The organism is Sphingobacterium sp. MYb382 (assembly GCF_037572665.1).
In the GTDB taxonomy this organism is placed as follows: domain Bacteria; phylum Bacteroidota; class Bacteroidia; order Sphingobacteriales; family Sphingobacteriaceae; genus Sphingobacterium.
Genome location: NZ_JBBGZT010000023.1, coordinates 115,344 through 173,014, shown reverse-complemented (window position 1 = coordinate 173,014; position 57,671 = coordinate 115,344). Strand labels below are relative to the sequence as shown.

Sequence of the window (57,671 nt, the reverse complement as noted above, 5' to 3'; positions counted from 1 at the left end):
TATGCTTCTTATGTTATTTTAGATCGGGCGGTTCCACATATCAACGATGGTTTCAAGCCTGTGCAGCGACGCATTCTCCATTCCTTAAAAGAGATGGATGATGGGCGTTACAATAAGGCGGCCAATGTGATCGGTAACACCATGAAGTATCACCCACACGGGGATGCCTCTATTGGTGATGCTATGGTGCAGATTGGTCAGAAAGACTTATTAATCGATTGTCAAGGTAACTGGGGTGACCCGATTACAGGAGACTCGGCGGCGGCACCTCGTTATATTGAGGGACGTCTGTCTAAGTTTGCCAACGATGTTGTCTTTAATCCAGATACGACGGAATGGCAATTGAGTTATGACGGTCGTAATCGCGAGCCGGTGACCTTGCCTGTTAAATTCCCATTGCTCCTTACGCAAGGTGCTGAAGGTATTGCCGTAGGTTTGGCGACCAAAATTATGCCGCACAACTTCATCGAGCTTATCGATGGGTCCATCCAAGTATTAAAAGGTGAACGACCTAATATTGTGCCCGACTTCTTGACGGGTGGATTGGCTGACGTGAGCAACTACAATGAAGGCCGTCGTGGTGGAAAGCTGCGTGTGCGCGCTAAAATTGAAGAGCGTGACAAGAAGACGCTAGCCATTACGGAGATTCCTTTTGGTACAACCACAGGTAGCTTAATTGATAGCGTGGTGTCGGCCAATGATAAAGGCAAGATTAAGATTAAAAAGATTGAAGATAACACAGCTGGTAATGTGGAGATTATTGTCCACCTCGCTCCTGGTATCTCTCCTGATGTGACGATTGATGCTTTATTTGCTTTTACAGCTTGTGAAACGTCTATCTCACCAAATACCTGTGTTATTATTGATAACAAGCCACACTTTATGAGTGTGAATGATATCTTAATCCAGAATACGAACCAGACAAAAGATTTATTAAAGCAAGAGCTAGAGATTAAATTGCATGAATTGCAAGAGAAAATCTTCTTCAGCACCTTGTTGAAAATCTTTATTCAGGAAGGTATGTATAAGCATGCTGATTATGAGAATGCCGGTGATTTCGATACCGTAGTCGGTGTTTTAAATACCTTGTTTATGCCTTTCTTCCCGCAGTTTTATCGCGAGATTCTACCAGAGGATTACAAAAAATTAATCGATAAGCCGATGAGTAGCATCACGCGCTTTGACGTTAAGAAGGCAGACGAGCAGATGAAAGCCTTAGAAGATGATATCAAAGTTGTTCTTCGCAACCTTAAAAACTTAACGGAATACAGTATCAAGTGGTATGAATATTTACGTACGAAGTATGCTAAAGGACGTGAGCGTAAGACAGAGCTTCGCATTTTCGATAAAGTAGAGGCTACGCAGGTGGCTTTAGCTAATGCTAAACTTTACGTAAACCGTGAGGAAGGATTTATAGGCTCTGGTATGCGTAAGGATGAGTTCGTTTCGGAATGTTCGGATATTGACGATATCATCGTGTTCCGTGCTGATGGTAAATATATGGTTACCAAAGTACAGGATAAGGTGTTCGTCGGAAAAGATATCGTTCATGTCGCTGTATTCAAGAAAGCTGACGACCGCACGGTATATAATGCCATCTATACGGATGGTGCTGGAGGAACAACCTATGTGAAGCGATTCTCGGTAACAGCTGTTACGCGTGATAAAGAATATGACGTTAGTAAAGGGGCTAAAGGATCGAAGTTATTGTACTTTACCGTTAATCCAAATGGGGAGGCTGAGATTGTGAATATCCAGTTGAAACCGCATACCAAACTGCGTAAGCTTACGTTCGATGTAGACTTCTCGGAGATAGCCATCAAAGGTAGAGCTTCGCAAGGAAATATTGTTTCTAAGTTCCCGTTGAAAAAGGTGACGTTTAAATCTGCTGGAGGGTCTACCCTTTCAGGACGCAAAATTTGGTTCGACGATGTGTTGCACCGCTTAAATGCGGATGAGCGCGGTCGCTACCTAGGTGAGTTTGATGCAGAGGACAAAATTTTGCTTGTTTATCCTGATGGAACTTATGAGTGTAGCACCTTCGATTTGAATAACCACTTCGATGAGAAGCTACTCCGCATGGAGAAATTTGTACCTAAGCATGTGTACACCGCTATCCATAAAGATGGTAAATCAAATGCATTCTATGTAAAACGATTTGCTTTTGATGAGCAGCCGGTTGGTAAACGGGTGTCGATCATCAATGATAGCCCAGGCTCAGCGTTGACCTTATTAACGAATGGTGAAAATCCGATTGTACGTTTAGATCTGCTAAAAGGAAAATCGCAAACACCAGAGACCATGGCTCAAGTATTGAATGAGGTTATTGATGTTAAGGGTATGAAAGCGCAAGGTAATAGACTTTCTTTCCATACAGTAGATAAAGTAACCTTGACAACAGAGGAATTGGATATGGCTGCATTTACAGCTGATGGTAAAGCGACCGAAGCTCCTGCTGATGAGAAATCAGCGGAAGATGAAGAAGGTTCAACGCCTCCTGCAAGTGAAGGTATCAGTTTAGAGATTACAAATCCAGATGATGTTCAGCTGGATGATAAAGGACAAACTACCTTGTTCTAGTTTGTATAAAGCATAAAAAAAGGCGTTTAAAACGCCTTTTTTTATGCTTTATGTTTTTTTAACACGCAGATAGCTATCTTATTAGGATATTAGTACATAGTTTGTCGTATTTACTTTTATTTAAGCGCTATGGAAAACTCATTTTTTATCAATGCTTTAAAACAAGCACACTGGGTTGTAAGCAACTCTGCTACACATCAAAACTTTGATATTAGCACCTTCGCTGATGGCCGTTTGGCACATGTTCCTTTTGACGTTAAAGAATTTATTCATTCGTTTGCCGTCTGTGCCAACCCAGCGGACACCGTTTGGTTTCTTTCTGCGATGGATTATAGCGATGAAAGCGAAAACGCATTTCCATGGAATGAGTTTGAGCAACAAAGCATGATGGCTGCTAGTGATACACTAATGGCTGATATTGCCGCCTTTTGGTCTTCCCACCTGCCTATCTTATTTTCCGTAAAAAATGGTTATCAATATGTTGCTGTAGGTATTGCGGCACACAATAAAGGGAAATTTTTCTATGGCCGTGAACCGGAATATGAGGATGTTGTTGCTATCGCTACATCATTCACCGAGTTTAAAGAAAAATATATTGAAGCGTTAAATGGTAATCCGCCTGCCTATTACGATTTTATCAGCTAGAGATTGACGGTTCGAAACGTGGTGATTTTGTCTAAATAAAAAACTGCGCTCTAGCGGAACCTGTTATAAAACGTAAATAGCCATTTCTAGGGAAATGGCTATTTACTAAATCGTTAAGAAATTATACTTAGTCTTTCTTATATGCCTTTAGAAACTTCTGTAGCTTAGGGGCAATTACTGCTGCGCAGAATGGATTTCCAGGGTTTTGGTTGAAGTAATCATGGTGATAGTCTTCGGCCTCCCAAAAAGTAACCGCTTCTTCTACAGCCGTCACAATCGGACTTGCATAAACCTCTTCAGCCGTTAAGGCTTGAATAAATTGCGTTGCCTCTACTTTCTGCTCATCGTTATGGAAAAATACAGCCGAGCGGTATTGTGTTCCTACATCCTCACCCTGTCTATTTAACGTGGTTGGGTCGTGTGTTTTGAAGAAAATAGCAAGCAGCTCCAGAAAGCTTACTTTTGCAGGATCAAAATCCAGCTGCACCACTTCCACATGTTCTGTATCGCCATTACAAACCTCCTTATAGGTTGGTTGTTCTGTTTTTCCTCCCATATAACCTGGAAGTACTGTATTCACCCCTTCGGTATGTTGAAATATAACTTCTGTACACCAGAAGCAGCCTCCGCCAAATGTAGCTTTCATTTTAAAATATTAAATGTATCTGTGCGCAAAAATAAGGCGCTATATGGCAAATGCCAACAGCCTTATGTCACAATTGCGCTACTAGTAAATATGTTTTCCTTTAATGAGTAAATCTTGCTTCTCTTTTGTGCATACTGCATAGGTAAATCCACTTTGCAAAGCATAGGAGCCATATTCCCCTTTTTTGTTTAAAGCTAGAAATCCAACTTGTATCTCCTTCGCGATTGCGGGTTTCTTCTTGATGATACGCTCTACAGCCTCTTTACAGGCAGCCTCCGGCGAATAACCTTGACGCATCAGCTCGACAACCAAGAAGCTTCCAACAGTGCGGATAACCTCCTCACCAACGCCTGTAGAGGTAGCGCCCCCTACTTCATTGTCTACATACAATCCGGCACCAATAATAGGGCTATCGCCCACACGTCCACGCATCTTGAAAGCCATGCCGCTCGTTGTGCAAGCCCCCGAAAGGTTGCCATCGGCATCTAATGCGAGCATACCAATAGTATCGTGGTTATATTGATTTCCGGGCAGACGTTCCGTTTGGAAGGATTTATTCTCGATATTCATAATCGGCTTATACTTCTTCTCCTTAAGCCATTCTTTCCATGCTTTCTCGGACGAAGGGATAAGTAAGTTTTCTTGCTCAAAGCCCTGTTCTAAAGCGAATTGTAGCGCACCCTCTCCCACTAACATCACGTGAGGCGTCTTTTCCATCACTAAACGAGCCACAGAAATAGGATGTGCGATGTGCTCTAAAGCAGCTACAGAACCGCAGTTGCCTTGGTCATCCATAATACAAGCATCAAGTGTGACATGGCCGTCGCGATCTGGGTAGCCTCCTTTTCCAACCGTAGGATTGTCTAGGTCGGATTCAGCAACACGTACGCCCTGTTCAACAGCATCGATAGCTTTTCCATTTTTTGAAAGTACCTTCCAAGCAGCTTGGTTGGCTGCAACACCAAAATCCCATGTCGATATTACAATAGGTTTAGTAACCACACGCTTCGTGCTTGCCTGCACCAAACTTGGAGCTACCCCTAGTGCGGCAGCGCCGAAAATAGATTGTTTTATAAAATTTCGTCTTGAACGCATAATACTCTGTTTACGCATGCAAGATACTAAAAAACGTTTTAGTGCTCTTTAAATTTGGTTGACAAATGAAGCGTAACCCATGATTCAAATTTGTTACAGCCTAAGACTGCTATTTTCTGTGGGAAATAATAGCAGGTATTAAATAGAAATACTTATGTTTGTATATGCTGATTGGTTCGAGTTGTTGCATAAAACAAATCAAAACATGCAAGAAGTGAGCAGACCTAATGCACATTAAAATACCTTTTTATGATGATAAGATCCTATTTTAAAAAATCCCTCGTCTTTGGGCTTCTACTTTCGGGTAGTTACTATGCACAAGCGCAAGCTGATTCCACCGTTTATTTTAAGGTTCAAGATGTACTTACACAGGCAAAGACAGCGCATGCCCCGGATAAAAGACTGCGCTTAATAGAGCTGGCGCAAGCTGATGTGGCAACCAACAGCTATGTGGTAAAGACAACGGAGAAAAACGTGCAAGAAGAGCTACATGCGAAGTTTGCAACACTTAAAGGGAATTTTAAGGTAGAACTTTTTCCTTCCGAAAAGGTGAAAAATAAAACAGTAGGCATTGTGAACCTTTCCGTTGCAAATCTACGTACCAAGCCTGATCATGCTGCAGAAATGGCAACCCAGGTGTTATTGGGTGCGCAGGTTGATATTCTAGATGAAGATAGTGGCGACTACCGTGTGCGCACGCCTGAAGGCTATATCGCTTGGGTGCCAACTTCTTCTGTGGTAGCACTAGCTCCTGCCGAAGCGGCGCAGTGGAAAGCCGCAAAGAAATTAATCTATACAGCCGAGTTTGGCCGTTCGTATTCCAATGCGGATGTGAAGAGCCAGCGTGTTTCGGATCTTGTATATGGTGATATTTTAGTCCTAAAAAATGTAAAAGGTAACTTCTACGAAGTAGAGTATCCCGATAAACGTTTGGCTTTCATCCCTAAAGTAGAGGCCGAATCTTTCACCGATTGGCTTAAAACACGACAGCCTACGGCAGATAATGTGCTAACGAGCGCTAAATCTATGCTGGGGCTACCCTACTTATGGGGCGGTACATCCGTTAAAGGTGTGGACTGTAGTGGTTTTACAAAAACGTCTTTCTTTATGAATGGCTATGTCATTCCACGCGACGCTTCGCAGCAGGTTCTTCATGGGGAGTCGGTCGATATTTTAGATGCTAACGAGGAGTTTGATGCGACCAAAGCACTAAAAAACCTTAAACCTGCCGACTTATTATTCTTTGCCGCAGGCAAAGGGAAAAGAGCAAATGCACGAGTAACGCATGTAGCCTTATACATTGGCAATGGTACCTTTATCCATGCCGCAGGTACGGTGCGCATCAATAGCATGCTGAAAGATGCTGCCAATTACGATGATTTCCAGACCCGTACTGTTGTTGCTGCACGTCGCTACCTCGGTAGTGCCGATCCAGCCGTTCAAAAAGTTTCAGAAAGTACCTATTACACAAAATAAGCTTATATAAGATGAGTAGCACAGAATGGACAAGCATTAAAATGGGTAAGTTTACCCTACGCTTTAAGCCTTATACCTTGGAGATGCGTCACGTGTTTACGGTAGCGTCTTTTAGTCGCACCACAACACCCGTAGTACTCACCGAACTCGAATATGAAGGATTTGTCGGCTATGGTGAAGCGAGTATGCCTCCCTACCTTGGTGAATCGCAAGAGTCGGTAACGGCTTTCCTACGTAAAGTAGACCTTGCAGCCTTCAACTCGCCATTCCAGACCGAAGAGATTCTACATTACGTCGATACGATCGATGCGAAGAATACGGCCGCAAAGGCAGCTGTAGATATTGCGTTGCATGATTTGCTGGGCAAGCTGATGCAGCAGCCATTTTATAAAATATGGGGCTTAAACCCAGATTTAATTCCGCCTACTTCTTTCACTATCGGTATTGATACCGAAGAGGTTATTCGACAAAAAGTAGCGGAAGCGGGTCAGTTTAAAATATTGAAAGTAAAATTAGGCTTAGCGACCGATAAGATGATTATCGATACCATTCGCTCGGTAACGGATGTGCCTTTATGTGCAGACGTCAACCAAGGCTGGAAAAATAAAGAAGAAGCCTTAGCGATGTCGCATTGGCTTGCTGAGCGCGGTGTCACCTTCTTGGAGCAGCCAATGCCTAAAGAGCAGATCGATGATAATGCATGGCTCACGGAGCGCTCTCCAATTCCAACGATTGCTGATGAAGGCTGTCAGCGCTATGCGGATGTAGCAGCCCTTAAAGGGGTGTATACCGGCATTAATATTAAGCTTATGAAATGTACGGGAATGCGCGAAGCGAAGAAAATGGCAGAATTGGCACGTGCGCTAGAGATGAAAGTGATGCTAGGCTGTATGACGGAAACCTCCTGCGCGATTTCTGCGGCGGCACAATTGGCTCCTTTAGTAGATTGGGCAGATTTAGACGGTGCTTTACTAATTGGTAACGATATTTTTCAGGGTATGGAAGTGGTAAATGGGCTTTGCCGCTTGCCAGATCGTCCAGGAATTGGTGTAATAAAAAATTAACAACTATTAAAACAGCCTTCGGGCTGTTTTTTTTGCAATAGTGTTACGTATCGCTTCTTTTTCCGCAAAAATCTTCCGTAGATAATGTTTTTTAATATTTATTTAACAATCTAAGCTATAAAAACCTATATTAGATCAACAAATCCTACAAATTATGAATAAATTTTTACTAACCTCCATGTGTTTGATGGCTTGTAGCGCTATGCAAGTTGTTAATGCACAACAAACTGCGGTTGCTGGTAAAATTACGGATGTCAATGGCGATCCTTTGTCGGGCGTTACCGTCACGATAAAAGGTACCAGCATCGGTACTTCCAGTAATGAAAGTGGTTTATTTACGCTCAATGCGAACCCAAATGCGACTCTTGTCGTTTCAGCCGTAGGCTTCCAAACACAAGAAGTGAATCTGGCGGGACGTAAAACGCTAAGTCTTAAATTGGTTAGCAATGATCAAGCATTGGATGAAGTTATTGTCGTAGCCTACGGAACGGCTAAGAAAAGTACCTATACAGGTTCTGCCTCCTCCATTAAGCAAGATGAGATAAAGGATGTTCCGACGACTTCTTTTGAGTCGGCTTTAAATGGACGTATTCCTGGGGTGCAAATTACGGCAACTTCCGGACAGGCAGGTGCTACGAGCAGCGTGCGCGTGCGTGGTATTGGTTCTATGAACGCCTCAAGTGACCCGCTTTATGTTATTGATGGTGTACCTGTTGTATCGGGGAATGTTGGGCAGATGAATGACCAGATCAATTCGACGTCCAATATTATGAGTACCTTAAACCCTGCGGATATTGAATCTATCACGGTATTGAAGGATGCTGCAGCATCGGCATTGTATGGTTCTAGAGCGGCCAACGGTGTTATCGTTATCACCACCAAACGCGGAAAGACGGGCAAGCCTACTTTAAATTTACGTTCCTCTATTGGTTTTACGCCTACTTGGGCGACCAATAACTATGAGGCTGCTGATCCACAAGCGCAAATTAATATGGAGTACCAAATATTCCATGATTACCGTACTTCCAATAAGAAACCTAATTCTACTGAATATTATTCCGATGCGGAAGCGAGCACCTATGCTTTAGGACAGATAAATAACCGTTTTAATAAGCATGGCTATAAGTTTGAAGTTCCTGATGCCTCTAGGATGGCGAATGTCAAAATCTTGGGAATGACCGACGGTATTGAGAATAGAGAAGGCAAATTCTTTGATTGGGAAGATTATTTGTTCCGTACCGGTATTTTTCAAACCAATGACCTTTCCTTAAGTGGTGGAACAGAAAGCACGAAATACTACAGCTCCCTATCCTACACAAAAGATAAAGGGCGAGCTATCATGAACGCATATGACCGTGTTTCTGGCCGTTTAAACTTGTCGCAAAAGGTATTTAAGAATGTCGATTATGACGTGAACTTAAACTTAGCAAACACATCAAAAACAGGCTTTAATGACACGCGCTCTACAGGTGCCAACCCTTACTTTCAGTCCCGCAATTTATTATTCCCATTTTACCATCCTACGGATTATAAAACAGGAAAACCATGGACGGCGCAGTATGGTAGTTTAGCCTACAACTCGGATTACTATAACCAACAATGGGATAACAATTCCAAAACGTTGCGCTTATCGGCTTTACAATCCTTATCCTGGAAAATTACGGATGGCTTAGTGGCTAAAACAATCTTCTCCTTCGATAATTCGGAAGTGAAAGAAGATTTATACTTCTCGGCACTGCACTTTAACGGTTTGACCGATAAAGGGTCGTCCAGCAAATGGAGCACTAATATCCGTAAATATGTATCGACAAGCACGTTGAACTACACTAAAAGCTTTGGCTTGCACAACGTAAGTGCATTAGCAGGTTTTGAAACGGAGAAAAACACAACAGACTACCAATTTAGCAACAGCGTAAACCTAGCTTCGAGTACGTCAACATCTATTGGTACAGGTTCTAATTTCAAAGCGGAAGCTTACGGCTGGGGCAGCAATTTGATGTCTGGCTTAGGTCGTTTGGATTATAACTATGGGGAGAAATATTTCCTTGGTGGATCTTTCCGCCGTGATGGCTCTTCACGTTTAAGTCCAGATAACCGTTGGGGCACATTCTGGTCTGTTTCTGGTGCGTGGAGCTTGCATAAAGAGGAGTTCTTAAAAAATGCGCTTCCGGAGGTTAATAACTTACGTCTACGTGCTTCCTATGGTGTGAATGGTACTTTGCCAACCGATCTGTTCGCGTGGAAGACCTTATTGTACTACCGTAGCAACTACAAAAGCAATCCAGGTGGTGTAGTGACGGGCTTAGGTAATCCCAATCTTACCTGGGAGAAAAGCTATACGTATGATTTAGCATTAGAATTTGGCTTGTTCAAAAATAGACTTTCTGGATCGGTAGAATATTTCAATAGAGATTCTAAAGGACTTCTACAAGATGTTCGTTCCTCAGGAACAACAGGTTTCTACTCTACCCTACAGAATATTGGTGTCATCAACAATAGTGGTATTGAGGTTGATTTAGGCGGCGATTTAATCGCGACAGATAAGTTCAAATGGTCGGCTCGTGTCAATGCAGCCTTCTTAACCTCTAAGGTGAAGAAGCTTGACGAAGGTAAGGATGTAGTATGGACTGATCCTACAGGAAATGACAATCGTGCAGAATTTGTTTACCGTGAGGGTGCTTCTGTACTTTCTTTTTACGGCTACGAATGGGCTGGTGTGAACCCAGAGAATGGAAAGAATGTATGGTATACCAATAATTCGGTTTCCGACTTCGACTATAACGGACGTGCAGCAACATACAACTATGGTAAGGCTGACCGTGTAATTATTGGTTCTGCCGTTCCTAAAGTATATGGTGGTATTAATACGGACTTCGAATACCAAGGGTTCAGCTTAGGCTTTAACTTCAATTACAAAATTGGTGGTAAGCTTTATGATGGTGCGGAGAAGGATGTTAACGATGATGGTTACTACTGGGAAAGAATACGCTCTAAGCAGTATTACGACAATATGTGGTCACCAAGTAACCCAACGGGTACACAGCCGAAGATTGATGGAAATGATTTGACGGATGCTATCCAGTTTAGTAGTCGCCATATTTATAACGCTTCTTTCATACGCTTGAAAAACATCAATTTTGCGTACCGCTTGCCTACGCATATCGTGGAGAAAGCGAAAATAGCTAATGCGCGTATTTTCTTTAACGGTACAAACCTGTTTACAGCAAGCAAATACAAGATGGCTGATCCAGAAGTGAATCAATATGGCACACGTGGTTGGGAAATGCCTTTTGGCAAAACTTATACGTTTGGTATAGACATCAGTTTCTAATTTTAATACTAGGTAAAATGAAAAAATATTTCAATCTATTTATAGCAACGCTTCTCCTTACGGGAGCCTCTTCGTGTAAGGGCTTTCTCGATGTAGAACCTACAAATGCGAGCGATGCAGCGAACGCAATAAAAACAGTTGGTGATGCGCAAGTTATTATCAACGGTATTCATCGAGGTATGACCTCTTCCAGTTACTATGGTCGTAATTTTGTTGCCTACGGCGATGCCAAAGGTGGTGATGTTACTTTATTCTCTCAGGGGCGCGGTTTGGATGCTATGTATACGTTCAACCATAATCCGCAAACCAATAGTTTTTCGACCTTCTGGACGAGTATTTACAACGCTATTTTTCAGGCGAACAACTTATTAGAAAATATTGAGAAGCTTAAGGCTCAAGGTACCTTGGAGAATTTTGACTTAGCAAAAGCAGAGGCTTTAACAATCCGCGCCTTGGCATACTTTGATTTGGTGCGCATTTATGGTAAGTCGTATACCGATGATAAAACTGCTTTTGGAGTACCTGCGATTATCAAAACACTGGGTGCTAATGAGAAGCCACTACGTGCTACAGTAGAAGAAAACTACAAGCAAATCCTTGCCGATTTGGTAGCTGCTGAATCCGGATTGCCAAAAACTAAACGTGATGGCTACCTAAACTATTATGCGAATAAATCGCTTCAAGCACGTGTATACTTAACCATGGGGGATTATGATAAGGCATTGGCGGCAGCTGAGGAAGTTATTAATAGCAAAGTATACAGCTTATATGATAATAGTCAGTGGGTGAATTCATGGAAAAGTCAGTTCGGTAGCGAGTCTATCTTTGAGTTGGTAATTGAGCAAAATCAGGCCGACTTAGCACGCAACTCCCTGGGCTTCTATTTTATGCGTCGCGGACATCAAACGGGTGCGTTAGGTAACTTCTTGGCGGCTACTCCATTCTTAACCGCATTAGGAGCTGATAAAGATGATGTTAGACTAGGCGTAATGGCACGTGATGAGTCGAATGCAACACGTATGGGTTCTTGCTATAAGTATTTAGGGTCGACAACATTTAGTGGCGATAAAGGTACAGCTAACTACACGGCTGTAAACATTAAGGTTATCCGTTTATCGGAGGTTTATTTGATAGCAGCCGAAGCAGCACTTAAAGCGACAACGGTTGATAAAACAAAGGCGGCTAAGTATGCGCAAGAAATTCATAAACGTTCGCCAAATTTGCCTTCTATCACCGCGGCTAATGTAACGGAAGACCTTATTTTAGCGGAGAAAAGTAAAGAGTTCTTTGGTGAAGGTTTACGTTACTTCGATATGATTCGTCTGAATAAAACGATAAATTTTGATGACGCTTTTGCGGCGATTAGTATTCCTTCACGTCCAGCAAGCATCAACCGCTCGTTCGCAAAGTATATTTTGCCAATCAGTGAAGATGAGATGTTGGCAAATCCAGGCATCAAAGCGCAACAGAATCCGGGTTACAATTAATCTATTATCTAGGGTTTTAAGCTAAAATCTATACCCTTTTTAAGCAAGCCTCTCTAGTCATGAACAACATGGATAGAGAGGCTTTTTTAATTTGCTGGAAAGTCGCCTGATAGCGCAAAGTTGAAGTCTTATAATTGTAGTGTATAAACGCGTCTGCGCAACGTTTGCGCAATTATCTACCCATGTCTTGGTTTTTGGGCTACAGCTTGTCTAGAGCGCTTAAAATAGCCTTAGTATTGTGCTGTGTTTTTATTTGCTAAATAGGTCGATTTATGCCTGAAAACAGCATTAAAGCCCTATTTTATGTATATATTCGTGCTATGGGAAAGTCAATAAACCTTCAAAGTTTCAAAGAATTTTTTAATTCGAGTACAGGTTCTGGGATACTACTGTTTAGCTGTTTGCTCCTATCTTTAGGTATCGCAAACAGTCCATTGGCAGCAGGATTTACAAATTTCTTGTCGACCACTGTTGGCTATGAAAACGAATTTTTGCAGTTAAACTATAGCCTGTCTGCTTGGATTAATGATGGGCTGATGGCCATCTTCTTCCTTTTAGTGGGGCTCGAGATAAAAAGAGAACTCGTCGAAGGTGAGTTGTCCTCGCCACGTAAGGCAGCATTGCCCATCTTAGCGGCCATTGGTGGCGCTATTGTTCCTGCGGGTATCTACATCGCCTTAAATACGGGTGCTGATACTGCTCATGGCTGGGGGATTCCCATGGCGACAGATATTGCCTTTGCCTTGGCCGTTGTTGGCCTCTTAGGGAAGCGTGTTCCGCTGTCGCTGAAAGTGTTCTTGGCGGCCTTAGCCATTGTGGATGACCTTTTGGCTATCCTGGTAATTGCCTTCTTCTATTCGACAAGCCTACATGTCTCCTATTTGCTTTATGCAGCTTTAGTGTTTGTGTTGCTCCTTGTGTTCAATCGTCTAGGTGTGAAGCGTATTTGGATGTATCTGGTGCCAGGATTGTTTATCTGGTATTTCATTCACCATTCAGGTATTCACGCTACGATTGCGGGTGTTTTAGTTGCGATGACCTTGCCTACTAATAAAGGAAGTAATCCTTCGCCTCTTGAGCGCTTAGAGCATATATTAGTGAAGCCGGTTAATTTATTGATTGTTCCGCTATTTGCCTTGGTGAATACCAATATTACCTTTCAGTCGGAAATGGTAGGTGGTCTTACCTCGCCTTTAGGTCTCGGAATTATTCTAGGTCTTGTAGTCGGGAAAACGGCTGGAATATTTTTAACCAGCTGGATATGTGTTAAATCAGGATTAGCGAAGCTCCCTGAGTTAAGCCGCTGGCCGCATATCTTTGGCGTAGCCATGCTGGGTGGTATAGGTTTTACCATGTCTATCTTTGTTTCATTGCTTTCCTTCTCCGATCCTTTGTATATCGAGGAGGCTAAGCTCGCTGTCTTGGTAGGTTCACTCGTTGCGGGTATCTCTGGATATTTGTTTCTATCGGCTTTAAGTAAGAAAAAAGGATAGTAGTCTATATTTAAATAGGTAATAAACAAAGCCTTGAAGGATAGTTCTTCAAGGCTTTGTTTGTTTTGTACTACCCTCACATTTATGCCGTCAAGTTTATGCCTTCATTTCGAACAATGGGAGGAATCTCACGACTGGCAGCTGTAACGAAGTATGCGGTCTCCAAAATTTCCGAATAGATTATCGACATCTAGAGACCTCACGCTTGGCAGGCTATGTTGGCCATCAAGCTTTTGCTAATAATTTGCAACTAACTAAAAAGGCTACACGAGTATCTCACTCGTGTAGCCTTTTACAATGATTTATCTAAACTAAAACTTTAGCTTATAAAGCTTCCGTTGCTGATTCTGGCGCTTTGTCAATCAACTCCATAAATTGATCCAATTTAGGGGTGATGATAATTTGCGTACGACGGTTGCGTGCTTTTCCATCAGGCGTATTGTTGTCTGCAATTGGATTGTATTGGCCACGACCACCAGCTGTCAAACGTTTTGGTTCTACACCATATTGCGTTTGTAAAGCTTGTACAACAGATGAAGCACGTAGCGTACTTAAATCCCAGTTGTTGCGAATATTTGGTTTAGAGATTGGATCTGCATCTGTATTACCCTCGATTAACACCTCGTAATCTTTGTAATCTTGGATAATTTTAGCGATTTTACTCAATGTCTCACCAGCTTTGTCAGAAATTTCGTAGCTACCAGAACGGTACAACATGTTGTCAGACAAAGAGATGTAAACAACACCTTTCAACACCTTAACATCAACATCACGTAACTCTTCTCTGCTCAATGAGCGTGTTAAGTTGTTCGTTAATACTACGTTAAGAGAATCGCTTTTGTTTTTCGTGTTCACTAAGTGCTGGATGTACTTATTGGAGGCATTGATCTCATCAACAAGCTTTGAGATATTTGCGTTACCTTGTGAGTTTTGGTTAATACTATTATCCAATGTACCTTGCAAGCGTGCTAACGCATCTTTCAACGTACCATTGTTTTTACGTTCATATTCCAATTGGTCCTCTAAGCTTTTCACGCGTGATCTGCTTTCAGCTAAGTCCAATTGACCTTTTTGATAGAGCGAAGCTAAATCCTGATGTTGCGTCTGAAGCGCGACATACTTCTTGTTGCTAACACAGCTCGCTAAGAACAAGCCAGATGCCAAAACAGACATCGTTATTACCCTTTTATTTATCATACCTTTATTTTTCAAAGTTAGGATAAAGATACGAAAGTAAATTCTATTCAGAAATGGCCTTAAAGCAAATTAATGTTAAAATAATGCCATCTATTTTTCATAAAACTCGATGGGTAGGGCGTCGGGATCTTGCGTGAATAAAAATCGCTTTCCCGTAAGCTCATCGATACGAATATCCTCACAGGGTAGCTCCTTCGCCTGCAGGAATTTGGCGACAGCCGAAACATCATCTATCTCGAAAGCTAGGTGGCGCAGCCCTTGTGCCTCGGGGCGTGAAGGACGGCTGGGTGGTGAAGGAAATGAGAAAAGCTCGATAATGTATGCGCCATGCAGACTAAGGTCTGCTTTGTAGGAGTCGCGTGCTTCACGATAGGTTTCTTGATCCAATTTGAAGCCTAGAATCTCCGTATAATACTGTAGTGACCGTTTATAGTCACTACAGATAATAGCAATATGGTGAACTTTATTGATCTGAATCATGGTTTATACCAATTCAAATAAGTCGTTAACACCGAGTAGTTTTCTGGAGGTGAAGCCTTCGGCATATGGAACCTGGATATTACGGCCTAGCTCTGCACCACGCCCACGCGTAGCATCCATAAAGTTAGGGTTTGAAATATACGTTTGTGGCTCGCTATCGTCTTGCTTAGCGTTAAATTGCGTGGTATAGGCCAACACCGATTGTTCTTTAATGGCCCAAAACGGGGTGATATCCAGGATGATATCTGGCTGGATATACTTGTCCTGGATCAATTGTAGTTGCAAGCGTGGACGGAAAGCCTCTTGTGCGTTACCATCAGCGTCATACGTTTCTATTCGGCGTAAGCCGCTCAAGAAAAGTGCGTCATATACAAGCTTACTCGCTCGTCCATGATCAGGATGACGGTCTTCCAGCGCATTGGTGATGACAATCTCTGGGCGGTACTTACGGATGCAGCGGATAATTTCCAGCTGGCTAGCTTCATCATTTTGAAAGAAACCATCACGCAGACCTAGGTTTTCACGTACATGAACACCGAGTATCTCTGCTGCTTTGAGCGCTTCTTGTTTACGTGTTTCTGCTGTTCCGCGTGTGCCTAACTCCCCTTCTGTAAGGTCTATAATCCCTACCTTCTTGCCCTCAGCTACATATTTCGCCATGGTACCTCCGGCGCCTAGCTCGGCATCATCCGGATGTACAGTCATGACCATTAAGTCTAACTTCATACCTATAATTTCATTATGTGGCACAAAGATAACTATAAATAAAGTTTTTTACTCCGCTAACAATTGTTCGATTTTTGTCATAACCCGCTGCGCGGTAGGGTTCGTCGTGCTATAGAAAAAATCTACCACTTCCCCATTCTTATTGACCAAATATTTGTGGAAGTTCCATAAAGGCTTCTTGTTGACCTTACCATTTTGCTTAATGTCGCTCAGAAAGCTGTACAAAGGGTCGCAATATTCGCCAATAACATGGATGCGTCTGAAAACGGGAAAAGTCACCTGTTGCTGTATTCGGCAAAAGGTTTCCAGTCGATGTCCAGTCATAGGTTCTTGACCTCTAAAATCATTGGACGGGAAGGCTAGAATCTCAAGTCCCTGGTCTTTGTAGCGCTGATACAGCTTTTCTAAGTTTTTAAACTGCTTGGTAAAATAACATTGGCTCGCTGTATTGACAATAAGGAGTACTTTGCCCGAATAATCTTGCAACGATTTTTTTTCATCATTAAATTGTAGCGCATGAAAATCATAAACCGTGTGCATATCTCTTCTTTTTTTGTTCGTTAGTATGTGTTATATAAATTCTTAATCGGACGCATACGTTCGTAGCTCCGAATGATATTTTCTATTTCATAATCTTCATTCGGGTCATAGGTTGACTTTAGGTTATGCCCGAATACTTTAGCAACAGACTGGTAGAAAAAGGCCGATAAACCGCCTTTCATCTCTTTCACCAATTCGTAGCTCGTGTTTCCTGTTTGGCGCTGCACAAGCTTAATTAAAATGGCTCCTTGTGATATACTGAGGTTCTTAATCTCTGCATTGAACTTATTTTTAATCTCTTGTTCGCATGCTTTTATTAAACGGTCTTCCTCTTTTTTGGTTGACACCATGGCTAAATCCCTATCGAGCTGCTCATAGCGCTTCTGCGCGTAGATAGCATAAGGCAACACACGCAACACATTGCGTTCTAAGCGGAGATAACGTTGCCTGTCTTCCTCCGTTTTGAAAGTACGGCGTGCAACAATTGTTATGTTATCGATTAAGAAAAAAGGTAGCACCTCTCCTGTTTCGGTACGATTGGTTAAGTACTTGGAAACCGTCTCTCCCTCGCCTTCCCCGTAATGTGGCACTTGCAATGCCTGCCCATAAGTCCATATAGGGAGGGCTAAAAATATAGCCGTAATCCCCCTAATCCAACGATTCATCACCCAACTATTTTAGATTGTACGTTTTTAAATATGCCAAAAAATCACTATATTTATATATTATTAGTAGCTACTTCGTTAGTAGCAGGTTACTGGTAATAAATATACAAAAAAAAATAATATAAGCAATTTTTCGAGCCTGTTTATGGGAGAATATGTGATTGACATCGAAGCGGAAAATAAAGAAATTAGGAAGAGATACCGTGCATTACTGAGGGCGTGTAAGCCTACATTACAGCGAGGAGATAAGCAGGAAATTCGTAAAGCGTTTGATCTGGCACTAGAATGCCATAAGGATATGCGACGCAAATCTGGTGAGCCTTATATTTATCACCCTATTGCCGTGGCCCAAATTGCGGCCGAAGAGATTGGTTTGGGTACCACATCCATTGTGTGTGCACTGCTACATGATGTGGTGGAAGATACGCAAATCACCCTACAGGAGATTGAAACGCAGTTTGGTAAGAAGGTAGCGCGTATTATCGATGGGTTGACCAAAATATCAGGCATCTTTGATCCGAATAGCTCTATGCAAGCCGAGAATTTTCGGAAGATGCTCTTGACGCTAGCGGACGATGTACGTGTGATTTTGATTAAACTGGCGGATAGGCTGCATAATATGCGTACCATGGAGTTCATGGCCCGTCATAAGCAATTGAAAATTGCTTCCGAGACGAGCTACCTCTATGCCCCTCTTGCCCATCGTTTAGGTTTATACGCTATAAAATCGGAGCTGGAAGATCTTTCCATGAAGTTTACCGATCCGGATACTTACAAATTTATCGCCAAGAAGCTTAATGAGAAAAAAGCAGAACGGGAGAAGTTTGTTATCGACTTTATAAGTCCGGTGCGTAACATTCTGGAAGAGCAAGGCATCAAGGCGGATGTATTTGGACGGCCGAAATCTATCCATTCTATTTGGAATAAGATGCGTAAAAAGTCTATCCCTTTTGAGGAGGTATATGACCTTTTTGCTATCCGTGTTATTATAGATACAACGCCCGATCGGGAGAAAACGGAATGTTGGAAGGTTTATTCCATCATCACCGACTTATATCGTCCGAATCCGGACCGTTTGCGCGACTGGGTTTCCTCACCGAAAGGGAATGGTTACGAGTCCTTGCATACCACCGTTATGGGGCCACGTGGCCAATGGGTGGAGGTGCAGATTCGTACACGCCGCATGAATGAAATCGCGGAGAAAGGTTTTGCCGCGCACTGGAAATATAAAGAGTCGAACTCAGATAGTGGTTTGGATCAATGGATTCAGAAGGTGCGTAATATGTTGAGCAGCTCCGAGCAAAATGCGATGGACTTCGTCGACGACTTTAAGATGAACCTTTTCTCGGATGAGATTTTCATCTTTACGCCCAAAGGAACGTTGGTGCAGCTGCCTAATGGAGCTACAGCATTAGACTTTGCTTTTGAGATTCACTCTGACATTGGGGCCACCTGTATTGGGGCTAAGGTGAACCACAAGCTGGTGCCGCTGAGCCATCCTTTACAAAATGGTGATCAGGTGGAGATTATCACATCTAGCAAGCAGGCGCCTAAAGAGGATTGGTTGAACTTCGTGATCACGGCGAAGGCAAAATCCAAAATTCGCTCCTCCCTGAAAGAAGAAAAACGTCGTGTGGCGGAAGATGGTAAAGAGATTTTAGAACGTAAGTTGAAGTCTCTAAAAATCACGTACAACACTGATAATATTAATAAGATAGCGAATCACTTTAAGTTTCCGAGTTCGCAGGATCTCTTTTATAATGTAGCAAAGGGTAATGTAGATACAAAAAGTCTACGTGAATATGCCGCATTAGAAAAGCAACCGGAGCATCTGCACAATCAATTTACGACGCATATTACAGGCTTAGTAGAGAAGATTAATAAGAAGGAGCTGGATACGATTCTTATTGGTGATGATCTTCAAGAGATCGATTATACCCTTGCTCCTTGTTGTAACCCGATTCCTGGAGACGATATATTCGGCTTCCTGACGGTAAACGACGGTATCAAGATTCATCGTACCAGCTGTCCTAATGCGTCGAAGCTGATGGCCAACTATGGCTACCGTATTTTGAAGGCTAAATGGACCTCGCAACAGGCTGATGCCGCTTTCTTAACGGGCTTGCGCATTATCGGTATTGACGATGTCGGCTTGGTGAATAAGATTACGAATGTTATCTCACAGGATTTCCATATCAATATCCGATCGCTGGCGATAACGAGTAATGAAGGGATATTCGAGGGTGACATCATGGTATTTGTCAACAACACTGGTCAATTGGAAAACTTGATGAAAAACCTTAAAGAGATCAGTGGTATTACAAGTGTTACACGCTACGACGCTGTGCATTAAAATCGGTATAGTGTCATCCTTTTCAAAAGCATCGTTTTTTAAAAAGGAATTTAATAAATTTGTGCCTTAGTAGAATTGATTATGAATTTAGCTGAAAACTACCCTACGGTAAAGAAAATATTCGAAGCTTACTTAGAGAATAAAAATCTAAGAAAGACCCCTGAGCGCTATGCAATCTTAGAGGAGATTTATTCCCGTTCGGATCATTTTGATGTGGAGTCTTTGTACATCCACATGAAAAACAAGAAATATCGTGTTAGCCGTGCTACGGTATACAACACCTTAGAGCTTTTGGTATCCTGTGATTTAGTGACCAAACACCAGTTTGGTCGAAATATGGCGCAGTTCGAAAAGTCCTTCGGCTATAAGCAACACGACCATGTTATTTGTATTGAATGCAACAAGGTGGTTGAGTTCTGTGATCCCCGCATTAACCAAATCCAAAGTTTAATGGGTGATTTACTGAAGTTTGACATCAAACACCATTCTTTGAACCTGTACGGCGTTTGTGAGGATTGCCAGAAGCTGGAATCCGCAAAAAAACCTGTCGAAAGCAACGAAACGGTAATTTCAAATTAATGTGATAATCGACGGATTATTGTGTTACCTTTGTTCAGAAAAGCGGATAGCATATCTTCTTTTCTGAACTTTGTTTTTTATGGGCAATTTGCTTTTAGGAATTGAAAACAGAAGGTTTATACGCTCAGTATGCTATACGTTTCTCTCCTTACCATCAAATTGCGCCATTTTAGTAGCGTAAAAAAGATAAAATATCAAATTAATTTAAATCTCAATATCTCAATATTATGCAAGTTGATGTGCTTCTAGGCCTGCAATGGGGCGACGAAGGAAAAGGAAAAATCGTTGACGTATTTTGTCCTAAGTATGATTTAATCGCACGCTTCCAAGGTGGCCCAAATGCTGGACATACCTTAGAGTTTGATGGTAAGAAATTCGTGTTGAATACGATTCCTTCAGGAATCTTCAACGAAGGTACCTTAAACCTAATTGGTGGTGGTGTGGTAATCGACCCGATTATCTTAAAACGCGAATTGGATAATTTGAAAGCCGCAGGTTTCGATCCTGTTGGAAAAGGAACATTAGTGTTGGCCCGCAAGGCGCACTTAATTTTACCAACTCACCAATTATTGGATGCCGCTTCGGAATCTAAAATGGGTGCTGGCAAAATCGGTTCTACATTAAAAGGTATCGGTCCTACTTATATGGACAAAACAGGTCGTAACGGTTTGAGAGTTGGTGATACTACCCTTCCTGACTTCCAAGAGCGCTACGAGAAATTGAAAGCTAAACATTTAGAGATTTTATCACACTACGGTGAGATTCCTGATTTCTCCGAAAAAGAAGCTGCTTTCTTACAAGCTATCGAGTTTATCAAATCTATTCCGCATGTTGATGCTGAGCACTTGGTAAACACCTACTTGAAAGAAGGTAAAAAAGTATTGGCTGAAGGTGCTCAAGGTACGTTATTAGACGTTGACTTTGGCTCATACCCTTTCGTTACTTCATCTAACACAACTACAGCTGGTGCTTGTACTGGTTTGGGCGTTGCTCCAAACAAAATCGGTCAAGTTTACGGTATCTTCAAAGCTTATGCTACACGTGTAGGTGGCGGTCCGTTCCCAACGGAGTTGGATAACGAAGTTGGTGAAGAACTGCGTAAGTTAGGTCATGAATTTGGTGCTACAACAGGTCGTGCACGTCGTACAGGATGGATTGATCTTCCAGCATTGAAATATGCGATCATGATCAATGGCGTTACTGAATTAATCATGATGAAAGCTGACGTATTGGATACTTTCGAAAAAATCTACGTTTGTACGCAGTACAAGCATAATGGTGAGGTAATCGATTACATGCCTTACGAGATTATTACCAATGAGGCTGAGCCTATCTTAGAAGAAGTAGAAGGCTGGAACCAAGATATCACAGGTATCCGTACTCCAGAAGAAGTGCCTACAGCATTGAAAAACTACATCGCTTACTTAGAGAAAGCATTGGAAGTGCCGATTAAATATTTATCGGTAGGTCCTGATCGTGTACAAACTATAGAATTGTAATAACGTAGCGGAGGGGTTATGATTTTTGTGCTGGATGATTCCATACTTTTCAGAAGAAAGGCTCTACAATGGGCACAACAGTTTGATGAAGTTTGCCAACTCCAGTCGCACGATTACCCCGATAACTATAGCAAAATAACGGAGCTATTAGCCGTTCAGGCGAAGCACAAATTTGTGTCTACGCCCAATCAGTCTAGCTTCGAAGCATTAGAAAACTTTAAAACGGAGCATCCACAAACGTGGATGTTCGGTTTTTTTAGTTACGACTTAAAGAACGAGATTGAAGACCTCCAAACGTCTTTCCCTAATCGTTTAGATTTTCCCAACGCCTATTTCTTTGTTCCATCTACGCTACTTCAGTTTTCTGATTATGAAGTGACTATTGAATCGGAAGACCCAGAGGCTGTCTATCAGGCCATCTTGGCGACCGAATTAGTAGAGGTGGCTGATACCGCTGCTATAGCGCTGCAAAAGCGTATGTCGAAAGACCAATACCTAGATAGCTTTGCACAGTTGCAGCGACATATCCAACAAGGTGATATTTATGAGGTCAATCTATGTCAGGAGTTTTATGCCGAAGGAGCGGATATCCACCCGCTAGCGGTATATGAAAAGTTGAGTAGCCTCTCTCCTACGCCGTTTTCCGTGTTTTTTAAGCTTGATGACAAGTATGTTTTATCGGCTTCGCCGGAAAGATTCCTTGCCAAACGCGGTACAACATTGATATCGCAGCCTATAAAAGGTACAGCACCTCGCGGTGCAACGCCTCAGGAGGATCAAGCGCGTATTGAGGGCTTACGAAACAATCCAAAAGAGATTGCCGAAAATGTGATGATTGTCGATTTAGTACGCAACGATTTAACGCGTAGTGCACAAGCGGGCACCGTTAGTGCGGTGCGTCCACTGGAGGTGCATACCTTTAAGCAGGTGCATCAGCTGATATCTACCATCACCTGTACGCAAGACCCTGCGCTATCGACAACTACCGTTATCCGCAATACATTCCCACCGGGATCCATGACGGGGGCACCGAAAATTAGTGCGATGGCGCTATGCGATCGTTACGAAAATAGCATGCGTGGCATTTATTCTGGTGCTGTAGGCTACTTTGCTCCCGATGAAGATTTTGACTTTAATGTAATAATACGCTCTATCCTTTACAACAAAAGCGAGCGATATCTATCTTTCCACACGGGTGGTGCCATTACCTATGAGGCGGTGGCCGAACAAGAATATTCGGAGTGCATGTTAAAGGCTTCCGGAATTTTGAAAGCATTAAATAGTAAGTTAAATTAATTTCATATATTTGAGTATGCATGTGCCTCTTGTCAACATTCATACCCACCATATCAAAGAGAATACAGCTGCTGAATTTTCTTTGCCCAATATCATTGTCTCCAAAAACTATTTAATTACACAACCTTGTTCCCTCGGAATTCACCCTTGGTATATCGATACAGCCTATGAAGCGCAGCTTGATGTGTTGTATGAGCATGGCCGCAAAACGCAGGTGCTTGCCATTGGCGAGTGTGGTCTTGATAAACTATGTGATACGGAATGGCATATGCAAGTGCTTTTGTTTGAGCGACAAATAGCCTTAGCCAATCAGCTTAAAAAACCACTTATTATCCACTGTGTACGTGCCTATCAGGAATGCTTGCAGCTGTTGCGTCAGCATAAGGTGTCTGTGCCTGTGATGTTTCATGGCTTCGAGAAGAATGTAGCCTTAGCCCAACAGATTGTACGGGAAGGCTATTACCTAAGCATGGGAACTGCCCTGCTCCATGGCAAAAAAGATGAGCTGGTGCATGAACTTCCTTTAGACCGTATTTTCCTGGAGACCGACAACCAGTCTTGTAAAATAGAATCGATCTACGACTATGTGGCTACTACAAAGAATATGGAGCGCTCCGAGTTGGCGCAGCAGCTCTATTCAAATTTTACCCAAGTATTTGAGAAATCATCTTAAGTATACGCTGTTTTAATCATTAATTCATTCTTTTATATTTTTCAGCTTAATTCGCTAATATGCTATTCAATCTACTAGAATAGTAGATTTTTATGTGTACTTTTGCCCCGTTCAAAAATTAGCTTAAGACCTATGTCAAGGAGCTATTTAAGGTATAAGACGTATAATTAGTGATATTAAAATGAAGGATCTATCTTGGTTATCAAGAACTGAAGCATTAACTGGAAGAGAAGCTTTAGAGAAACTTAGTAATTCCCACGTGATGGTTTTAGGACTTGGTGGTGTGGGTTCATTTGCGGCCGAATTTGTGTGTCGTGCTGGTGTTGGTAAGATGACTATCATTGATGGTGATACCGTGGATCCGTCGAACCGTAATCGCCAATTACCAGCGCTATTTACCAACCATGGTGTGGCAAAGGCCGAGATTATGCGCGAGCGTCTCCTTGCGATTAACCCGGAGTTGGAATTAACCGTTATTCAAGAGTTTATTTTGCCAGAGAACATTCAGTCGCTTCTGGACTTGAAGCCTGATTACTGCATCGAGGCTATCGATAGTATCACGCCTAAATTATTCTTTATCCGTTTGGCCTTAGCGGCACATATTCCTTTCGTAAGCTCGATGGGTGCTGGCGGAAAGATGGACCCTACTAAAATCCGTATCGCTGATATTGGCGAGTCCTACAACTGTAAGCTGGCTCATCATATTCGTAAGAAATTGCGTAAGCATGGTATTCGTGAAGGTGTGAAAGTGGCTTTCTCAACAGAATTGCCCGACAAAAGCTCCTTGTTGTATACGGATGGTAGCAACTTTAAGAAATCGGCATATGGCACCATGTCTTATCTACCGGCGGCCTTTGGTGGTGCTATCGCATCGGTCGCTATTCGCGAATTGATGGATATTGATATTCCCCTCGCTAAAAACACGTTAATGGCCAAATAGGCATTACGCTACTCTCATATAAACCTGAACTTGCTTCAGGTTTTTTTGTTTTAGGAGGAGCCTCTCCGACTCTACTTTTCATATCTATTATACTTTGGTTACATGGATAATCTTTTAGGATTTAGCGAATGAAGTAAAAGGAAATCCTAAAGGCATACCCTGGCCACCCCAATAAAAACTCTTCATTTTTTTAGGTTAATTAGTGAAACAATAAGCCAGTAATGCCCTAATTAATAGCGGACATTACTTGACTCCTACGAAACAATAAATGATTAGGCTTAACGGTCTATTGCAGCTTCAAGAAAAGAATGCTATTTTTAGGTGCGAACTATTAATAGACAGACCATTTCCGGTAAGCGAAGCAATAAACACGTTTCTAAAGAACCGGTACTAGACAAGAAGAATGAGACAGCAGCAATAGAATTATTGCTCGGCTCTTTTTATATGCAGTAAAAAGCATAGAGAAAGCCTACCATGACAAAAATGCCATGCGCCCCCTTTTCCTATTGTCTAAGCGGTCTACCTCTTAATAAGGCGGCATATACGTTCTTTAGTAGTAATCATTTAGGGACCATCATTCTCGATCCTGGATCGAAACATATGTATGGTAGATGTGTTGGGTATTCGTTCTCATAGTTTATTGGTTAAATAAACGCTGTCTACTCGCAAAGCTAAAGGCTGGTATTCATGGAATGGATATCAATAGAGCTACCTTATAACGCTTCGTACATACTACCATCAATGACCTTCATCGAAGGATTAATTGCCACGTAAACTGAAATAGAAGTCCGCTCCACCGAAACTGCTCATGAGAAGACAATTTCAATGTGAAGCGAACTCTGAATCAACTTACAAGACAAAAATTGACAGTCTCTGTTTGCAAGTGACATCGTAAGTGCAGCGTTCAGGGCCACTGCCCTATTTGTCTCTTATAATCTTACTAAAGATAATTAAAACAAAAGACTTTAACAAATTATTTTTACTAAAGTCATATATAAAATTTTTCATGAGCACATCCTTTGGACAATACCTAAGTAAATTAAATATTAATAAGGCAAAGATTTCCAGATTAACTGGAATAAAAACACCTCGACTTAATGATCTTAGCAATAAGGAATCAAGTAAACCAACTCCTTTAGAGTTTTACAAAATTATTTTTACGTCTATACGTATTAAAGAGCTTCCTGATGAGGAGTTTAATAATGCAATAAATGAAATATTTCAGAATAGATCTAAAGTAGACCTCATCGCTGAATTTGAACACCTTTCCCCTGATATTCAGTTTATACAAAAGCATTGTCTAACACAAAAACAAGTTGAAAAAGATATTAAGATGTCTGAGGGTAAAATAAGCCGTCTAGGTAGTGGAGATGTTAAGGAGTTAGAGGCTATTGAATTAATTTGTTTTATTGAAGGCCTAGGCCATAATCTACTAAAAACATTCAAAGAAATTTTCGGCGAAATTGGTTTAGTAGATGAAATTGCTAAAAAATAAACTCACGAAATGAGATAGATTAATAGGTAATTCCACCAATTCAATAATAGAAAAATATTTTTTAACAATTGTTTATCGTACAACAATGTAATGAAATATAAAATTGAAAAAGTAAATTTTGAAAAATATTCAAAAGAATTTGAATATTCGTGTTATAATTCATCTGCAAACTAAGATTTTATAATCTTAGTTATCTAGATTAAAGCAAAATAGATATATCTTAATAAAACAAATTGTAAAATATATTTACCGCATATAAAAACATAATGAATACTAAATATAAGTGGTCTAATAAGGATACCACTACACTAAGAATCTGTTTTATATTAATAATTGTATTTATATCCTTTGAATCTAAAATATTGGATATTTATAACAATGAAATACTATCTGTTCTTTCTGAAGTTGAAGAAAATTCACTTCCATGTATTTTTGTACTAGTTACTTCAATCGCATACTGCATTTTTAAATTCCGTAATTGGCATGCAAATAAAGTCTTTACACCCTACAGATACTTAGTAAGTACAGGGTGTTTTGTTATAATTTATGTTTATTACCGTTGGATTACTAAACAGTATATTGCTTACCCTAATTATTATGGCATAGGTTTAAGCGATCTACTTGTGTTTTTATTAGCAATGATAATGTTTTGTCGTAGTTATATAAATATTAAGGAAGTAGTTAAGCCTAACAGAAATATTAAGAAGTCAAATATCGATTACTGTCCAGATTTTTCTATTCAAAAACAGAAAGATGACCTACTGAAACTCGACCACAAGATAAAACAGGTAAAGTTACGCATTGATAGCCTTAGTGTGGATTCTCATGGTTCTACAAGCATTGGAGTAGTTGGAAAGTGGGGGCAAGGAAAAAGTTCCTTTTTAAATCTATTAAAAGAACAATATGATAAAGATGGCAATGAAAATGTAATAGTCAACTTTAATCCAAGATATTCTAAGGACTTAAATAGCATCCAATTCGACTTCTTTGAGTTATTGATATCAAAATTAAAAAAATATAATGTTGCATTTTCAAACAACTTTAAGGAATATCTTAATGCTATTAAAGTAATTGATAAAACAAAAATACTTGAGGCTCTTTTTAATACTCCAGTATTTCTAGATAAGGAGCTAACAAAAGATAATCTTAATTCAGAATTTAAAAAAATAGGGAAAAGAATTATAGTTTTTATAGACGATTTAGATAGACTTCAGGCGAATGAAATAATTGAAGTTTTCAAAATTCTTGATTACACTGCTTCTTTTAGCAACATTGTCTTTATTACTGCATATGATAAAGATTATATAAACGGCGTACTTGACAATCGCTATCATAAAGCGGAGAATTATTTTTCAGATAAATTTTTTAATAAAGAAATATTCTTGCCTCCAGTAAATAAAGATGTGATTTATAATTATTTATATACTAAAATCGAGCAAAAATTTGATAAAAGTACAGATGAATTTGAAAAAATAAAGAATACATTATATCTAAATAAAAATATTATACATAAAGTATTTTTATCACTTAGAGATGTAAAACGGTTTTTAAATATTTTTACTTACCGATATAGTAATTTAGGTGAAAATTTAGATTCTAATGATTTGTTTTTATTATACATACTGAAAAGTAAATGGTATGATTTCTATTTGTTTATATATAGAGAATACCATAATATTCATAATGAATGGACCCAAGAAAATTTAATAAAAAAAGGTAAAAATATTAGTGTAGAAGATAAAATACTCAGTAACTATTTTGATCTTGACACAGACGAAAGTAATACTTTAAAAAAACATCAAAATGTAATTAAATTAATCTTGGAGGGTTTAAACTTTATAGAAACTAGTCGAAACAGCCAACCTATATTCTTTGAGAATTATTTTCAAGAATATGAAAATGAAAGTGATTATAAGTTAACTTATAAATACATGATGCGTTTTATAAATGAGGAGTTTTGTTCTATTAAATTAGAGATTGACTGGTATTTTGATGAAGACAAGTATAATGAATTATGTACGTTTGTGGGACATAGGGACTTAAATGATATTACTAGTAGAAGTGATTTAGAATACTACCTTGAATTATTAATTTATATAAATGCAAAGTCAAATAATGAACAATCTACATATTTTCAGCTACTAAAGTTTTTCAATAAAGAAGATGCATTTGTTAAATTTTTTAAGAAAAATGTTGGAATTAGTGATATGGATTACAAGGCCTTATTACTTGATAAAGTATGTTTAGGTTATCCCTATTATCCTATACGATTTATTCGAAATTTAATTTCGAAGTTATTTCCGTTTCAACAGGAAAATGGTGAATTGATGATTGTTTCTGTTGTTGAAAATCAAGATATTCTAACAATTACTAGGAAATATTTTGAAGATTACTTAATTGAGAATCCGGTCTTTAAAAAGGGACATTTAGATATATTATACATCTGTATAAGAGATATAAAAATGGATTCTAATAGAAGTATTACATTGGATAAAGAAACCTGTACTAAAGTTGAAAAACTAATAAGGCAAGACCCAACTGAATACTTCAATATAGCTTTAAGTTATCAGCATAATGAAGTATATATAGAACCATTCTATCTCCAAATATTTGGTTCACATGAAAATTTCGAAAGATTTATAATAGATAATCAATATGATAACATCAACAATGTTATATTAGTTCGAAATTACTGGAAACTATTTAAAAACAATGCATATAAGCCTGTATTATTTAATAGTTTTGGTAGTATCAAACAAAAGTTGGATAATGAGTTTCAACTTGAAATGAGACAAATAGATGAAATTAATAAACTGAAAAGAAGATTTGATGAAATAGAGGAAAATAACCTTAAGGAATTTTTTACAGAAATTTCCGTTATTACCAAAGGTTCTAAATATTTTAAACCATCTGATGCAAAAACATTTTGTTTAAAAAATACAACAAATGTGGAGAAAATATTAGAGGGGTTGAAAGATATAGAAAGATTAATACAAGATGTTCAAAGTGCAGAATACAATCAATTTTTAAAAATAGATTTACTCCAAAGTCTAGAGTATTATGAAGTAAGAAAGCTAAAGCTTGATGGTATTGGAAATTTGAACGATATTATACAATCTGTTGAGATGGCTAAAGAAGAGAAGAGAATTAGTATGGGAATTGTTGAGAAATTACAACTCTCACATGAACTTGAATCACTGTGTTATAATAATCTTGTGCCAAGTTTAAATAGATTTGAAGAATCTTTATTTAGCATAAATCCGCAAGATATAGACATCTATACTTATAATAGTTCCTTTGATTTTTTCGATGGAAAATTTGAAGTCATAGGAGGTCTTGATTCTAACATAAATTATAAGCTAATCCCTATAATAGTAAAAGTTAGTGGTAGCGGTAGTTATAAATTAGATAAAAATGGAAATATCGAAGAAATATATAATTTAAAAATTGACAATCAACTGCAATGGTAGACTTACCTGTTTTTCAGACAAATTAAAAATGTTAAATTAGTTTGTTATATATTATGAAAAAGAGCAAGTTTTCCGAATATCAGATTGTCAATATTCTCAAGGAATATGAGTCAGGAAAGGCCACAAAGGATATCTGCAGAGAGCACGGGATCTCAGCAGCTACCTTCTATCAATGGAAGCAAAAGTACGGAGGTATGGATGCTCAGCACCTTAAAGAGCTGAAGGCTCTTCAAGAAGAGAACGCCCGTCTAAAGCGGATGTTTGCAGATTTAAGTCTTGACCACCGTATCTTAAAAGATATAATTGAAAAAAAGCTCTAAAGCTTTGTGAACGTAAAGAGCTGGTGAACGGCGTTATAAATGAGCGAGGAATCAGTATTCATAGAGCATGCAAGATTGTCTGTATGAGTCGGAGTATGTACTACTATGACCACAGAAAGGACGATCAAATAGTTATTTCAAAATTAATGGATCTGGCCTCCAGATATCCCACAAGAGGATTTGAAACCTATTTTGGTAAGATACGGCTGGAAGGTCTGCTCTGGAACAGAAAAAGGGTACTTCGTGTTTATCGGAATATCAAGTTAAAACTTAGAGTAAAACGCAAACGTCGTATTCCGTCTCGGATTAAAGAAAAACTGACGGTTCCTGGCACAGTCAACGAAACCTGGTCAATTGATTTTATGAGTGACTCTCTCGCTAATGGACGTAGATTCAGGGTACTCAATGTCATTGATGACTATAATCGGGAATCATTGATAAATGAGGCTTTCTATTCTATACCCGGCGTCAGGTTGGTGCAGAAATTAAAGGAGCTTTTGTTATTTAGACCCAAGCCCAAACGCATAAGAACGGATAATGGACCCGAATTTTTGTCTAAAATATTTATTGAGTTTTGTCACGATCACGGAATCGAGTTACAGTACATCCAGCCAGGAAAGCCTTCGCAAAATGCTTATATCGAACGACTGAATCGGACGTTTAGAGAAGACGTATTAGACGCATACTTGTTCGATTCGCTGACAGAAGTCAATGCGTTAGCTTATGAGTGGCAGATTGACTACAATAGTAATCATCCACATAAATCACTAAATGGATTAAGTCCCTGGTTATATGCTAAGAATCCATTGGTTTCTTAAAGCATATTTTTATATTTATTCACTGTTTGAAAAATGGTAAGTCTTCAAAAACAGGTAAGTCTACCAGTACTTTATGCATACGTATAAAGACCCGTTTTTATCGTCCTTCTAATGGTTTCCAATTCTCTTCTCGTTGTTCGTCCTTTGTTGGTTGTCTTACGTTTTTAACCATTTCTTTTTCACAAGCGCCAAACTCAATGAAATTCTTTTGTCCTTGTCTAAGTGAAACGTGATTTGCTCCACCTTCATAATTAGGGTCGTCAAATTGAATTGGGTCGTCTTCCCAAAAACAAACTTCACATATATCGTAATGCCCGTTTGGCTGTTCAGCTAATGTCTTGTAGCCACAACAAGGACAAGCAAATCTTTCTGTTACCATACTTTCCACCAAGGTCTTTTTTTCTCCAATGTATAGTAACTTCCACCTGTCAAAGTTTTTGTATCAAGGTCATACTTAAACTCAACCCATTCGTCCTCATAATGCATATGATTAATTGCAAGTCCATATACCAAATTATTTTCAACTTTAATTTCAGCTAATCCGTCCCACGAAATTCTTTCTGTGTCCCAACGTGTTCCGTCAGGCTCAATAATTGTAAGTTCGGTTTCGTCTTGAAAAACAAGTCTGCCTTTGCTTGCCTTAAAAATTTTTGAATAACCAACTCCAAAAACTTCAATTGGTTTTGTATCGTTTGGGTGCATTAAATAACACGTTCCGCAAGCAACTACTAACAAGTTTGGAGTATTTTCAAATTCTATAATTTGTTTTAAGTCTGTCCAACCTGGTTGAAAGTTAGCAACCCATTCAGTTCCGTCAGTTTTATAAAATCGAATAGGAACCCCTTCTGAATAAAATACTTCTCCATTGTCTGTTACAGGAACATACATTGGTCCGTAAGTAGGCAAAAAGTTTAATATTTCGTATCGTTTTTCGGTCATCATTTTGTTTAGTATGGGGTCGTCCTAAAATGGTGGATAACGTTTTGGGTATTGCTGAAGGCGGGGCTTTCGAAGCACCATCTTTCAAGCTAGCACTAATGTTTATTAAGAGCCGAAAAGTTTCTGCCACCACGTTCGCCCCGCTTTTGGCAAGGTGTTGTTATGTGTAGTGTTTTCTATCATCCTGTTTATTTGTCTAACAAAATTTGAATATTTCAACTCGTCTTTTTTTATTATTTCTATATCTGTCCAATCATCTTTGGTTTTAGTCTGAAATATTAACCAAGAGTCTTTACCATCATAAACCAAACGCTTGTCTTGTCTTTCGATGAACCACGAACCAAATACTTGGGCATCATAATCTTTGTTTTTAATGTCTTTGTCTTCTAATTTCTGATCAGCGAGCTCGTAAAGGAATAAATTCCAGTTCTGTGAGATTTGCTTTTCAATTTCGAATGCATAACCGATTGCTTTATCAATTGTTTCTTCAGTTGCGTCGTCAATGATTTCTGCTTTGCGTCCATAAGCATCTGTCAACATCACTTTAAACACGCCATTGGAAATTTCGTCAATATTTATTGTCCAGCCAGGAATTATTTTTTTGTTCATACGATCTTCTTAACATTGACAGATAACGGTTTTGGGCTTTAAGATGTTGGGGCAATAAAGGAGCAAATTTTGAATTTTGTACATAAGTTGAATTGAAGAACAACCGTTGAACTTTCAAATTTCGCTCCCTATTTCAAAATCCTTGTTAGCGGTTCGGCTTTGTTCTTTGGTAATCGTTTCGATCAATTTTATACCAATTATGTTTTATTCCGTCAAGGTTAAATGTTTCAATAAATTTTAGTCCGACTTTCTCTAATACTTTATTTGAACCGATATTATCGGCATCAGCTCTTGCGAAAACTTCGTCTGTTTTAAGTTTCTCGAATGCATATTCCAATGACGCAATTGCTGTTGCTGTTGCAATTCCTTGGCCCCAATATTTTCTAATCAGTCGATATCCAAGATCATAGTAATTTTTATGATTGTTAGTTAGTTCAGTAACAAACTCTAAGCCTGTCCAGCCAATGAAATTATTTGTGCTTTTGTCAATAATAGCCCAACGTCCAATCCCGAAGTCTATATATTGTTGTCTGACAAAATTTATAAGACTACTCGTTTCTTCTTTGCTTTTTACTGTTTTGTTTCCTAAAAATCTATGGACTTCCTGGTCAGAATGAAGTTCAAACATTCCGTCGATGTCTGTCGGAAGTATTTCCCTTAAAATCAATCGTTCCGTTTCTACAAATATTTTCATTTCTCTCTTGTCGTATGATTATCGTCCTTTAAGCTGACCACTAACAGCTGTTTTAGCGAAACCAATATACAAAAAGCTTTCCCAACCCTCCTACCCAATCATCATTTTCAGAGAGGATTTAAAGACAAGATCTTATCCTTTAGTATTACTTCAACGGAAAACGATATACTGCCTAAATAAAGGTTTTACATTTCTTTAGCTAAAAAAAATTGATATTCTGGGAATTATACTATCATTTTTGCGTACAATTGTGCTCTATAATAAAGTAATTTGAGATTTTTCTTCCATATCGCCTATCAAGGCCAAAATTACAGTGGTTGGCAACGACAACCAGCTGTTAATAGTGTACAAGAGGTTTTAGAGACCACCCTTTCTAAAATTCTAAAAGTACCGACTACTATATATGGATGTGGGCGAACAGACGCTCAAGTTCATGCTAGTCAATTTTTTTTTCATGTAGATATTGAACAAAATTGGGATTTTGATTTGCTTTATCGATTGAATAAAGCACTTCCTACTGATATTGCTATTTATGATATCATAGAAATGAAAGGTAAGCCTCATGCTCGTTTTGACGCTGTTTATCGCGAGTATGATTACTTTTTGCATACGTATAAAGACCCGTTTTTAAGCAATCAGAGTTCTTTGTATTTATACCCTAATTTGGACCTTCATAAAATGAGTGATGCAGCTAAATTATTGCTTAAGTATAAAGATTTTAGATCATTTTGTACACAGCCTGATAAGAATGAACATACCTTGTGTAACGTGACATCAGCTGCTATATATGTAAACGAAAAGGGTGATAGAATTCGTTTTAATGTCGGGAGTAATCGCTTTTTAGGTAAAATGATTCGCATTATAACCGGTAAATTATTAAAAATTGGAACAGGAGAGTTAAGTATTGATGAATTTGAAAGCCATTTAATAACGCTAGAGATCCCAAAAATATTACAACCTGCTTATCCTATAGGATTATACCTATCAAAAGTACAATATCCCTATTTAGACCTACCAGCACGAACTGATTTTTTAACACCAACACAAAGTGCAAACTGGACTTTGATTTAAACTTTCAATAGCGTTTCATTTGTAAAGAAATAGTTCAAGTTGCCCTATAAATATGGAGCGTGCACATCAAAAGATGAGGTGTAACAGAAATACAATCTATTTGCTCCAATATTGGGTTTCTATGTTAAGGTTCTATTTAATAACCTATCTCTCGACTTTGGTCTGAAAACAGACTGGGACAATTATCTCAACCTACAGCGAAGTGTAAAACTCAATATGACCTACCTGCAGATAAATTCAGAAGTATCTAGAGATACCTACGCGAGCAAATAATCGGCTACAAATAAACTTTTATACAATCGGACGATCCTAAGTCTAGGAAGGGTCCTATTGATCCAAATATGACACCTGAAATGCTAATGACACTATTTAATGGGGCGTTTCCTCCTAATTGTGGTCAGTAATTTATAAATTTAATACTATGAAAAGGAAAATATTAATCACGTTAATTATTTTGGCATTTTGGACGCCTATACAAATATTTGCTCAACAAGATATTAAACCTGGGGAATATAAAATTAGAAACTTACCGTATATTGTAAGAGAGATAAGTACTTCAAAATATTATGTAATAAACAGAGACGAAAAAAACGCTTTAAAGGAAAATCCAAAAATGGTTAACGATTTGCCAACGGAGCGTTTAGACATACGTCTTACCAACGGCACAAGCTTACAACAATCAGTTATTGCAGCTTTGACTGATGACAAGATTAAACTGTTGAAAGCTTCAAAAGAAAATTTACAAGTATATTTATTCTGCAGTTCAAACGGAACTATTATTAATATTTTATTCACGGTAAAAACAGGTACAATTTTGACGCTTGAAGATATTTATAAGATGGACAAATACCTTCGAAAAAATTATAAACCTACATTTTCAAGCGTTCAGAATGGTCACCAGCAATTAAATTGGGTTGATGCGATGCAAACAATTAACTTTTAATAAACCCAAATTTGAAACATCGATAGCTTAGTTGGAAATCCAAGACTATAAATCTTCCTAATTAGACGCTGTTTCTCCAACTCTTTCAATTGTTCATCATCCATTAACCAAGAACTGATTTATCGTTAACGGAACCGCAAAAAAGCGCTATATTATTGTCCTCTAAAAACGTTCGTAATCTCGTGGGGTAAACACTGTGAGAGGGAATCTTAATTCGTTATTATAGATTATTTGACATGTTCTTAAAAAATAACTTTATGGTACTAAGTCTGGGTCACTCATAAACAAATACTTTGCGTATTTATCCAATCCTGATCACTGAAATGTAGGGACAATTGATTGTAAAGTGCATTACGCAAGAATATCTCAAACAAGTTCATTACCGGATAGAATGCCTGAGCGACCCTGAGATTGATTCTATGTAATTTCTGTGCTTTTGTTTTTGAATTTCCGCAAGCCCTCAAAAATCTGTTGAGTCTTGCTTGGGAAACATATAATTCAAGTTGTGCGTATTTCACGAAAAAATTGGTTTAATTAAAAATTTACCTTAAATATGTTATGCTTAGTCAAGCCTCCTCTTGTCCGCAAGAGCGTAACTAAGTAAAAGCTTTTGCCTCGGTCGTGTCCGGGGCTTATTTTTTTAATAGGTTTTCTGCTTTGGTTTTTCAAAAACAAAACTAGTGAGATGAAGTTTTATCATTTTTCGATTTCTATTCCAAGATCTCCAATCTCTTTTTCAAGTTAAGTCATAACGGTTAAGTATACACAATATACAAAATGTACTTCAATAATGCTCGTGCTTAATCCACTTAGGCTCTGTTTGTTGAAAACTTCTATTGTAGAGTCAAATAGAATTCCATCCTGTGCTGTGAGCTTTTTAAGGTATCATCCGACTTGCTAAAAAACTAAAACAACTACGTTGACTAAAAAACCTCAATCCCTCCCTACGACCATTAAAAATCATCAATTAACCAAACAAAATAACACAGAACCAAGTTTGGTATGACGAAAAGCCCAATCCCCTCCTACTTTCTTCACATTTTTTAATCAAAAAAATCCAAAACATCATTAATTAATTCCTTATCTACGTTATTTAGAACGACTCTATTTTAAAAAACACCATTAATAAGTTAATTATCAACATTTTTAAAACGTTATTTTCCTTAATTTTAAGACATTAATCATAAGACTATGGATGATTTTATTGCCGCCCGCTCCCAAATGGCGATGTCCTTGGGATTTCATATTATATTCGCCTGTGTTGGAATGGTGATGCCATTCTTTATGTGTATCTCCCATTTCATTTACCTAAAGACAGGCAATTTGATGTATAGAGGTCTTACCAAGGCTTGGAGCCGAGGAGTAGCTATACTATTTGCCACCGGCGCTGTATCAGGCACCATGCTTTCCTTTGAACTGGGCCTACTATGGCCAGAATTTATGAAACATGCCGGCCCCATCTTTGGTATGCCTTTCTCGTTAGAAGGAACAGCGTTTTTCATCGAGGCTATAGCATTAGGATTTTTCTTGTATGGTTGGGATAAATTCAATCCTTGGTTTCATTGGGCGACAGGGCTTCTTGTCGGAATAAGTGGAATAGCTTCTGGAATCCTCGTTGTCGCCGCAAATGCATGGATGAACAGCCCTGCTGGATTTGACTATATCGATGGACAATATCTAAATATCGACCCAATTAAAGCCATGTTTAATGAAGCTTGGTTTTCACAAGCTTTACACATGACCCTTGCTGCCTTTGTGGCTACAGGTTTTGCAGTAGCAGGTGTCCATGCGCTCATGGTCTTAAAAAATAAAAATGTAGACTTTCATAAGAAGGCTTTTAAAATTGCAGCAGCAACCGCGTGTGTCGGCGCTTTATTACAACCTCTATCAGGAGATATTTCCGCTAAAGATGTGGCAAAACGCCAACCGGCCAAGCTAGCCGCTATGGAAGCGCATTTTGAAACGGAACCGAGAGCAAGTTTTGTTATCGGCGGAATTCCTGACGAAGAGAATCAAACCTTAAAATACGCAATCAAAGTTCCGGGCGTATTAAGTTTTCTTGCCCATGGAGACTTCAACACGCCTGTAACTGGATTAAATGATATTCCAAGAGATGAATGGCCTAATGTCGCGATCACCCATTATGCCTTTCAGATAATGATCGGTTTAGGCATGCTGATGATGCTACTTGCGCTGATCTATTTTTTGGCCTTATGGAAGAAAAAGCATTGGTTAGATCAATCATGGTTATGGAAACTATTTGTCATCGCCACGCCTATGGGATATATCGCGCTAGAAGCGGGCTGGGTAGTCACTGAAGTCGGAAGGCAACCCTGGATTATCTATGGCATTATGCGCACCATAGATGCCGTAACTCCTATGCCTGGTATTGTCTATTCATTTTACATATTTACGGCCGTATTTGTATCCTTATCTACCGTCGTTGTCTTTCTACTGTATAGACAGATTAAGATGGTTGGAAAGCTATATGACCCTACAGATCCTGCGTTTAAATTAAAGAAATAAGCTATGTTATATGTTGTGATTGCCTTTTTATGGGCCTCCATCTGTTTATATTTACTATTAGGCGGAGCCGATTTCGGAGCAGGAATCGTAGAACTTCTCTGTAAGAAAAAAGACCGTGAGCTTGTTCGGAAGATTATGTACCGAGCGATAGGTCCTGTTTGGGAAGCAAATCATATGTGGTTGATTATTGCTATCGTTATTCTCTTTGTCGGATTTCCCGAAATATATAGCAATATGTCCATTTACATGCATATTCCATTACTATGTATGTTACTTGGGATTATCGCAAGAGGTACAGCCTTTGCTTTTAGAAATTATGATGCGATCACGGATGATATGCAAAAAATCTATAACCGTATCTTTACCCTTTCTAGTTTTATAACTCCTTTTTTCCTCGGAATTATTGCCGCTTCTACCGTCTCTGGCAGCATAGATCGCCAGGCTACAGATTTTGTTAGCGCTTATATCTCGGGCTGGTTAAACCCTTTTGGTATTTCTGTTGGGTTCTTCACGATATCCATCTGTGGATACCTTGCCTCCATTTTTGCCGTAGGCGCAGGAAAGAACTCGGAAGAAAAGAAATTAATGATTCGACTGGCCAAGATATTTATTCTCATCGTCGTATTTTTTGGTGCTATAGTATTCACAGTGGCTTATCAAGCTGAAATTCCGCTGATGCGATGGATCTTTGGAGATATATGGGGGCAAATTGCCATTTCTATCGCTTCCATATCGCTTATCGTATTGTTCTTTATTTTTAAATACGAAAAAGCTGGTTTAATGCGATTATTAGGTGGCTTTCAAGTTGTCATGATTCTCTTTGCAGCGACTTACAAACACTATCCCGATTTAATACTTTTTAAAGATGGCGGAACTTTATCGTTGATAGCTCATCAAGGTGCTCCTGCAACGATAAATGCATTAGCTTGGGCATTATTGCTTGGAAGTATATTTATCCTCCCTACCTTATTTTATTTGATGTATACCTTTACCCGAATAAACAAAAAGGAGGAAATGGTAGAGCAATAAGAATTAATGAACTACATATTCAAAATACGCATTTGAACTATGGTAGTCTCTATAAAGTTTTGAAAACCATAATTCGAAATTAATAAGAGAATGCTAAACGACGCTTAACGTGCTTACTTTCTTCCTGTCTTAAATCCAGATTGGTGTAGCTGCTTTCTTTTTAAGGTCAATTGTCCAATGACACAGTTGATGTTACAGTCTCATTGCTGTCACTTCTTTTTTAAGGTTATTTCAACTACGCCATTTCTACCTTTTTCTCCATATTTGTCAATTGCATTTTGATCCCTAATTATCGTGAAGGTATCAACATCCTCCGGTTTTATGCCTTTTAATACATCTTCATCCACTACTTTCCCTTCTAAAATTATTAATTCCTTAAATTTCTTTGTCTTGTTTCTTTCGTAAGAATAACAATCTGCAATGATGTCTATCCCTTCAATTGGTTGTTCCGCATAGTATTCTTCATCGACAGGATACTGCGGTTTTTTATCTTTATTGATTTTTACGTAATAATAAATCTGTTCACCATCCTTTATTCCCCAATAGTCAGAACACCCTCGTGATGTCCAATAATTTAAATTATTATATTTTTTCAGAATGTCTTCTGCTTTTAAGAATTGCAAATCGATGTAATGGCCATTTGGAAGATAGCCCTTGAATTCTTTTGTCAAATGGATTTTCGAAATTGAATGATTTTCTGAACCATATTTTTGAAAAATTACACCAGGATATAATGCACTTTCATAGCCTATTCTATTTTCAAACCTGATATCTTGAACAAAACCATCAGCACATAAGTCCATTTCTTGCACTTTAGTTTGCTTTAAATTAGGATCTTTTGTTTTTAAAAAGTCAATTGTCAACTCACACAATTTAAAGTCCGCAATTTTTATGGTGTCAACATGCTGAGCATATGATTTAAAGGCCATTATTAAAGCTAAAATTGTAAATATTTTCTTCATTGGTTATTTTTTCGAACTATCGTACAATAGATTATCGGTTTTTGGAATATACTTTTCATTTATTACAATTGGTTATGGTCGACTCTGCAAAAAAGCATATCTCGAACCGAAGCTACAAAAACACTGCTATTTTTGCAAAGCTGTTTATTACAAACTTTTCATTATGAAGATTTCTTATTTAGAAACGGGTGCAGATTATGGAATGCCAAAACGGGTTATATGCGTAAATTTGAAGTACTATGATGACGTTGCTGATAGTAGTACTATAAAAGTTGGTGATGTTGTTGTATATTCAGGAGTTACACCTGACAAAATGCAACATGAATGGCTTCATTCAGGTAATGTAAGTCACTTTAATGCTTTGGGAAGAGTAATTATGGTATTAAGTAAAATGGATAATTTTGATATTATAGAACAAGCTGCTATTTTCAAGAAAAAAACTACAAATCAAGAGTTTACTGTATATTAAAAAAGGGAATTATGAAAGTACTAATCTTAGGCCTATTGCTATTTGTAGGATTTAAAGTTGAAGCGCAATCCTGGCAAAATGATTTTGATAAAGAGATTATCTTACTACTAGCAAGTAAGAGATCATATGAAGATCATCAACAATTATTTGGAAAACATAAAATTTCAAAAGAGAGTCTAGAGAAAGCACATCAAAAATACCTCGATAAAGTCTCACAAATAAAAAGTGATTCTTTAAAGTTTAAGCAATACTTTAAAGAAGCAGCAAATAATCAGGATATTATAAAGCACATTCCATCAAAATACCTATATAATTATTATCCACCCTCAATATTAACCTTAGATTATACTCAATCTAGTATTAACCGTGCAGACTTATATAAACTTGTAGAAAAGCATTTAATTGACAAGAATGAAGACTATCTTCCAATTAATTTACCTAAATAGATTTCTGCTACCGATTTAGGAAAGATTAAAGTGATAACCTTGTTTGCTGGAGCATAAGATAATAAGTTCTATCGATGCTTAGGCGTCTACCTTAATATGCAGCTACAATAACCAAAGCCCCCACACGCTTCAACAGATTTTAAAAAAACAGCTTTACTTACTAATTAATTTAGTAATATTGTACTGTTAATAAACAGAAACACTTTGCTATTGTCTATATTGAGACGACAGGTAGTCATGCTGCTGGTGCACGTATTACGGAGATTGCCATATTGATCCATAATGGTAAGAAGGTCATTGAGGAATATCAGTCCTTGGTAAACCCCGACTGCCCTATCCCCTATGCGATACAAACGTTAACCGGAATAGATAACGAGATGGTGGCCGATGCGCCCTATTTCTCGGATATCGCCGAGGATGTTTACCACCTCTTACAAGGCAAAGTATTTGTGGCACACAATGTAAATTTCGATTATTCCTTCATCCACCGCGAATTAAAGCAAGCAGAATACGAGTGGGAAGCACCCAAGCTATGTACGGTAAGGCTATCGCGGAAGCTTCTACCAGGCTTTAGCTCCTACAGCCTTGGAAACCTATGCCGTCAGGTAGGCATTCCGCTGAGTGACCGTCACCGCGCGATGGGCGACGTACGTGCAACGAGCATCCTATTTGATAAACTGCTCGATGCCGACAGCGAAACTGGCCTCATCACGAAAAGTTTACAGGAAAAACGTCAGCATAAGCTACCGACACAACTTAGCCAAGCGCAAGTAGACAAGCTACCAGAAACGGCAGGCGTGTATACGTTTAAAGATAGCAAGGGAAAGATAATTTATGTAGGCAAAGCTGTCAACCTAAAAAAACGTGTGCTCAGCCATTTTTCGGGCAACAGCAGCAGCCTACGTCGGCAGGAATTTATCAATGACATAGCCCATATCGACTTTCTAGAATCCGGAACAGAGCTGATGGCCCTGCTGATGGAATGCCAGTTGATAAAGAAGCATTGGCCTATTCACAATCAAGCGCAAAAGAAATATGAACCTAAGTTTACGCTGTTTCATTACGAAGATATGCGTGGCTACAGCCGCTTGGCGATTAGCAAAGTTAGCGCCCTCATCAAAGGCGTACAATACTTTGAGAACGCAACGAATGCCAATCAATTCTTGAATAAGCTAATCAGCACCTACCAGATAAGTACAGCTTGTTGCTCCTTTTATACACCAGGAACAACGGAAAAAGTGATGCGTAGTGAAAGCACCACAATGGAACTGCCCGATCGTGAGCAACACAATGCTACTATAGATACAATATTGACCACGCTACGCGAGCAGCAGCGCAGCTTTATCCTGATCGACCAAGGTCGTCATGAGACAGAGAATAGCTATATCTATTTCAAAGAAGAGAAGCTGTTTGCCTTTGGCTTTGTAGAAGAACTTAATCAGTGGGCCGAAGCAGAGGATGTGGTCTCCTACCGTGATAAATGCATAACGAATAACTATATGCAAGAGCTCGTTTTAAAATATGCAGAGGAGAATCCTTCGAAAGTCAGGTATTTATCGGCTATAAAATCCGTGTAGAGCTGATTTGGTTAAGACTTGATATTCATAAAAAAAATCCCTACAAACGGAATGTTTGTAGGGATTTTTTTATAGCGGTTAGAAGTGCTTACAACTTACCAACGACAGCTTTATACATCTTATCGTATTGGAAATATTGTTTTGCTATCTCTTGTACTTTTGCTGGCGTCATCTCTCGTATTGTACTTGTATAACGCTTGTAATAGTCTAAGTTTAATCCGTAGAAATAAACAGACTTATACTTATCGGCATGCGAGAAGATCGACTCAAGGCTGCCGAGCATGGTGCCTAGCATATAATTCTTAACGAGCGCTACTTCCTCTTCAGGAGCTAGGCTATCGTTGAGGATGTTGAACTCCTGTTCAATTTCCTTCAGTGCATCAGCCGTTACGTCTACTCCTACCTCTGTTGCCAGCGTAAAGAAGCCACCATGGCGTAAACTTGCCAAAGCAGAACCAATGCTGTAGGTATATCCTTTTTCTTCGCGGATGTTACGCATCAGGCGCGAGCCGAAATAACCACCAAAAAGGGTGTTTACAAATTGTAAAGCCGGAAAGTCGGGATGTGTACGGTTGATCGATGGAATACCGATGCGGATAGCACTTTGCAGGGCATCTTCACGCTCCTCAATATGAAGTTTACCTTCAAAAGCCGGTAGCGTTGGTGCCGTCTGCGTACTTGCATCTGCTGTATTAGGCCAGTTCTGAACAAACAGGTCCTGGATAAGCGCTAATATTTCATCTGTTACACCGCCCGAAAGGATCAACGTACAGTTTTGCGGCTGAACCTGTTTGCGGTATAAGCTAATCAGGTCTTCTCGGCTTAAGTTATCGTAGGCCTCTTCCGTAGGGGTAATACCGTAGCGGGTATCGCCGAACAACGCTTTATAAAAGCGCTTACGAGCCACGTAATCATTCTTACGCATAGACACCTGTAGACTTTGCTTATTGTTACGGATATACGTCGCCAATTCGGCCTCCGGAAAGATTGCATCTGTCAGTATGTCCTGCACAACAGGCAGCACCTGCGCAACGTACTTCTGTAAGCTGTATAAGGTGATGGAACTGTGATCATAGCTATATTCTGGTACTAAATAAGCACCGTAGAAATCTACATCATCAGCAATCTGCGCGCTGCTACGGCTACTCGTACCCTCTTTAAGCATACTGCTTAAGCAGGTATTCAGTAGTGGGTTTTCTTCGCTAGCGAATAGGTTGTTAAAAACAAATTCCGCTTTGATTAAGGATTGTTCCGCTGCGCGAAAAATAAAAACCTTTAATCCATTATCGAAAGTTAAAACCTCGGGTTGGATTAAATCAATATCTTGTATGCTATGCTGCTGTGGAGCTTCGGTTCTATTCAGCATCTTCGTTGGGCTTTGCGTGATAAATTAAAGTAGATGAGTTTTCTTTTCTGAAAAGATCCGCAGCCACTCTTTTAATGGTTTCTGAACTGATGGTTTCGTACTTGCTCACTTCAGTATTGTAAAGCTGGGCATCGCCCAATCCTTCATAGAAAGCAAGGTTCATCGCTTTGTCCAAAATGGAAAGCTCAGAAAATACCAAAGTAGATTCAATTTTATTCTTCACCTTTTGCAATTCAGCCTCGGCCACCAATTCTGTTTTAATGATTTCGAGTTGGCTCCATAGCAATTCTTCAGCCTCTGCCAAGCTAACATGTGGTAATGGCTTTCCTTCCACCACAAAAAGATTGGTATCGATAGAGCCCATCAAATAGGCATTAACTTCACTGAAAAGCGGCTGGTCTTTTACCAAAGCACGGTAAAGACGTGAAGAGCTTCCGCGCGACAGTACATCGGATAGTAAGTCCATCGCTGGGTAGTCGGGATGCAAACGGTCTGGGCCATGGAAAGCCATGTAGATACTGCTTACAGGCACATCACCCTCTACTTCTTCTCTTCTAGCTTCTGTTTGCACAGGCTCTTGCGGTAGGTTACGCTCCGTTTTGATACCCGCAGGTATATCGGCAAACCATTTTTCTACCAATGCCTTTACCTCTTCCGTTTTAACGTCTCCTGTAATCACAAGGACAGCATTGTTGGGTATGTAATATTTCTTGAAGAAAGCTTTTACATCTTCCATGGTAGCCTCTTCAATATGTTGGATATCCTTACCAATAGTTGCCCAACGGTATGGATGTTCCTTATAGGCCAATGGACGTAGCTTTAGCCACACATCGCCATATGGCTGATTTAAGTAGCGTTGCTTGAATTCTTCGATAACGACGTTACGTTGAACATCTAAGCTTTGCTCACTGAAAGCTAAGCTTAGCATACGGTCGCTCTCCAACCAAAGCGCTGTCTCCAGGTTTACGGCAGGTAGCGTCACATAATAGTTTGTGATATCGTTACTTGTGAAGGCATTATTTTCACCGCCTACTTCTTGAAGTGGCGTGTCATAACTAGGTATATTGATGGATCCTCCAAACATGAGGTGCTCAAAAAGATGGGCAAAACCCGTTTTTTCTGGCGATTCATCACGTGCGCCAACGTCATACAAAACATTGACACAGGCCATGGGAGTTGTATGGTCTTCGTGGACTAAAACACGCAATCCGTTTTCGAGTACAAATCTTTGATAATTAATCATTATCTTCTTTTAGTAAGCTATTTATTTAATCCAGTTGATGTCTTTCTTTAATAGAGAAAGGGTTTTTTCTTCTAAGGAGTTTGCCTCAGGTTTAAAATCGTAGGCCCAATTGGCTTGTGCCGGCAGACTCATCAATATAGACTCGATGCGTCCATTTGTTTCCAGCCCGAAGCGTGTGCCTGAATCATAAACTAAGTTGAATTCTACATAGCGGCCACGACGTAGCAATTGCCAGTTTTTCTCGCGCTCTCCAAAAGCACGCTCGCGGTTGCGGTTTACCAACTCGGTATAGATGCCCACAAAGCTGCGGCCTAGGTCGCAAGAGAAGTTGAAGATCTCTTCGAATGATAGACCTGTCTTCTCTGGCGTCAATTTATCATAAAATACACCACCAATACCACGCGTCTCCTGACGGTGCTTGATGAAGAAATAATTGTCGGCCCAGGTTTTAAAATCGTTGTAGAAATTAGGCTGATGCTGATCACACACGTCTTTCAATTGCTGATGGAAAAACTGTGCATCCTCTTCTTGCACATAGTGCGGTGTTAAATCGATACCTCCACCAAACCAACGTACCTCCTCATTCAGCTCGAAGTAACGGATGTTCATGTGGATAATAGGTACCCATGGGTTATTAGGGTGGATAACAATGGATACGCCTGTCGCAAAAAATTGATCATCGTCTACGCCGAATGACTTTTTTATTACCTCCGGCAATTGACCATGTACGGCTGAGAAGTTTACGCCCCCTTTTTCTAGGATATTTCCATCTTGAATGATGCGGGTTCTTCCGCCACCACCTCCTTCGCGATTCCATAACTCTTCGACGAAGGTAGACTTTCCATCTAATGCTGTTAATCCTTTTGTAATCTCATCTTGAATAGCCTGATAGGCTTGGGCAATGCTTTCTCTTGTTATACTCATTTAAGATAATTTTTCAGTCAGACGGTTTACTTCTGTTAAGGCAGACTGTTTATTGTATAGCACTTGGTAGACCATATTGCAAATAGGCATGTCTAAACCATGCTGCTTAATGACATTTTGAATGCACGCAGAGGCATAATAGCCTTCGGCAACCATATTCATCTCTAGCTGTGCCGATTGTACGGTATAGCCCTTGCCAATCATATTACCGAAGGTGCGGTTGCGGCTAAACTGTGAATAAGCCGTAACCAATAGGTCGCCTAGGTATACCGAGTCGTTTATATATATACTTTATTACGGATCAATGGCGCATACGAAACGCTCCATTTCGCGGATAGCATTGGATACCATCACGGCTTGAAAATTATCACCGAAGCCTAAACCGTGGCACATACCACAAGCCAGTGCATATATATTTTTCAAGACAGCGCCATACTCCACACCGAACACGTCGGAAGAGATGATGGTCTTGATGTAGCGTCCTTTGAGGATGCTGGATACGCAATTTGCTTTGCTGCTATCTTTGGCCGCTAGCGTAAGGTAGGAAAGCTTCTCTAAAGAAACTTCCTCGGCATGGCATGGCCCACCGACAACAACAATATTCTCTGTTGGGATATTATAATTTTTAGCGAGGTATTCACCGATGATGAGGTTATCACCAGGGACAATGCCTTTGATAGCTGAAACGACAATTTTTCCTTCGAAATCTTTCGCCTCAACATCTGCTAGGGCTGCTTTTAGATAGGCTGAAGGTGTGTTCAAGATAACGATATCCGAAGCTTGAATGACAGCTTTAGCCGATAAGAAAAGGTTTGCTGGGTCTACTTTAAGTTCTACAGCACGTAAATAAGTCGGGTTGTGCCTGTATTCGCGTACATGCTCCAAGTCTTGTTCCTTACGTATCCACCATAGTAATTGCTTCTCCGTCGTATTGTCGCCAAGCATCTTCATCATTGCCGTCGCCCAACTACCGCTGCCTATCATACCTACCTTAGGTCCGAACTGCTCCATATCTATAAAATCATCGTCTATTTGAACTGGCAAATATACACATTTAAGGGGAGTTCGGATAGCCTTGTCTACGAAGAAGAAAGGCAGCTCCCTGAGGAACTGCCTTTGACTACTATATTTTAGAATTGATCGCTAAATACGTAACGTATTTCATCGCGTAAATTATAGCGAGAAGCCATCACTTCGCCGTAGGCACCTGCCGTGCGTATAGCGACTAAATCGCCTCTCTCCGAAGCTGGAAGGGGTACTTCCTTGCCAAAGCAATCTGAGCTCTCGCAGATAGGCCCTACCACATCATACAGCTTTTCTTCCGCTGATGTGTTCGCATCTACACGCTCAATTTTATGGTAGGCTTGGTATAATGCGGGACGCATCAACTCGGTCATACCGGCATCAAGAATCAAAAAGTTCTTCTTGATACCGCTTTTTGTGTACAACACTTTGCTGACGAGCGATCCACATTGTGCGACCAATGCTCTACCCAGTTCGAAGTGTACCTCTTGTTGCGCACTTCTTTCTAGGAAACGGTCAAAAATATCAAAGTAAGCTTCAAAGTCTGGAATGGCGTTTTCATCTGGATGCTGATAGTCAACACCGAGTCCTCCCCCAACGTTTAAGACTTTAATAGCCGTACCACGCTCTTCAAACCAGTTTTTCCACTCATTTACTTTCACGCATAAACTTTTGAATACGTTTAAGTCGGTAATTTGTGAACCAATATGGAAGTGCAAACCGATAAGGTCTACATGGCTAGCCTGACGGATAACGGAAGCAGCACGCTCCAACTCGGAGGTAGGAACGCCAAACTTGTTGTCATCCAATCCCGTTGTGATGTAGTGGTGTGTATGGGCGTCAACATTTGGATTAATGCGCAACGATACATTCGCACGAACGCCTAAGCCTGCCGCTAACTCATTAATGATTTCCATCTCCTGGATAGACTCCACATTGAAAGCGAAAATACCCTGCTGCAAAGCCAAGATGATTTCTTTATCAGATTTACCAACACCTGCAAAGGTGATTTGACTCGGTGAAAAGCCAGTATCGATAGATTTCTGTACCTCATTGCCACTAACACAGTCGGCACCATAGCCTTTAGACTGGATTAAAGCCAATACACGGTCGTTTAAGTTGGCTTTCAAGGCATAATGCACATGAAAATTCCTTTTGTCGGCCGCCGCTTTCGCGCGATCCAATGTTTCCGCGAGCAAAGCCATATCATAATAGTAGAATGGCGTTTCTAACGCTTTTACGCTTTCTTGTTGCGCTTGTGTAAACAACATATTTTTCGGATTGAGCGTTAAAATAAACGGTTATGTAATGATCTTAATGCTTCTGTTTTGTGCTCGCTATCTAAAAGGATAGAAACGTTGTAGTCAGAACCACCGTAAGAAATCATACGTACAGGTAAGTGTTTTACAGCATCCAATACGCGTGCAGCATAGCCGTGTGTATTCGCACTGAAATCACCAACAACACAAACAATAGTTTGCTCGTTGTCGATACGTACCGTACCAAAATCTTCTACCTCTTTGATGATATCCGCTAAGTATTTTGTTTCATCAATCGTCAAGGATACCGCTACTTCCGAAGTGGTAATCATATCGATTGGTGTTTTATAGCGCTCGAAGATTTCAAAAATCTTACGTAAGAATCCATAAGCCAACAGCATACGTGACGAATGGATGTGGATAGCCGTGATACCGTCTTTCGCCGCAATAGCGCGAATTACGCCTTTGTTGCCACCATCTTTGCTGATTAATGTACCTGCAGCTTGCGGATCCATCGTGTTTAACAAACGTACAGGCACATTGTAGCGCTGTGCTGGAAACACACTTTGTGGGTGCAAAATCTTAGCCCCGAAATAAGCCAATTCGGCAGCCTCATCGAAGCTTAAGTTGGCAATCGGCGATGTATTTTTAACGATACGTGGGTCATTGTTGTGCATGCCATCGATATCTGTCCAGATTTGAACTTCCTCAGCGCGGATAGCCGCACCAATTAAAGATGCCGTATAATCGGAACCTCCACGACGTAGGTTGTCGATCTCTCCGAAGGAGTTTCTACAGATAAAACCTTGCGTGATGAATAAGGTATTTTTTGGCGATATCGCTAGTAGGTTATTCAATTTATCACCGATGAAATCAACGATAGGCTCATTATCTTCATCAATTTTCATGAAGTCTAAAGCAGGAAGCAATACTGAAGGAACGCCAATTTCTTCCAAGTGGAAGTGAAATAAGGTCGTCGACAACAACTCTCCTTGTGCCAATATAGCACGCTCCTCTACTGTGGTAAAACGAGCGTTGCCCAAAGAGGCGATGTAGTTAAAATGATAGTCTATCAGATGTTTTGCTTTACTTAAGCCTTCGGCTGTCGTGAAAAGCTCTTGAATTAACAGCTCATATTTCGCCTTATGCTGCTCTGTAAGCTGTAAAGCTAGGTCCTTCTTGTCTGCAAGAAAAGCCTGTCCTATTTCTACTAAAGCATTTGTTGTGCCGGCCACTGCGGAAAGCACTACAATTTGACGCTCTGCAGGATTCACGATATCGAGCAATCCTTTTATGCGCTGAGCGCTACCTACGGAGGTACCGCCAAATTTCAAAATTTTCATCTGTATTTATTTTAGTTAAGGTTGATGAAACGGAATATTTGAATGAAGGTTCTTTATGCTGACCCAACAATACGTATTCTGTTTCTGTCATTTTTTTATTTAAAAATCCAAAAATCAAGATTTCTTGCTTACAAACCAAAAAAAAAGCGGCACAAATGCTATAAAGCTTCTGTGCCGCATATTTTTTTATGCGGAAGTACTACTTCTTTAACGTCTCAATAAGCAATGTCGCTAGCTCGACACCGATGCGCTCTTGCGCTTCATTTGTTGCTGCCCCAATGTGTGGCGTTAACGAAATACGTGGATGTTGCAAAATCTCTTGACGTGGAGTAGGCTCATTATCAAATACATCAAGACCTGCAAAAGCTACTTTGCCCGCATCCAATGCTTTGATAAGTTCTAACTCATCGATCACACCACCACGAGAAGCATTAACAAGACCAACACCATCTTTCAATAAGGCGAACTCTGCAGCGCCAATCGCTGGTTTATCCAAGAAAGGAACGTGTAACGAAATAAAATCTGACGCTTTCAACAAATCTTCAAAAGCCACTTGTTTTACCGGTACATCAACAACCAATCCGCCAGACAAAGTCAAAGCTAATGTCGCTGGTCCTTCGAAAAGGTCTGTATAGATAACATCCATACCTAAGCCTAAAGCGATTTTCGCTGTTTCGCGACCGATACGTCCAAAACCGACAACACCAATCGTCTTACCACGAAGCTCCACTCCTTTTGCATAGTCTTTTTTCAAGCCTGCAAAATTTGTGTTTCCTTCAACAGGCATCTTACGATTCGCATCATATAAGAAACGAACGCCATTCAATAAGTGAGAGAATACCAATTCGCCTACAGACAAAGAAGATGCTGCTGGCGTATTGATCACGGCAATACCTTTAGAACGCGCGTAATCAACATCAATATTATCCATACCAACACCACCGCGACCTATGGCTTTGATATTAGGGCAAGCATCGATTAACGCTTGTCTTACTTTTGTAGCGCTACGTACCGTGATGGCATCGTAAGCGTTTAGTTTTTCCGCCAATTCATCCTGCGGTATATGGTTGGTGTCGACTTCAAAGCCTACTGCTTCCAAAAGCTGCTTGCCTACAGCGTCGATACCATCGTTTGCTAATATTCTCATTATTTAAATTTCTTATTTATTTTTTTCTTCGAATTCTTTCATGGCATCTACAAGTGCATTCACAGAGCTTAATGTTAAAGCATTGTATACCGATGCACGGAAGCCTCCAACAGAACGGTGTCCTTTGATACCGATTAGGTTTCTTTCTTTCGCTAAAGCCAAGAAAGCAGCCTCTTGCTCTGGTGTGTCCATCACGAACGTAATGTTCATACGGGAACGGTCTTCCTCTACAGTCGTGCCTTTAAAGAATGGATTGCGGTCAATCTCATCATATAAGGTACGTGCCTTGATAATGTTTTCCTGCTCGATTACAGAAACACCACCTTTATTTTTTAACCAACGTAGGTTCAACATCGATACATAGATCGAGTAAACTGGTGGAGTATTATACATAGAACCCGCATCAGCGTGTGCTTTGTAGTCGAAAATCGTTGGAAGGGTGCGTCCTGATTTACCGAATAAAGAATTCTTAACAATAACCAAAGTTAAGCCCGCAGGGCCCATATTTTTCTGTGCTCCAGCATAGATTAAGTCGAAATCAGCAACGTTGATCTCACGGCTTAAAATATCGGATGACATATCAGCAACCAACGGTACATTTACTTTCGGTGTTTCAAAAATTTCCGTTCCGTAGATGGTGTTGTTTGATGTATAGTGAAAATATGCCGCATCAGCAGGTACATTGTATACCTTTGGAATATAGTTGTAGTTTTTATCCGATGAAGAAGCAACAATTTCAACTTGTCCTACTTTCTTTGCTTCTTTAGCCGCTTTGGATGCCCATACGCCTGTATCTAAGTAGGCAGCTTTCGCGCCCTCAGGCAATAAGTTCATAGGTACCATTGCAAATTGCTGACTCGCTCCGCCTTGTAAAAACAAAATAGAATAGTCTGCAGGAACATGTAATAGCTCACGTACTAAAGATTCCGTCTCTGCAATAACCTCTTCGAAGTCTTTGGAACGGTGAGATATCTCAAGAATGGATAAGCCCGAATTATTAAAATCCAATACTGCTTGCGCTGCCTCTTGAAATACTTCCTTTGGAAGGATACATGGTCCTGCCCCAAAATTATGCTTCATCGTTTGAAAAATTAATTGTAAGTAAAATAATGCGACCCCAATACGATATTGAGAATCAACGAAAGCAAAAATAGAACAATTTTTAAAATTCTTTATGTTTTTCCTATATTTATTAAAAAAGAAACAAGCATTTCTTTATTTTTATAAAAATATGACACAAGGAAAGCGATTTAAACCTACTTATATAGCACATCGGTTTCCTACTAGAAAAACCAAATAAGCTTAAGCTTTATTTATCCTCTTGTAAGTGAATGATTTTAGCGAATATTCAAGGCTTTTCCTTCCTGTTTGACGGAAAAAAATTGTATCTTCGCCTGCAATGTGTGTACTTTTTCGGAGGTACCTAATTAAGTTTTATCGAAACCAAATTTTAATATGGCTGAAGAGACAGAGAACGAAAACAATCTTATGCCTGCTAACGACAGGATTATACCTATTAACATAGAGGACCAAATGAAGTCCGCCTACATTGACTACTCCATGTCGGTGATTGTTTCGCGTGCCTTGCCCGATGCAAGAGATGGTATGAAACCCGTACACAGACGTGTTTTGTATGGTATGTTGGACTTAGGAGTAACGAGTAGTAAGCCTTATAAAAAATCAGCGCGTATTGTCGGTGACGTACTGGGTAAGTATCACCCGCATGGTGACTCATCCGTATATGACGCGATGGTACGTTTGGCGCAGGATTGGAGCATGCGCTACCCTTTAGTAGATGGACAAGGTAACTACGGTTCTGTCGATGGTGATCCACCAGCGGCAATGCGTTATACGGAGGCTCGTCTAAAAAAGATTGCCGAAGAGATTCTTTCGGATATCAATAAAGATACGGTAGACTTCCAACTTAACTTTGATGACTCTTTAGAGGAGCCTTCTGTTTTACCAACGCGTATTCCTAACTTGTTAGTGAATGGTGCTTCTGGTATTGCCGTAGGTATGGCGACCAATATGGCGCCGCATAATTTAACGGAGGTAATCGACGGTATCAATGCTTACATTGACAACCGTGATATCGAGATCGCTGAGTTAATGCAGCACGTAAAAGGTCCTGACTTCCCTACTGGTGGTATCATCTATGGTTACAACGGTGTTAAAGATGCCTTTGAGACTGGCCGTGGACGTATTGTGATGCGCGGTAAAGCAGAGATTGAAACGTTGAAAAATGGTCGCGAGTGTATCATCGTAACGGAGATTCCGTTCCAGGTGAACAAAGCAAACATGATTGAGCGTACGGCTGAATTAGTGAATGAAAAGAAAATTGAAGGTATTTCTACCATTCGTGATGAGTCTGACCGTGACGGTATGCGTATCGTTTACGAAATCAAACGTGAAGGCAATGCGAATGTTGTTTTAAATAACCTATATAAGTATACGGCATTACAAACCTCTTTCTCGGTAAACAACATCGCCTTAGTTAAAGGAAGACCGGTGTTGATGAACTTAAAGGATATGATTCACGAATTTGTGGAGCATAGACATGAGGTGGTTGTACGTCGTACAAAATATGAATTAGCGGAAGCTGAGAAGCGTGCTCATATCCTAGAAGGATATTTAATTGCTTTAGATCACTTAGATGAAGTTATTAAATTAATCCGTAGCTCTGAAACACCAGAAGAAGCGCGTGTAGGATTAATGGAGCGTTTCGGCTTATCTGATATTCAAGCACGTGCTATCCTTGATATGACGTTACGTCGTTTAACAGGACTAGAGCGCGATAAGATTAAAGAAGAATATAACGAGTTGATGAAAACAATCGACTACTTGAAACTAGTTTTATCGGATGAAGATCTTCGTATGAAAATCATCAAAGATGAATTAATCGAAGTTCAAGAGAAATTTGGCGATGAGCGTCGTTCTGTGATTGTACACTCGGCTGAAGATATGCGTATGGAAGACTTCATCGATGATGAGGAAATCGTTATTACGATATCACACAACAGTTATGTAAAACGTACACCATTGACGGAATACCGTCGTCAAGGACGTGGTGGTAAAGGTGCTATTGGCTCTACCACACGTGATGAAGATTTTACGGAACATATTATCACGGCTTCGGCACACAACTACCTACTCCTATTTACGGATCAAGGTCGCTGTTTCTGGCTTCGTGCTTTTGAAATTCCGGAAGGTAGCCGTACCTCAAGAGGTCGTGCGCTTCAAAATATCATCAATGTTCCTAAGGAGGAGAAAATCAAGGCCTTTATTAAGGTTACTAACTTGAAAGATCAAGAGTACTTAGAGAACAACTTTATCATTATGTGTACCAAAAAAGGTACTATCAAGAAAACATCTTTAGAGGCTTACTCCCGTCCGCGTGCTAATGGTATCAATGCGATTAACATTAACGAGGGTGACGAGCTATTAGAAGCATGTTTAACAACTGGTCAAAGTGAAGTGGTTATGGCGTTACGCTCTGGCCGTGCTATCCGTTTCAACGAGTCTACGGTTCGTCCAATGGGTAGAACAGCAACGGGTGTACGTGGTATCACACTAGCTTCTGAGCAAGATGAAGTGGTTGGTATGATTGCTATTGATAGCCCAGAGACTACGGTATTGGTGGTTTCAGAAAAAGGTTACGGTAAACGTACTGATATCGAAGATTACCGCGTAACAAACCGTGGTGGTAAAGGGGTTAAAACAATTAATGTAACGGATAAAACGGGTGAACTTGTCGCAATCAAAGGGGTGACAGATGCGGATGACTTAATGATCATCAACAAATCTGGTATAGTGATTCGTATTGGTTTAAATACCCTTCGTATCATGGGACGTGCAACGCAAGGTGTTCGTTTAATTACCTTGAATGACAGTGATGCTATTGCGTCTATCACGAAAGTAGAACACGAAGAGGATGAAGAACTAGCGGAAGGTGCTGAGGGTGCAGAAGCAACAGAAGGCACAGAGGCAGCGGAAGGTTCTACTGAAAATGGAGAATCTACGGAGTCTACTTCGACTGAGGCGACAGATAACGAAGAATAACATATGAGAAAATCGGTTCTTTTTGGTGTTTTAATGGCTTCTTCCCTAGCGGGAATGGCACAATCCAACTATAAAGAAAGTAGTAATAGCTTTGCCTTGTATACTAAATCTGGCGATTTGAAAAATCTTGAATCGGCCAAAAAGTTTAACGATGCAAGCTATCAGAATAAACGAGATTCAACGAGTGCTAAAGTCAATGTGCAACGCGCATTGATTTATAGCTCCTTGGCTTATGCCGATTCTAATCGGACAATTAAGGGCCCTAAAGATCCTATAGATGTAACTTATTCAGCAATGAATAAGTTACGTTCTTTAGATCTAATTCGTTATTCTACGGAAATGAAATATGTGAAGCAAAATTTAGCAGCTGCACACATTACGAATGCGAATAAGGCGCTTGGAAAGAAAGATTTTAAAACGGCTTATGAGAATTACATCAAGGTGCAAAACCTAGAGGTTGGTCATGTGGATGTAACCTATAACTTAGCCCTACTAGCTGTACAAAGCGAGCAGTATAATCAAGCTGTAGGCTACTACCGCACGGTAATAGCGCAGTCGGATGCTTCCGCAGATGTATACCTTGAATTGGCTGATGTATACCGTAAATTGGGCGATGAAAATTCGCTGCTTAACACCTTAGAAACCGCTCGCGGCAAATTTAAAGGTAATAAAACGGTATTATTGAACCTTATTCAAGAGTTTGCACACAATAATAACTACGAAGCTATCGTTCCTATTATTGATGAAGCTATAAAATACGAACCAGAGAATGTCGATTTGAACTATTTGGCTGGTTATGCGAATGAAACGATGGGGCGTGTAGCGGTTGCTAAAAGATACTACCAAAAAACACTACAACTTAATCCGAATAATTACGAAGCTAATTTAGCGTTAGGGTTAATCTTCTTAGGTGATTTCTTAAAAGACGGCAGTAACACAGAAGCGCAATATTATTCGCAAAATTTATTGCTGAAAGCAAACGAAATACGACCTTATGATGTTAATGCATTAAAATCACTGTCGATGTATTACGAGAAATCTGGTGATTTAGCACAGTTAGATCGCGTAAATTTATTATTAAATCAACTTTCAAATAATTAAAAATATGATTTTAAAAAAAGCAATAATGTTTTCCCTATTTGTTGCAGCAGGTAGTACAGCTACATTTGCGCAGACTAATAACTTAAGGAAAGCGAAAAGTAGTTTACAGAAATTTGAAGAATTAAAAGGTGCTGGCTCTGCGGCATTAGGAAAATCAAACTTGACTTCCGCACAGGAAGCTATTGATTTGGCTATCGTTCATGATAAAACTAAAGATGATCCTGAAACATGGACAATCTACGCTTTGGTAAATGCGAATATCGCAACATTGGATAACTTAGCTGATGCAGCAACGAAAGCTACAAATGCTATCGCTAAAGCTAAAGAGCTTGATAAAGAAGGTAAAAATGCAAGTAATATTGCTACAGCATCACAAATGTTGGGACAATACAACTTCAACCAAGGTGTTGCATCTTGGGAAAAACAAGACTTCAAAACAGCATACGAGCAGTTTGATAAGGTATTAACGTACATCCCTGGAGACTCTACTTCTACGTACTACTCCGGATTGGCAGCTATCCAGAATCATGACTACACAAACGCAGTAGCTAAATACAAGCTTCTTGTGCCTGTAAAAGAGTTTTCTGCACATAAATCTATCGTTGTTGATTTACCGAAATTGTACCTTTCTTTAAAAGATACAACTTCTGCTTTAGAGTATGCAGCATTAGCGGCTAAAGATTATCCTGAAGATAAAGATGCCGCTGTTCAAAATATCGAACTTAACCTTATTGCTGGTAAAGAAGGTAAAGTTATCAATGATATCGAAGCACAAATTCAAAAAGATCCAAACAACAAGTCTTTATACTACTATTTAGGTATCGCTTATTCAGCAGCTGAAAATAATGATAAAGCAGTTGAGGCTTACAAAAAAGCAGTTGCTATCGACCCTAACTATGCTGATGCAAACAAAAATGCTGCAGCAACAATCATCAATGGTGTACGTGAAAAATTAAACGCTTTAAATGGTGATAAAACATTATCTAACAATGATTACAACCGTAAGGTAACGGAGCTTAAAGAGAAAATCAAAGAAGCTTTACCTTACTTATTGAAATCTGTAGAGTTAGATGCTAAAGATGTTGACGCTTTGAAAAGTTTGAAAGGCTACTATGACTTCCAACAAGACGAAGCTAAATCTAATGAGTTAAAAGCTAAAATCGACGCTTTGTAGGTTTTACGAACGCTTATAAAAATGGCCACCTAAACAGGTGGCCATTTTTTTTGACTAAATAAGAAAAAGCAAATGCCGAGGCGTTTGCTTTTTTAATTGTAGGGGGCATCTCCTAGAAATCCCTTAATAAATAATACCTTTACAACGTACGGTATGCTTCGTAAACCTCTTCTTCGTTCGTATGTTCAATCGTTGCGCTCATACGTTGCCAAGTCATGTAAGAATTTACCTGTTGACCGTTGGACAAGGTAGGCTCTGTAGATTTCATATACAAAACATCGCCTTCAAAGTTTATGCTGCGCGATAAAACGCTGTGATCCCAGTTTGGGTATAAAGAATGCGAAACTACATAATGTACAATCGCCATTTTATTATCTACTTTATATTTTCCTGTAAAAGCTAAATACCCTTTTACAGCAGCTTCCATCTCGGTCACATCCGGATTTAGCTTATCATTACTTTTGAAAGGAAGTCTTCCCTCCTTTGCTATTTGTACAGACATATAGCCGTCTGGGGCATAAATAAGTAAACCACGGGGGCTCTTTCCCAATGGGAATAAAGAGTCTGACCCTCCAATGGGTACTTCTATATAGGACAGGAGTTTCCAGGCTCCGACTAATTCATCCTTTAGTGTGGTCATAGAATTCGTGTTGGTTTCTTTTAAAACGTTTATTGTTTATTAATATTTTCAAGCTTTTACTATTCAACACAATTATGACAAATGGATTATCATTACCTTTGTAGCTTCAACATTTTAAAGATTTATTGCAATGGAAACATGTCCTTGTGGCACAGGAAAACCGTATGATAGCTGTTGTGAACTTGTGCACACGCAATTATCGGCAGCACAAACAGCAGAAGCCCTAATGCGCGCGCGCTACTGTGCTTTTGCCAAAGGT

At 39.6% G+C, this 57,671-nt stretch carries 47 protein-coding genes and 2 pseudogenes (2 of these 49 cut by a window edge); 28 read left to right on the top strand and 21 right to left on the bottom strand.

Annotation, left to right across the window (positions count from 1 at the left end; all coding sequences use genetic code 11):
* Positions 1 to 2,580, top strand: partial view of a DNA gyrase/topoisomerase IV subunit A gene (locus WH223_RS10395; RefSeq protein ID WP_340047556.1) — the 3' portion only. Its footprint begins 117 nt before the window's first position; only the last 2,580 of its 2,697 coding nucleotides appear in the window; its start codon lies off the left edge, out of view; it ends in the stop codon at positions 2,578 to 2,580.
* Positions 2,581 to 2,709: 129 nt separating this feature from the next.
* Positions 2,710 to 3,225, top strand: coding sequence for a hypothetical protein (locus WH223_RS10390; RefSeq protein WP_340047554.1), 516 nt, complete (start codon positions 2,710 to 2,712; stop codon positions 3,223 to 3,225).
* Positions 3,226 to 3,352: 127 nt separating this feature from the next.
* Here WH223_RS10390 and msrA read toward each other — a convergent pair whose 3' ends face one another.
* Both msrA and WH223_RS10380 read right to left on the bottom strand, forming a co-directional pair.
* Positions 3,353 to 3,871, bottom strand: a complete 519-nt coding sequence (gene msrA / locus WH223_RS10385; RefSeq protein WP_340047553.1) for a peptide-methionine (S)-S-oxide reductase MsrA — start codon at positions 3,869 to 3,871, stop codon at positions 3,353 to 3,355.
* Between the two features lie 81 nt (positions 3,872 to 3,952).
* Positions 3,953 to 4,966 carry a N(4)-(beta-N-acetylglucosaminyl)-L-asparaginase gene (locus WH223_RS10380; protein WP_340047551.1) on the bottom strand — a complete coding sequence of 338 codons (1,014 nt, stop codon included), beginning with the start codon at positions 4,964 to 4,966 and terminating at the stop codon, positions 3,953 to 3,955.
* Between the two features lie 249 nt (positions 4,967 to 5,215).
* Between WH223_RS10380 and WH223_RS10375 the strand changes: the two genes are divergently transcribed.
* The 5 genes from WH223_RS10375 (at position 5,216) to nhaA (ending at position 13,817) form a co-directional block, all read left to right on the top strand.
* Positions 5,216 to 6,442 carry a C40 family peptidase gene (locus WH223_RS10375; RefSeq protein ID WP_340047550.1) on the top strand — a complete coding sequence of 409 codons (1,227 nt, stop codon included), beginning with the start codon at positions 5,216 to 5,218 and terminating at the stop codon, positions 6,440 to 6,442.
* An 11-nt stretch (positions 6,443 to 6,453) separates the two neighbouring features.
* A complete protein-coding gene (locus WH223_RS10370; RefSeq protein WP_340047549.1) occupies positions 6,454 to 7,506 on the top strand; it encodes a dipeptide epimerase in 1,053 nt (350 codons plus the stop codon).
* 154 nt (positions 7,507 to 7,660) lie between these two features.
* Positions 7,661 to 10,837 carry a SusC/RagA family TonB-linked outer membrane protein gene (locus WH223_RS10365; protein ID WP_340047548.1) on the top strand — a complete coding sequence of 1,059 codons (3,177 nt, stop codon included), beginning with the start codon at positions 7,661 to 7,663 and terminating at the stop codon, positions 10,835 to 10,837.
* Between the two features lie 17 nt (positions 10,838 to 10,854).
* Complete coding sequence (locus WH223_RS10360) at positions 10,855 to 12,324, top strand: RagB/SusD family nutrient uptake outer membrane protein (RefSeq protein ID WP_340047547.1); 1,470 nt, start codon at positions 10,855 to 10,857, stop codon at positions 12,322 to 12,324.
* Between the two features lie 320 nt (positions 12,325 to 12,644).
* On the top strand, positions 12,645 to 13,817 hold the full coding sequence (gene nhaA / locus WH223_RS10355; RefSeq protein ID WP_340047546.1) for a Na+/H+ antiporter NhaA: 1,173 nt from the start codon (positions 12,645 to 12,647) through the stop codon (positions 13,815 to 13,817).
* Between the two features lie 324 nt (positions 13,818 to 14,141).
* Here the strand turns inward: nhaA and WH223_RS10350 are convergent, their stop codons facing one another.
* From WH223_RS10350 to WH223_RS10330, 5 genes are all read right to left on the bottom strand, one after another.
* The gene (locus WH223_RS10350; RefSeq protein WP_340047545.1) at positions 14,142 to 15,014 is read right to left on the bottom strand and encodes an OmpA family protein; all 873 of its coding nucleotides are present in this window, start codon (positions 15,012 to 15,014) and stop codon (positions 14,142 to 14,144) included.
* 90 nt (positions 15,015 to 15,104) lie between these two features.
* Positions 15,105 to 15,494, bottom strand: a complete 390-nt coding sequence (gloA2, locus tag WH223_RS10345) for an SMU1112c/YaeR family gloxylase I-like metalloprotein (protein ID WP_340047544.1) — start codon at positions 15,492 to 15,494, stop codon at positions 15,105 to 15,107.
* Between the two features lie 3 nt (positions 15,495 to 15,497).
* Positions 15,498 to 16,220, bottom strand: coding sequence for a bacillithiol biosynthesis deacetylase BshB1 (gene bshB1, locus WH223_RS10340; protein ID WP_340047543.1), 723 nt, complete (start codon positions 16,218 to 16,220; stop codon positions 15,498 to 15,500).
* A gap of 48 nt (positions 16,221 to 16,268) precedes the next feature.
* Complete coding sequence (locus WH223_RS10335) at positions 16,269 to 16,760, bottom strand: glutathione peroxidase (protein ID WP_340047542.1); 492 nt, start codon at positions 16,758 to 16,760, stop codon at positions 16,269 to 16,271.
* A 20-nt stretch (positions 16,761 to 16,780) separates the two neighbouring features.
* Positions 16,781 to 17,425: a DUF4294 domain-containing protein gene (locus WH223_RS10330; RefSeq protein WP_340047541.1), complete on the bottom strand. Its 645-nt coding sequence runs from the start codon at positions 17,423 to 17,425 to the stop codon at positions 16,781 to 16,783.
* 145 nt (positions 17,426 to 17,570) lie between these two features.
* Between WH223_RS10330 and WH223_RS10325 the strand changes: the two genes are divergently transcribed.
* The 10 genes and pseudogenes from WH223_RS10325 to WH223_RS10280 form a co-directional block, all read left to right on the top strand.
* The gene (locus WH223_RS10325) at positions 17,571 to 19,778 is read left to right on the top strand and encodes a RelA/SpoT family protein (RefSeq protein ID WP_340047540.1); all 2,208 of its coding nucleotides are present in this window, start codon (positions 17,571 to 17,573) and stop codon (positions 19,776 to 19,778) included.
* An 81-nt stretch (positions 19,779 to 19,859) separates the two neighbouring features.
* Positions 19,860 to 20,357, top strand: coding sequence for a Fur family transcriptional regulator (locus tag WH223_RS10320; protein ID WP_340047539.1), 498 nt, complete (start codon positions 19,860 to 19,862; stop codon positions 20,355 to 20,357).
* A 227-nt stretch (positions 20,358 to 20,584) separates the two neighbouring features.
* Positions 20,585 to 21,856, top strand: coding sequence for an adenylosuccinate synthase (locus WH223_RS10315; protein WP_340047538.1), 1,272 nt, complete (start codon positions 20,585 to 20,587; stop codon positions 21,854 to 21,856).
* Positions 21,857 to 21,874: 18 nt separating this feature from the next.
* Positions 21,875 to 23,152, top strand: coding sequence for an anthranilate synthase component I family protein (locus WH223_RS10310; protein WP_340047537.1), 1,278 nt, complete (start codon positions 21,875 to 21,877; stop codon positions 23,150 to 23,152).
* 16 nt (positions 23,153 to 23,168) lie between these two features.
* Positions 23,169 to 23,825 (top strand): TatD family hydrolase, encoded by a 657-nt coding sequence (locus WH223_RS10305; protein WP_340047536.1) that lies wholly within the window; start codon positions 23,169 to 23,171, stop codon positions 23,823 to 23,825.
* Positions 23,826 to 24,006: 181 nt separating this feature from the next.
* Positions 24,007 to 24,765 carry a tRNA threonylcarbamoyladenosine dehydratase gene (locus WH223_RS10300; RefSeq protein ID WP_340047535.1) on the top strand — a complete coding sequence of 253 codons (759 nt, stop codon included), beginning with the start codon at positions 24,007 to 24,009 and terminating at the stop codon, positions 24,763 to 24,765.
* A gap of 1,006 nt (positions 24,766 to 25,771) precedes the next feature.
* Positions 25,772 to 26,260, top strand: a complete 489-nt coding sequence (locus WH223_RS10295; RefSeq protein WP_340047534.1) for a hypothetical protein — start codon at positions 25,772 to 25,774, stop codon at positions 26,258 to 26,260.
* A gap of 266 nt (positions 26,261 to 26,526) precedes the next feature.
* A complete protein-coding gene (locus tag WH223_RS10290) occupies positions 26,527 to 29,730 on the top strand; it encodes a KAP family P-loop NTPase fold protein (protein ID WP_340047533.1) in 3,204 nt (1,067 codons plus the stop codon).
* Between the two features lie 53 nt (positions 29,731 to 29,783).
* A complete protein-coding gene (locus tag WH223_RS10285; RefSeq protein ID WP_340046301.1) occupies positions 29,784 to 30,050 on the top strand; it encodes a transposase in 267 nt (88 codons plus the stop codon).
* A 17-nt stretch (positions 30,051 to 30,067) separates the two neighbouring features.
* Positions 30,068 to 30,868: pseudogene (locus WH223_RS10280) on the top strand (IS3 family transposase); the annotation flags it as partial.
* 97 nt (positions 30,869 to 30,965) lie between these two features.
* Here the strand turns inward: WH223_RS10280 and WH223_RS10275 are convergent.
* The 4 genes from WH223_RS10275 to WH223_RS10260 all read right to left on the bottom strand — a co-directional run bounded on the left by WH223_RS10275 (position 30,966) and on the right by WH223_RS10260 (position 33,110).
* The gene (locus WH223_RS10275; protein ID WP_340047532.1) at positions 30,966 to 31,247 is read right to left on the bottom strand and encodes a CPCC family cysteine-rich protein; all 282 of its coding nucleotides are present in this window, start codon (positions 31,245 to 31,247) and stop codon (positions 30,966 to 30,968) included.
* Positions 31,241 to 31,810 (bottom strand): hypothetical protein, encoded by a 570-nt coding sequence (locus tag WH223_RS10270; RefSeq protein WP_340047531.1) that lies wholly within the window; start codon positions 31,808 to 31,810, stop codon positions 31,241 to 31,243. Before WH223_RS10270 ends, WH223_RS10275 begins: the two co-directional genes overlap by 7 nt.
* A gap of 102 nt (positions 31,811 to 31,912) precedes the next feature.
* Positions 31,913 to 32,416 (bottom strand): hypothetical protein, encoded by a 504-nt coding sequence (locus WH223_RS10265; RefSeq protein WP_340047530.1) that lies wholly within the window; start codon positions 32,414 to 32,416, stop codon positions 31,913 to 31,915.
* Between the two features lie 145 nt (positions 32,417 to 32,561).
* Positions 32,562 to 33,110 (bottom strand): GNAT family N-acetyltransferase, encoded by a 549-nt coding sequence (locus WH223_RS10260; protein WP_340047529.1) that lies wholly within the window; start codon positions 33,108 to 33,110, stop codon positions 32,562 to 32,564.
* 270 nt (positions 33,111 to 33,380) lie between these two features.
* Here WH223_RS10260 and truA point away from each other — a divergent pair, with 270 nt between their 5' ends.
* The 4 genes from truA to WH223_RS10240 all read left to right on the top strand — a co-directional run bounded on the left by truA (position 33,381) and on the right by WH223_RS10240 (position 38,679).
* Positions 33,381 to 34,181 carry a tRNA pseudouridine(38-40) synthase TruA gene (truA, locus tag WH223_RS10255; protein ID WP_340047527.1) on the top strand — a complete coding sequence of 267 codons (801 nt, stop codon included), beginning with the start codon at positions 33,381 to 33,383 and terminating at the stop codon, positions 34,179 to 34,181.
* A 421-nt stretch (positions 34,182 to 34,602) separates the two neighbouring features.
* Complete coding sequence (locus WH223_RS10250; RefSeq protein ID WP_340047526.1) at positions 34,603 to 35,124, top strand: hypothetical protein; 522 nt, start codon at positions 34,603 to 34,605, stop codon at positions 35,122 to 35,124.
* A gap of 1,191 nt (positions 35,125 to 36,315) precedes the next feature.
* Positions 36,316 to 37,650, top strand: coding sequence for a cytochrome ubiquinol oxidase subunit I (locus WH223_RS10245; protein ID WP_340047525.1), 1,335 nt, complete (start codon positions 36,316 to 36,318; stop codon positions 37,648 to 37,650).
* A gap of 3 nt (positions 37,651 to 37,653) precedes the next feature.
* On the top strand, positions 37,654 to 38,679 hold the full coding sequence (locus tag WH223_RS10240; RefSeq protein WP_340047524.1) for a cytochrome d ubiquinol oxidase subunit II: 1,026 nt from the start codon (positions 37,654 to 37,656) through the stop codon (positions 38,677 to 38,679).
* A 209-nt stretch (positions 38,680 to 38,888) separates the two neighbouring features.
* Here WH223_RS10240 and WH223_RS10235 read toward each other — a convergent pair whose 3' ends face one another.
* Positions 38,889 to 39,641 carry a hypothetical protein gene (locus WH223_RS10235; RefSeq protein ID WP_340047523.1) on the bottom strand — a complete coding sequence of 251 codons (753 nt, stop codon included), beginning with the start codon at positions 39,639 to 39,641 and terminating at the stop codon, positions 38,889 to 38,891.
* 163 nt (positions 39,642 to 39,804) lie between these two features.
* Between WH223_RS10235 and WH223_RS10230 the strand changes: the two genes are divergently transcribed.
* The 3 genes from WH223_RS10230 to WH223_RS10220 all read left to right on the top strand — a co-directional run bounded on the left by WH223_RS10230 (position 39,805) and on the right by WH223_RS10220 (position 42,133).
* The gene (locus WH223_RS10230) at positions 39,805 to 40,110 is read left to right on the top strand and encodes a hypothetical protein (RefSeq protein ID WP_340047522.1); all 306 of its coding nucleotides are present in this window, start codon (positions 39,805 to 39,807) and stop codon (positions 40,108 to 40,110) included.
* Between the two features lie 11 nt (positions 40,111 to 40,121).
* Entirely contained in the window at positions 40,122 to 40,556 is a 435-nt protein-coding gene (locus WH223_RS10225) for a hypothetical protein (RefSeq protein WP_340047521.1), read from the top strand.
* Positions 40,557 to 40,765: 209 nt separating this feature from the next.
* Positions 40,766 to 42,133, top strand: a complete 1,368-nt coding sequence (locus WH223_RS10220; protein ID WP_340047611.1) for an exonuclease domain-containing protein — start codon at positions 40,766 to 40,768, stop codon at positions 42,131 to 42,133.
* Positions 42,134 to 42,221: 88 nt separating this feature from the next.
* Here WH223_RS10220 and WH223_RS10215 read toward each other — a convergent pair whose 3' ends face one another.
* The 8 genes and pseudogenes from WH223_RS10215 to serC form a co-directional block, all read right to left on the bottom strand.
* Entirely contained in the window at positions 42,222 to 43,499 is a 1,278-nt protein-coding gene (locus WH223_RS10215; protein WP_340047520.1) for a M16 family metallopeptidase, read from the bottom strand.
* Positions 43,489 to 44,742 carry a M16 family metallopeptidase gene (locus WH223_RS10210; RefSeq protein WP_340047519.1) on the bottom strand — a complete coding sequence of 418 codons (1,254 nt, stop codon included), beginning with the start codon at positions 44,740 to 44,742 and terminating at the stop codon, positions 43,489 to 43,491. Before WH223_RS10210 ends, WH223_RS10215 begins: the two co-directional genes overlap by 11 nt.
* 21 nt (positions 44,743 to 44,763) lie before the next feature.
* A complete protein-coding gene (gene hemF, locus WH223_RS10205) occupies positions 44,764 to 45,666 on the bottom strand; it encodes an oxygen-dependent coproporphyrinogen oxidase (RefSeq protein WP_340047518.1) in 903 nt (300 codons plus the stop codon).
* A pseudogene (locus tag WH223_RS10200) lies at positions 45,667 to 46,650 on the bottom strand (NAD(P)H-dependent glycerol-3-phosphate dehydrogenase).
* A gap of 146 nt (positions 46,651 to 46,796) precedes the next feature.
* Complete coding sequence (gene lysA, locus WH223_RS10195) at positions 46,797 to 47,957, bottom strand: diaminopimelate decarboxylase (protein WP_445265610.1); 1,161 nt, start codon at positions 47,955 to 47,957, stop codon at positions 46,797 to 46,799.
* Between the two features lie 20 nt (positions 47,958 to 47,977).
* Complete coding sequence (locus WH223_RS10190) at positions 47,978 to 49,291, bottom strand: aspartate kinase (protein WP_340047516.1); 1,314 nt, start codon at positions 49,289 to 49,291, stop codon at positions 47,978 to 47,980.
* A 199-nt stretch (positions 49,292 to 49,490) separates the two neighbouring features.
* Positions 49,491 to 50,438, bottom strand: coding sequence for a D-2-hydroxyacid dehydrogenase (locus WH223_RS10185; protein ID WP_340047515.1), 948 nt, complete (start codon positions 50,436 to 50,438; stop codon positions 49,491 to 49,493).
* A 12-nt stretch (positions 50,439 to 50,450) separates the two neighbouring features.
* Positions 50,451 to 51,518, bottom strand: coding sequence for a 3-phosphoserine/phosphohydroxythreonine transaminase (gene serC / locus WH223_RS10180; protein ID WP_340047514.1), 1,068 nt, complete (start codon positions 51,516 to 51,518; stop codon positions 50,451 to 50,453).
* 375 nt (positions 51,519 to 51,893) lie between these two features.
* On the opposite strand from serC, the gene gyrA reads away from it, so the two are divergent.
* From gyrA to WH223_RS10165, 3 genes are read left to right on the top strand one after another with little or no spacing between them, the layout of a single operon-like run.
* The gene (gene gyrA / locus WH223_RS10175; RefSeq protein ID WP_340047513.1) at positions 51,894 to 54,497 is read left to right on the top strand and encodes a DNA gyrase subunit A; all 2,604 of its coding nucleotides are present in this window, start codon (positions 51,894 to 51,896) and stop codon (positions 54,495 to 54,497) included.
* Positions 54,498 to 54,500: 3 nt separating this feature from the next.
* On the top strand, positions 54,501 to 55,598 hold the full coding sequence (locus WH223_RS10170; RefSeq protein WP_340047512.1) for a tetratricopeptide repeat protein: 1,098 nt from the start codon (positions 54,501 to 54,503) through the stop codon (positions 55,596 to 55,598).
* 25 nt (positions 55,599 to 55,623) lie between these two features.
* Positions 55,624 to 56,772 carry a tetratricopeptide repeat protein gene (locus tag WH223_RS10165; protein WP_340047511.1) on the top strand — a complete coding sequence of 383 codons (1,149 nt, stop codon included), beginning with the start codon at positions 55,624 to 55,626 and terminating at the stop codon, positions 56,770 to 56,772.
* A gap of 139 nt (positions 56,773 to 56,911) precedes the next feature.
* On the opposite strand, the gene WH223_RS10160 is transcribed toward WH223_RS10165, so the two are convergent.
* Complete coding sequence (locus tag WH223_RS10160) at positions 56,912 to 57,412, bottom strand: lipocalin-like domain-containing protein (RefSeq protein ID WP_340047510.1); 501 nt, start codon at positions 57,410 to 57,412, stop codon at positions 56,912 to 56,914.
* A 130-nt stretch (positions 57,413 to 57,542) separates the two neighbouring features.
* Here WH223_RS10160 and WH223_RS10155 point away from each other — a divergent pair, with 130 nt between their 5' ends.
* Positions 57,543 to 57,671, top strand: partial view of a YchJ family protein gene (locus tag WH223_RS10155; protein ID WP_340047509.1) — the 5' end (the start) only. 249 nt of this gene lie beyond the right edge of the window; 129 of the gene's 378 nt are visible here — the first part of the coding sequence; its start codon is at positions 57,543 to 57,545; its stop codon lies beyond the right edge, outside the window.

Excerpts from the sequence above, each read along its gene's own strand:
- WH223_RS10185 (WP_340047515.1), bottom strand. The coding sequence starts at position 50,438 with ATGAGAATATTAGCAAACGATGGTATCGACGCTGTAGGCAAGCAGCTT.
- WH223_RS10320 (WP_340047539.1), top strand. The coding sequence starts at position 19,860 with ATGAATTTAGCTGAAAACTACCCTACGGTAAAGAAAATATTCGAAGCT.
- WH223_RS10245 (WP_340047525.1), top strand. The coding sequence starts at position 36,316 with ATGGATGATTTTATTGCCGCCCGCTCCCAAATGGCGATGTCCTTGGGA.
- WH223_RS10380 (WP_340047551.1), bottom strand. The coding sequence starts at position 4,966 with ATGCGTTCAAGACGAAATTTTATAAAACAATCTATTTTCGGCGCTGCC.
- WH223_RS10360 (WP_340047547.1), top strand. The coding sequence starts at position 10,855 with ATGAAAAAATATTTCAATCTATTTATAGCAACGCTTCTCCTTACGGGA.
- bshB1 (WP_340047543.1), bottom strand. The coding sequence starts at position 16,220 with ATGAAGTTAGACTTAATGGTCATGACTGTACATCCGGATGATGCCGAG.
- WH223_RS10350 (WP_340047545.1), bottom strand. The coding sequence starts at position 15,014 with ATGATAAATAAAAGGGTAATAACGATGTCTGTTTTGGCATCTGGCTTG.
- WH223_RS10365 (WP_340047548.1), top strand. The coding sequence starts at position 7,661 with ATGAATAAATTTTTACTAACCTCCATGTGTTTGATGGCTTGTAGCGCT.
- WH223_RS10300 (WP_340047535.1), top strand. The coding sequence starts at position 24,007 with ATGAAGGATCTATCTTGGTTATCAAGAACTGAAGCATTAACTGGAAGA.
- gloA2 (WP_340047544.1), bottom strand. The coding sequence starts at position 15,494 with ATGATTCAGATCAATAAAGTTCACCATATTGCTATTATCTGTAGTGAC.
- WH223_RS10285 (WP_340046301.1), top strand. The coding sequence starts at position 29,784 with ATGAAAAAGAGCAAGTTTTCCGAATATCAGATTGTCAATATTCTCAAG.
- WH223_RS10215 (WP_340047520.1), bottom strand. The coding sequence starts at position 43,499 with ATGCTGAATAGAACCGAAGCTCCACAGCAGCATAGCATACAAGATATT.
- WH223_RS10370 (WP_340047549.1), top strand. The coding sequence starts at position 6,454 with ATGAGTAGCACAGAATGGACAAGCATTAAAATGGGTAAGTTTACCCTA.
- WH223_RS10290 (WP_340047533.1), top strand. The coding sequence starts at position 26,527 with ATGAATACTAAATATAAGTGGTCTAATAAGGATACCACTACACTAAGA.
- WH223_RS10190 (WP_340047516.1), bottom strand. The coding sequence starts at position 49,291 with ATGAAAATTTTGAAATTTGGCGGTACCTCCGTAGGTAGCGCTCAGCGC.
- WH223_RS10260 (WP_340047529.1), bottom strand. The coding sequence starts at position 33,110 with ATGAAAATATTTGTAGAAACGGAACGATTGATTTTAAGGGAAATACTT.
- WH223_RS10330 (WP_340047541.1), bottom strand. The coding sequence starts at position 17,425 with ATGAATCGTTGGATTAGGGGGATTACGGCTATATTTTTAGCCCTCCCT.
- gyrA (WP_340047513.1), top strand. The coding sequence starts at position 51,894 with ATGGCTGAAGAGACAGAGAACGAAAACAATCTTATGCCTGCTAACGAC.
- WH223_RS10235 (WP_340047523.1), bottom strand. The coding sequence starts at position 39,641 with ATGAAGAAAATATTTACAATTTTAGCTTTAATAATGGCCTTTAAATCA.
- WH223_RS10325 (WP_340047540.1), top strand. The coding sequence starts at position 17,571 with ATGGGAGAATATGTGATTGACATCGAAGCGGAAAATAAAGAAATTAGG.
- WH223_RS10230 (WP_340047522.1), top strand. The coding sequence starts at position 39,805 with ATGAAGATTTCTTATTTAGAAACGGGTGCAGATTATGGAATGCCAAAA.
- WH223_RS10270 (WP_340047531.1), bottom strand. The coding sequence starts at position 31,810 with ATGATGACCGAAAAACGATACGAAATATTAAACTTTTTGCCTACTTAC.
- WH223_RS10390 (WP_340047554.1), top strand. The coding sequence starts at position 2,710 with ATGGAAAACTCATTTTTTATCAATGCTTTAAAACAAGCACACTGGGTT.
- hemF (WP_340047518.1), bottom strand. The coding sequence starts at position 45,666 with ATGAGTATAACAAGAGAAAGCATTGCCCAAGCCTATCAGGCTATTCAA.
- WH223_RS10240 (WP_340047524.1), top strand. The coding sequence starts at position 37,654 with ATGTTATATGTTGTGATTGCCTTTTTATGGGCCTCCATCTGTTTATAT.
- WH223_RS10275 (WP_340047532.1), bottom strand. The coding sequence starts at position 31,247 with ATGGTAACAGAAAGATTTGCTTGTCCTTGTTGTGGCTACAAGACATTA.
- WH223_RS10315 (WP_340047538.1), top strand. The coding sequence starts at position 20,585 with ATGCAAGTTGATGTGCTTCTAGGCCTGCAATGGGGCGACGAAGGAAAA.
- WH223_RS10310 (WP_340047537.1), top strand. The coding sequence starts at position 21,875 with ATGATTTTTGTGCTGGATGATTCCATACTTTTCAGAAGAAAGGCTCTA.
- WH223_RS10250 (WP_340047526.1), top strand. The coding sequence starts at position 34,603 with ATGAAAAGGAAAATATTAATCACGTTAATTATTTTGGCATTTTGGACG.
- WH223_RS10210 (WP_340047519.1), bottom strand. The coding sequence starts at position 44,742 with ATGATTAATTATCAAAGATTTGTACTCGAAAACGGATTGCGTGTTTTA.
- WH223_RS10335 (WP_340047542.1), bottom strand. The coding sequence starts at position 16,760 with ATGCACACGGTTTATGATTTTCATGCGCTACAATTTAATGATGAAAAA.
- WH223_RS10165 (WP_340047511.1), top strand. The coding sequence starts at position 55,624 with ATGTTTTCCCTATTTGTTGCAGCAGGTAGTACAGCTACATTTGCGCAG.
- WH223_RS10170 (WP_340047512.1), top strand. The coding sequence starts at position 54,501 with ATGAGAAAATCGGTTCTTTTTGGTGTTTTAATGGCTTCTTCCCTAGCG.
- serC (WP_340047514.1), bottom strand. The coding sequence starts at position 51,518 with ATGAAGCATAATTTTGGGGCAGGACCATGTATCCTTCCAAAGGAAGTA.
- WH223_RS10375 (WP_340047550.1), top strand. The coding sequence starts at position 5,216 with ATGATGATAAGATCCTATTTTAAAAAATCCCTCGTCTTTGGGCTTCTA.
- WH223_RS10295 (WP_340047534.1), top strand. The coding sequence starts at position 25,772 with ATGAGCACATCCTTTGGACAATACCTAAGTAAATTAAATATTAATAAG.
- WH223_RS10160 (WP_340047510.1), bottom strand. The coding sequence starts at position 57,412 with ATGACCACACTAAAGGATGAATTAGTCGGAGCCTGGAAACTCCTGTCC.
- msrA (WP_340047553.1), bottom strand. The coding sequence starts at position 3,871 with ATGAAAGCTACATTTGGCGGAGGCTGCTTCTGGTGTACAGAAGTTATA.
- WH223_RS10225 (WP_340047521.1), top strand. The coding sequence starts at position 40,122 with ATGAAAGTACTAATCTTAGGCCTATTGCTATTTGTAGGATTTAAAGTT.
- WH223_RS10305 (WP_340047536.1), top strand. The coding sequence starts at position 23,169 with ATGCATGTGCCTCTTGTCAACATTCATACCCACCATATCAAAGAGAAT.
- nhaA (WP_340047546.1), top strand. The coding sequence starts at position 12,645 with ATGGGAAAGTCAATAAACCTTCAAAGTTTCAAAGAATTTTTTAATTCG.
- WH223_RS10265 (WP_340047530.1), bottom strand. The coding sequence starts at position 32,416 with ATGAACAAAAAAATAATTCCTGGCTGGACAATAAATATTGACGAAATT.